We start from the raw sequence: 57,671 nt of genomic DNA, 5'->3' as shown, positions 1-57,671 counted from the left end.
ACGGTTTTCGCATCTGTAAAACCGACAGCAGAAACTAAAACAACAGTAGCTGCTACAGCAGCTCCAAAACCTGAAGTAAAAGCTGAACCTTACGAAAAAACAATTGAATTGACAGACAGCTACGGAAATAAACGTGAAGTAAAAGTAATGGTTACGCCAAAAGCAAAGACAGAAACTGTAGCTTCAGCACCTGCAACTTCTTCCAATACTGTTGCTGCATCATCATCAAAAACTCCTGCTGAAAAAAATAATCCACCTGCGGAAGCTGACCAGATGCAGTATCATAAAGGCTTAGATATAGCTGTTCCTTTTGGTTCTGATGTAATTGCCACCGCTGCCGGAACCGTAATTTTCTCAGGACAGAAAGGCGGTTACGGAAACTGTGTAATAGTTTCTCACGGAAATGGCTTGGCAACGCTTTACGGACATTTGTCTCAATTGGTTGCAAAAACGAATGATAAAGTAAAAGTGGGACAGGTGATTGCAAAATCAGGAAATTCCGGTCGTTCCACAGGACCTCATTTGCATTATGAAGTGCACAAAAACAATACTCCGGTGAATCCGAAGTTGTTTATGAATCTGTAAAAATTTAATCGATAAAAATAGTTTCGGCGGCACCTTTGGTGCCGCCGAAACTTTATATAAATCAAGAAAAAAAATTAGTAAGCTGCTGTAAAACGCTCACGAATATGGTTGTTCTGTTCCAATTCATCCACCAAAGCAACGGCAACATCTTCTACGGAAAGAATACTTCTTCCGTTTTCATCAAAAACGGGAGACTCCAGAGATGTTCTGTATTTTCCGGTTCTTATACCCGCCGTTCCCTGATGCATTTCGATTGCGGGGCTGAAAAACGTCCAGTCTAAAGTGTTGTTCTGTTTGATTTCATTCAAATAATCTCTTGCAGCGGTTGCTCCCGGTTTGATATCTGCAGGGAAATCAGGACCGTCAACCAATTGGTTTCCATCGATGAATAAACTTCCTGCTCCACCAACGGTAATAAATCTTTTAACACCGGATTGTTCTACTGCTTTTTCGATGTTTTTACTTCCGTTTAAAAAATCATTATAAAGATTTGGATTCGTCCATCCCGGATTGAAGGTATTGATTACGGCATCATTTCCTTCCAGAACTTTTGCAAATTCTTCCACATTGTTTACATCTGCGCTGATTGCATTTACATTGTCTTTCGCATCAACTTTTGAGCTGTCTCTAGCGATGGCATTCACTTGATAACCTCTGTTTGATAATTCGTTAACAACTTGTTTTCCTACGAAACCTGTGGCTCCGATTACTGCTACTTTTTTGTTCATATTTTTTTATTTAAATTAATTGTAATAAATATTGTTACATTTTTGGTCAAAAATTTTTAATCGAACTGATCTGTAAATTCCTGAAGAGATTTGTCTCCCAAAAAACTTTTTACCAATAGATCTGTCTGCTCAAAAAGCAAAGAAAGATGATTGTTGATCTCCTTCCCTACCGGACAGGCAGGATTTGGTTTCTGGTTTTTTTTTCCTAAAATTTCATTGTTTTTTACAGCTTCATAGATTTCAGAAATTTTAATTTCATCAGCACTTTTTAAGAGTCTCGTTCCGCCATCTTTTCCCAATCTGCTTGTAATTAAACCCGCTTCACGTAATTCACGCAATTCTTTACGTACAATAACAGGATTTACATTGATGCTTCCGGCAATCCAATCAGAAGTGAGCCATTCCTGAGGAACTTTTGCCAGTAATGTCATGATATGTATCGCTGTTGCGAATCTTGTATTGCTCATAATTATGATACAAAGATATACAAATTTTAATTGTAACAAAATTAATTACAGTTAAAAATAATTTAACTGTAATTAATTATATCAGAATTATTTTGTTTCAATCTCAACAACCTTCCTACCAATATCTCCAAAGTATTGATTGATGAGAGTTTCATAAATTTTGTAGCCGTCATCGACATTTGTGAAGATAACAATACCTTTTTTTGTTTTTGGTAAAATGATCGCAAACGTGTTAACACCTTTATCTGAACCGCTGTGTGAAAGGGAAATTTCATTATTTCCTAAGTCATAGATTTCAAATCCGAGTCCGTAATATTTGTTTTTTTTAGTTTCGACCTGTTTGGCTTTCATTTCTTCAAAAACTTGTGGTGAAAGCAGTTTATTATCCATTACGGCAATCAAGAAGTTACTATAATCTTCTACAGAAGTTATCAAATCATCTGCTGCGTTTGCTTTTGTATTTTTTACAATATCATATTGTTTTCCGTTTTTGTTATATCCCATTACAATTCTTTGTGAGTCTTTCTTCTCATCCCAAATATAACTTGTGTCTTTCATGTTTAATGGTTGGAAAATCATTTCTTTGGCTAAATCTTCCAGACTTTTGTGAAATTTATTTTCGATAGCTTTTCGTAGATATTCAAAACCCTCACCTGAATATTGATATTTTGTTCCGGGATCAAAATTAAGACTGAGTTTTTGGTCTTTATTCATCCATCTCCAATTTGAGAAACCGGTTTGATGGCTCAAAACCAATCTGGTCGTCAATTTTTTGTGTCGAGGATCATTAGCAACATCAGGATCGGTAAAATATTTGTAAAGTGGTTCATCAAGATTCCATTTCCCGAGGCTTACTAAACGCAGAACCGTCATTGCTGTAACCGGTTTGGTTAATGATGCTACATTAAAAAGGCTGTTGTAAGGCGCAGTTGTTTTGCCGTTTAATGTTCCGTAAACTTTTATTTGTGTTAATTTCCCATTTTCGATTACACCTAATCCTAAAGTTGGGATGCTATTATCTTTTAATAATTTTTCCAAATCGTCTGAAATTTTTGTTTTAGCCGGATCTCCGTGGTCATAGCTGAGAACATCGCTCATCAACCAATTTCCGTTTTTTTTGGTCCAGACTGATGTGAATTTTGCTTGTCCGCCCAAAACATCTTCTTTATTTTTCTCGCGCGTAAAAAACTGATGTTCTCCGGTTTGGATAGCGCCATACAATTCGCCGTTATTATACAAAGGAAAAACTTCCAGACTGCTTTCAATCACTTTGCGAATCGGCTTTTGATTAGGATTGCCACAGATATTTTTCTTCGTTCTTTCCATAAACAGTTTTTTATCCTGGAAACCGCCGAAGTCATGATAAAATTTCAGATTATCATCTACCGATTTTTCGAGATATGCAATATCACAATTATTGAAACCACGCTCGAAGAAAAGGCTGTCCTGTTTTTTTAATTCTAAAAATAATGATGAATTTTTATCGATTTGAGCTTTCAGATTTCCAAAGAAAAGGAAAAGAATAAGAATGCCGTAGTAAAGTCTTTTTGTCATTGAATTATTTTTGACAAAGATTCAGAATTAATCAGTTTTAATTCAAAAATTCACCCCGACAAAAACCCGACAACTGGATGACAAATTTATATAATACTGAAATTCAAGCTATAGCGAAGATTTCGTTTCTTGTCAATTTCGTAAGCATTTCTCAGAATAATGAAAACATTTCCAAGTGTTAAGCAAATCATCGTTATCATTACAGATGCCGAACCGAGTTTTAAGAAGGCAACAATCAGAAAAATAATGGGCGAAATAATGGCTAAAAATATCTGAAGAGAAATGATTTGTTTTACAATTGAGGATTTCTCTTTTGTGAAGAGCATCATCAATAAAGGCGGCAGAAAATTGGCAACCGGAAACCACGCAAAAGGAATTGAAGACAGATTAATCATTTTGATGAGAGTATAATTAAGAACCTCATCTTTTTCTGACGATGGAAGAGAATTTTCAACAAAAATTTCCTGCGGGATTTCCTGATGTAATAATTGCTTTTCAGAAATATCAAGAGTGGCAGCCAAGGTTTTCAGCGTATAACCTTTCGGGTATGTTCCTGCCTCAATCCGTTGAATGGTTCTTACGGAAATACCTGATTTTTCAGCCAGTTCTTCCTGAGTGAGATTTTTCTGTTCTCTGATTTTTTTTAATTCCGACATTTGAAAAAATTACAGATTCAAATTTACAGATTCAAACTGTTTATTTAAATAAAAAATTACCCGAAAAACAGGTAATTCTTCATATTTTAACTGATCAAATTTATTTGATTTCCAACAACTCAACCTGAAAGACAAGTGTACTGTTGGGTCCGATTTCTTTACTGATCTGCTGATCTCCATATGCCAAATGCGGTGGAATAATCAATCTCCATTTACTTCCGACAGACATCAATTGCAAACCTTCTGTCCATCCCTTGATCACTTTATTCAATGGAAATGAAGCCGGAGTTCCTCTTTTCACAGAACTATCGAAAACTTTACCACCAATCGTTGTTCCGTGATAATGACATTTTACCATTGATTTCGGACCTGGCTTCGGACCGTCACCTTCAGTGATAATTTCATACTGCAAGCCGCTCGGTAATTGCACTACGCTTTCTCTTTTACCGTATTCCGTCATATATTCCTGTCCGTCTTTCAGGTTTTTCTCAGCCTGTTCTTTTTTGCGCTTAAATAACATATCTGCTACTCCCATAATTTTTTTTACAAAGATAAGATTTTTTGGAGCGTGAAGAAGATTGAAGTTTAGTCGTTATTAATCATCATGCACAATTTTTAACACAAAGTGCACAAAGATTTATGAACTGCTAACTGTTTTTAAGTTACACAAAGCCGTTCCACTTATAGAAGATCACAAAGCTTTTTCAAATAAATCTTTAAAATTTGAAAATTTTATTACCAAAAACACAAATTTCAAACAAGTTTAATATTCTCTTAACCTAGAATTAAAAACTTGGCGTTATACTTGAGTTTTTAAAATATATGCCAAATCCTTTAAAATATAATAAGAACTTTGAAAAGCTTTCCTACGAAGAAAAACAACTCCTTGAAGAGGCAAAAAAAAGCATCGCAGATTTTGTAGAACAATCATCATCCATCAGCGACGTCAATTACGCGACAAGAAATGCACACGCAAAAACCTATGCTGTTTTGAAAGGAGAATTTATCATTAATCCTGAAATGCGGTCAGATCTTTTATATCTTTTTGATAAAGAAAAATACAATATCGTCGTAAGGCTTTCAAATGCTCACTTAAAAATTAATAGAAATAAAAAAGACATTCCTGCCTATGGGTTTTCAATCAAAATAAAAGATGATGCAGACCGTACAATTGCCAATTATCCGTTGGTGAATTTTCCATTGTTCCCGATTAATTCAGTTTCTAAATTTTTGAAGCTATTTACTGCAATCAATCGTTTTTTTACCAAAAAATGGGGTAATTCCTTTCAATTGATTTCGCAATTTTATAAGGTGTTGCCAGGCATTTTGACAGCATCGTTTTTTAAAAAAAGCTGGGAACTTTTCATGAAAAGAAATGATTTTTTTCTGTCTTTTAATTATCATTCGGTAGGTGCTTATCGTTTGGGGGATCATATGATTAAGATTAAACTGAGACCACAAAACATTAAAAAAAATTTCGGCAGAAAACTCAGCACCCGAAAAGCCATTGAAGATTTTTGTCTTTACGAAAACTACTATTCTGATGTACTGATTCAGCTGTGTTATGATTTAAAAGACCAGCCCATCAATATTCTGAACCGGGAATGGGAACACTCACCATTTATCAAAATAGGTGAAGTAAAAATTGAGAAAAATTCTTTGATCAATCCTAAAGCCTGCGACAATGAATTGCTGTCATTCAATCCTTTTGAAAGTGCAGAAATCTTCCAGCCGGTCGGGAAAATTCAGAAATTGAGAGATGAGGCGTATAAAGCTTCGCTTCAGACGAGAAAGAAGATTAATAAGCTTTTGAAGTATAAGTAAACTATATAAGCTTAAATTTTTTATATTGCCACAGATGCACAAATAAAAAGGTATTGTTTTTTCTAAACTATATAAGATAAATATGAATGTCCGTTTTTAATCATAACGCTAAAATCAGCAGTCATTTTGTCATTCCGGAGGAATCTAAACTGCTTTATTTTCAGTGTGTTGAGATTCCTACAGAATGACAAACAAACCGTTAAAAACTAAGTTATTAATAGTTACGAACATTCATTAAGATAAATCATATAAAGCTTAAAGTCTGTTATATTGCCACAGATGCACAAATACAAATAGCTTAAAAAAAGCAATACATTTTATTTGTGCATCTGCGGCAACTAATTATTGGTTAAAAAAATTACCGCTTCTTTCGAAGCGGTAATTACATTAAGGAATTGATAAAAACACAAGTAAACAAATTCACTTTTATGCTCTTTTTATTTTATAGTATTCAATAAACTGCTTAGATTTAGGAGCGTAAACCATTATTAATATCTTACCATTAAAACACCTGAAGCGGTACGATACAAAGCACCAACCGGTAAACCTGCAGTAGATGCTTCTGTATTGTCTGCATATACCCCACATCCTTCTATAATTGCGGGAGTAAGATCAGCTGCCTGTTTTACAATATGCAATTGCGCAGCTGGAGCATTTAATCCTATCCCTACTTTCCCTTCAAAGTAGTTTTTGGTAAGGGATCCTTCCGAATATATATTATAGGAGTTGGCAGCATTGGCTCCTGTAAAAGTGAAAGGTTCGATATATAAGCCTATGGCTCTGTTGATAGTTGCGTTTGTGCCTGAGGCAGGACCTTTGTCTACGAAAATACCATACAGATTATTGATGTTATAGATAGCCGCTCCGTCTAAGTTTATATATGAGCGGAGAGCCGCAATCTGTGAAGTAGCATTAAAAGTACCTGAAGCTGAAACAGCAGTTGGATCAAACTGTCCGCTGACACCGTATACTTCGGAAGATGTGATTGTCCCTCCATTAGGGTTAGGTCTCACGGTATAATGACCACCAAAAAGACCGGTTATAGAAGCCGTATGCCCAGCAGAAGCTGTGGGAAGTGTATAGCCACTGTATGCACGCAAATCTGTCAACGTGAGGTTGCCTCCCGCAGCATATCCCTTGGCATCTGCAAAATTGGCATAAGCGTAACCGCTCGTCAAGTCTCCCCCGACGGATTCTAATGCGATAGTGTTTCTCATACCATGAGTGTGTGTAGTAATTCCATTGTTTTTAGCCCCGCTCAAGTCATAAGTGAAATATCCTCCATAGCCTGGTTTTGATACTGTTGAACCGTCAATTGTTGAAGAATATGTGCCGTACAAGCCTCCTGATCCAGCAGTAGAATTGTCGTATAGAAAATTATTGATGCCGTATTTAATACCTTGCTTATTAGAAGACATCGTATTTTTTATCCCAAACGAAGTCCCCGTATTTCCGTCAGCATTACTTTCAAAAACATTCAGATTCGCTTCAGGAGTAGCACCAGGGTTACTTCCTATTCCCACTCTACCTGTCTGGTAAATGTTCTGTGTATTGCTTGTCGCAGGAGTAGTTGAACCCGATACCTTCCAGGGTTCTGTGGCAGAACCATTCAAAGATTGCCAGAAAGCCCCATCAAAATAGTAATAGCCAATAGCTGTAATATTTTTTGTTTTGTCGGTTACTGTTGGTGTGGTGGTAACCGCAGCAGTTGCATAAACAATTGTTCCCGTTTGTGAAGTATCATACTGAGCATCTCCAAGTTTTATCTGATCACCCGTCAATCTTGGCGCTATGATGCCTTCCGGTTTTGTACCGTCTGTGGTTTTTGCTGTAATGTCTAATGTTGCTTTCGGGGTTTCATTATTGATACCCACCTGAGAATAAGCCAGTGAAGAAATTGCTAAAGCTAAAAGAATGATATTTTTTTTCATTTTAAAATTGTTTTTCGAAAGTTGTGTTTGTATTCTTTATTGCCAAATAATTTGCATCATTTGATCATTTATTTTACTTAATATTTTTTTCATTTAAAATTTGGGTTGTTCCTAATCATAATGACGACTGCAAAGGAAGCGGGAATATGCTTACATGAAAAAGAATAGGCTTTCAGAATTATTAATTTTAAAAATATATAAAAACAAAATACTGATAATCATATAATTGTAAAACCCAAATACGAGATCGTTTTCTCGATACTAAAATTTATTTTATCTAAATTTGTACAACTTTACAAATGATGAAACCATATTTTATACTTTTCTTACTGTTTATTTTCTTAGGAAATGCTCAGACAATTAACAAGAAAGAAGACAGTCTTATTTCTCTCCTTAAATCAACAACGAACCCTGATAAAAAAATTTCTTTGGGTGAATCATTTTTACTTAAAGATGGACATTCGGATCGTTTTAAAGCACATACTAACCGTATTATAGGTATGGCTTTTATGATCAAAGGAAATTCTAAATCAGCAGTAAAATATATTCAAAAAGCTTTGGTTTTTTCAGAAAAAACAGAAGATAATGGATGTAAAGCACTTGTGAATTGCAACATGGGAGAAGTTTATGGTTTTTTAGGGCTAGCTTCAGAAGCTGAGGAATATCTTTTGAAGGCGAAACGATATAGCTCATACATAAAAAACAGTGAAGAGAATGCAGTGGTAACACTTAGCATTAATTCAGTTCTTAGTAATCTTTATAAATTTGAAAAGGAAACGGACAAAGCCCTGAAGGTTAATAAAGAAAATATTTTTCTTTTGAGAAAAATTAAGCATAATGAAGAATATTATAAAATCTTAAGTCATACATTTCTTGGGTTAGGGAATGCCTATAAAGAAAGTAAGGTGTATGATAGTGCCAGATTTTATTATAACAAGGGTATTAAAGCCAGTTTACAAAACCCTCATAAAAATTATCTTTATGGTATTTATAGAGATCTTGGAGACATGGAATTTGATGATAAAAATTATAATGAAGCCTTAAAATATTATAAAAATGCACTTTCTTCTCCAAACATTTATATTACTCCTGAAGTAAAATCTTATATATATGGTAAAATTATTGAAGCAAGTATTAAATTAAAAGACATAAAAAATATTTCAAAATATGCAGATAGTGCAGAACATTATAAGCAATTAATAAATACACAAAATAAAAATGGAGTAGAAGCAGCAGTAAGTAAGATCAAAAATGATAAAATCAAAATCATTGATGAAAAAGAAAAAAGGGTCTCAAATCTGCTATACCTATTATTAATCTTTGCAATACTACTGCTCATCATTACTTTTTGGTATTTCTTTATTCTAAAAAAACAGAAAAAACTTTATCAGGAATATGTAAAACAATTTCAGTCACAGCATCCTACACAAACAGAAACAATCATTGAAAGCTTATCTGCCTCAGTACAAACTTCAATTAATACTGATCTGGAATTAGATATTTTAGAAAAACTCAATATTTTTGAAAATGAAGAAATGTTCAGGGACCAGGATATGTCACTTTCAAAATTGGCATCGCATCTTAATACCAATACCAATTATCTTTCCAGAATTATCAACCAGCATTATAATAAAAACTTCAACAATTACATCAATGAATTAAGAATAAACTATATCACAAAAAAAATAACTGAAAACCCCAGCTACCGAAATTACAAGATCAGTTTTCTTGCAGAAGACTCGGGATTTGTTTCCCACAGTACTTTTTCTACAAAATTTAAGGAGGTTACCGGAATCTCACCTTCTCAGTTTTTATCATTGTCTTCATCTGAAAAACAAACACCTTAGCTCAAACCTGACATCTTATTATAATCCATCAACAGTAAAGAATTTTGCATTACATACTTTTTGAAATTAGTCATTTCAATACTTAATGGATAATGTACTGAAAAATAGTTGGTACGTTTAAATACACTGTCTCATCAATACATTTGAAGTTGGGATATAAAAAAAGGCTCTACAAATTGTAAAGCCTTTCGATATTTATTATTAATCTAATTGTTCTTTCTCATCTTCCTTTTTATCGGGAAATAGGACAGAAAGCAAAACCGAGATAACCAATACTCCACCTACAATTCCTAATGAAATTGGTGATGAGATATGATACCATGGTGCGATCAGCATTTTAACACCGATAAAGGCTAAGATAATTGCTAAACCATAAGGTAATTTGCTGAACATATGAATGAAGTTTGCCAGCAAGAAATACAATGATCTTAATCCTAAAATCGCAAAAATATTTGAAGTATAAAGGATAAACGGATCATTTGAAATCGCAAAAATCGCCGGAATAGAATCTACCGCAAACAATACGTCTGTAAACTCAATTACTGCAACTACTACCAAAAGCGGTGTTGCCATTCTGATTCCGTTTTGTACGGTGAAGAACTTGTCGCCATCGTAGTTATCAGAAACTTTCCAGAAACTTTTTATCAGTTTTGCACCTGCCGTATCGCTATAATCTTCATCATCATCACCGTCACCATCGCCCCAAGATTTGATTCCTGCATAGATCAAAAACAATCCGAAAAGAGTCATTACCACATTGATTTTAACAGCATGACCGAAAATATTCATTTCAGGCAAATAAGTTAATTCAATCAATTCAACTCCGGCAAAAATAAAGATCGCCCTGAAGATCAAAGCTCCGATAATTCCCCAAAATAAAACCTTATGATGAAGGAATTTAGGGACTTTAAAGAAACCAAAAACTAAGATAAATACGAAAAGATTATCGACTGATAGAGCTTTTTCAATCCAGTAAGCAGCCTGATACTGAGTGAACTTTTCTACCGCAACCGCATGACTTCCGGCCGTTCCGTCTGTATTGAAAACCCAATAGACAACTCCCGAAAAGATCATTGAAAGGGAAATCCAGACTACTGACCAGATTGTCGCTTCTTTTGAAGAAACCTCATGACTTTTTTTGTTGAAAACTCCTAAATCCAGAAGCAGCATGACAACGACTGTTACCGCAAACCCCCACACCAACCCCGGGTGTAAATCTAAAATGTTATGTTGTTCCACTATGTTTATTATATGTTATTATATGATAAAAGCAACAACTGTAAAAATACAGCTATTGCTTAATTTTTGAGTCTAAAATTAGATCATTTCAGACATTTTTTATTTAAAATCTTACAAATATTTTTGCTGAACGGTCTGAATCGTCTGCTCCAGTTTTCTGTCAGCTGTAGGATCTCCGATCGCATTGAATTTCCATTCGTTGTTTCTCTTATAGAAAACTCCCATTACCATGGCAACATGACCGTTGAACGATTTGTCGTTTGCGATATCATATTTAGCAAAAACCTCTCTTACATTCGTAGGTGTTCCTTCATAAATACGGATTGACGCAAAAGGAATTGTTCCGAAATCCTGACCTCTATAACTATTTAAAACCAAAGCAACGTGCTCAACAGCCGGATCTAAATTGGCAAAATCAACCGTGATCACTTCGTTATCTAAGCCGTCATCACCATTCACGTCACCTGTTAAATCGTCTCCGCTGTGTTTTACAGAGCCGTTTTTAGATTTAAGGTTTCCAAAATAGATTACCTCAGTTGCATTTTTATTTGCATCGTATAAAATACAGCTGCCATCTAAGTCAACTGCTTCTTTTGAAGTTCCGCCGAAAAAACTCTTTTTCTCGATTGCCCCCCAATTGATCCCGACACAAGCTTGAGAAAGCGTCGTTCCGTTTTCCTTGGTAAGGTTTATTCTCTGACCTTTTTGTAAGTTAATCGCCATTTTATCTTGTTTATTTATTATTAAAATTTAGTTTAATTGTTTAAATTTAAATTGAGCATTGCACGAAGAATATTGGTTTCTTCGTTGACATCAAATATTTTGCTCATAATATCTACGCTTTCGATATTTTTGAGATAATCTTTTAAAACATTGTCTACTCCTTCCGGAAGAATTCTTTTTCTTTCATGAATGGTTTCCTCAAGCTCTTCATTTCTTCTTTTAAGCTGATTCATAACCGAAGCCTGATTCGATTCGTTTTCTGAAGTATCTAAATAGGACAATTCATCATCAATCAAATACAACCTTCTTTCTTCAACGTTAAAAATGAAATGCTCATCAGACTGAAAAATCTTAAACAGCTCATATTCATCACGTCCAATTCTGTAACCACAAACGAAACGAACTTTAAAATTTTGAATATTCAGTTTCCCCAACAATTTTCTCTCGATCGAATAATCCTGATACTGATATGACGGAACATTCCCCATTTTCAGTTTAGTTTCATCAGCTTCCGTTCTGTAGAATTCTATTGCATATTTTTTGTGAAAATATAGAACGTCATTCCAGTTCAGAGAAAATTTATCTTCAGTAAGATCTTTATAGAGCTTTCTTAAATGTTCAGAAAAAACTCCGCTGTAGAACTTTCTGTCTGTTTCAAAATTATCTACTTTTTTTTCTTCAAAAGCATCAATATATTGATTGTTGATATTAATTTCATTAATTACTGCCAACAGATCATTTTCTTTTTTCTTTTTGATCTTCGTCAACAGTTCTATCAGGCTGTCAGTATACTGCAAATGGAAAAGTTCAAGTTTACTGTAATCTAAAGTCTTGTTTTCTTCGAATAATTTATGAATAATATCTGTTTTTATGTACACCGATATGACATCAATATTTTCAAAGAAATTAGAGAGAAGTTTAAGCTTTGTTAATCTTCTTCTGCTTTGGGACATTATGTTTACAACCTCATCATTCACGCTTTTGCCCTATTTTACCCTCTTATATTAGCTTTTAATTCTGATTCTAAAGTCTGAAGATCCTGATCAAGTTTTCTTCTGCTTTCTGTACCTTGTTTCTGAATCTGCTTCACTTCGTTCAACGTATTAATCAGCATTGCAGTAGTTTCTTTTAGTGTTTCAGCCGAAACAATAGTCTGCTCGTTAGCTTTCGCTACGTTGATTGAATTCTGACCCAGACGTTCTGCATTTTTTCTCAAAATTTCTTCTGTAGTAGAAGAAACTTTCTGCTGAACTTCAATATTTTGCTGCTGTCTGTGCATTGCAACTGCTAATGAAAGCTGATTTTTCCAAACAGGTAAAGTGGTCGTTAAAATCGTTTGTGCTTTTTCAGCAATCGAAACGTTATTATTCTGTACCAGTCTGATTTGCGGAAGTGACTGCATCATAATCAGACGTACCACTTTTAAATCAGCTAATCTTCTGTCTAATCTGTTGATGAAATCCCTTTTGTCAGCAATTTGGTAATCAGCAAAATTCTGAACATTGGTTTCCATTTCAGCCAATTCTACAGCTGCTTTTTCCATTCTCAGATTTCCGGCAATCACCAGATCTTCAATAGCTTTGATTGAGTTTACATTACTGTCAAAAATCGTCTGCAAAACCGCATTATCTTTAGTCGAAGTAATGATTCCTGCGTTTACTTTGTGAGAAATCTGATCGATATTGCTTGTGATTTTATCATACTTAGCAAAAAGATTATCCACTTGGGTCATCATCTTTTTCATGAAAGGAAGTCTGCTAAGAAAACCTTTTACTTTGCTTCCGTTTATCTCATCAACGTCAACATAATTTAATTCAATCAATAAATTATTGATCAATTCTCCTACTTCACCTGAGTTTGATCTTCGTACGTTTCCTAAGAAACTGTCACTCTGATTCGCTAAAGTTTTCTGCAGATCTGAACCGAAATTTACGATAGAGCCGGGATTAGATTCATCAATTGCATTTGCCAACAACTCATACTTATGACGTTCTGCATCCTGAATCTGGCTTAAATTCACATTCCCGTCTCTGTCAACCAAAACTGCCGGAGCAGAATTTTGAGTTGGCTGTGCCGGTTGAAGTGGAGTTGGCTCAAATGTCTTCAAGGGTTCGATCGACTGAAGCGGATCTATATTTTCATTGGGTTGATTATCCATAGTAAATTATTGATAAATTGATACAAATTTTTCAAGACCTTCTCTTTGTCCGCTTCCTACAGCTTCGAATTTCCATTCTCCGTTTCTGTTGTAGATTCTTCCGAATTCTACTGCAGTTTCGATAGAGAAATCTTCATCTAATTCATACTTTAAGATTTCTTCATTCGTATCTGTATTAAAAATCCTGATGAAAGAATTTCTTACCTGTCCGAAGTTTTGTCTTCTTGCATCAGCATCATGAATCGTTACTACAACGGTAATTTCTTTCACAGCATCATCGATTTTGGTCAAATCGATCTTAATCTGCTCGTCATCTCCCGTTCCATCTCCCGTCAAATTATCACCGGAGTGAATCACCGCTTTGTCAGGAGACTCAAGGTTGTTGTAAAAAATAAAGTGGTTGTCTGAAACCAGTTTTTTATTGTCATCTAGCAAGAATAAAGATGCATCCAGATCAAATGCACCACCGGTAGATGTATTATTGGTGTCCCAGCCTAAACCTACGGTAAATTTAGGTGCGTTTATATTTTCTCTTTGTCCTTTCTGTAAGTTAATAGCCATAATATAATTCGGTTTGCGTTAAAGTGTTTATATTGTTTTCGTATTCTTTTATTAAATGATAATTATTGCTGATTGCCAGTTCCAGCAGATTATCCATATGTTCCTTTGTTACTTTAGACGTAAGATAATCAAAATTACCTGAATCTAAGCCTAAAATATATTTCACAATCCTTGTATTAAACTGGAAACTTGACTTTATCATTACTTCTGCAATGTGTTCAACATTTTTTACTGCATAATAATTAAAATAGTTCTCAATTTTAGGATCAAGATCAAAATTCATCAGTTCAGCATAATACATGAATAAAAAATCTGCCTTCACGTCAAATTCATCCAATATTTTATTCACTGTAAACTCATGACTTCCGGTGATTTTAATATCATCTATAAAAATACAAAGTTTTCCTCTAAGAAAATCTTTATCCAGGTAATAAGTATCGTTAGCAATTAAATTTTTACGATCTTCAAAACTTAGATTCCCATAATCAGTTGTATAAGTGTGATTTCTGTTGATTTTTGATAAAATACTCGACTTTTTTCCTTTCTGAAACAAATAAAAATCAAGTTGTTTTTTAAAGTAAAAACATAAGAAGTTAGAAGCCGTCGGAATCGCCATATACGGGCTTGGTAAAACCACAATTTCTTTGTCTTCATCTAAAATATCTTCATGCTCGGCAATAAATCCTTCGAATAATTCTTTTGCAAATTTTTCTGCATACGACTTATCGCCATATTTGAAATAGCTGTATTCTGCGGGGGAGAAAGTAAATTCATCCGCCGAATGAATGTGGTGTAAGCTGTACCTTTTGTTCATAATTATATTTTGTGTTGAAGTAAGTGTGCGTTGAAACCAAAATCCTTTGCTCCTTTGTAGTCGGCAACCGGATTATCACCAATATGTAAGATTTGATTCATTTGCAAATCCTGATTTTTAATCAGATTTTTAACCTCCTGAAATATTTGCGGATTTGGTTTTGAACAATTAATCTCATCAGAATAAATATGAAAATCGATGTACTGATCAAGATTTTCATTAATCAGGAATTTTCTCATCGTTTTTCCTTTGATAAAACCTGTATTGCTCAAAATATTGATCGACTTTCCCTGATTTTTAATTTCATCAAAAAAGTTGTGCAAATTTTCGAAAATCACAACAGGTTTATATTCTAAGAATAAGTTTTCACTTTTTTGGTAAAACTCATTTAATTTTTCTCTATTTAATTGTTTCAGATCAACATCCAAAGAATTTAAGATCAGCAGATAAATCTCAAATGTGTCTACATTTCCGCCAATCACTTCATTAATGGAATTACAAAGATCATCGTAATATTTCACGACTTTTGAAACTTCATCGATCGGTTTATTTACTTCAAAAAAAGAGGCGAAGAGCTCAACTCTTTTTGCTTTAAATTGAGGATGAGATTTGATTAAAGTGAGCCATAGATCAAAAGAAAAATGAGCATGGTTTTGAATATCGATATCTGTTTTCAAAATGGTTTTAACTTAATTGTTCTTAGCTTTTATTGAAAAAGATTTAAAATGTGTCATGTATTATTTTTTAAATCAATTGTGTTTGAATTCATTTCAAAGATAAAATTTTTCTTTGAATCTTAATTTTTTTTAAGATTATTTAAGAGTTTCGGCAGAAGTTGAAACTCAGATCAATTTTCGTTTTTCAAAAAAATATAAAAAAATTTTTTGTCATTTAAATATTTTTTATAATTTCGCACCCGATTAACAATCAATAATGTCAACAAAAATGATAAATATTATAACTTTAAACAATCCTATCAGAGCTGTGTACTTTGGTAGCACTGAATATTTATCTGAATAACGATCGACCTTTATAAAAACAAAAATATAACGAAGGCCTATCGATTCAGATAGGTCTTTTTTGCTACCCTATTTCCAGCTTTCAAAAATTCAAGTTGGTTGCCTAAAATTTTAACGTTAAGAAAACTTCTTACTGAAATAAATGTAAGAATCATTACAATCTTGTGCTTAAAATTTATTTACAACCTTAAAAATCAACAATTTAAATTTAACAAATGAAATACAACACACGAAATATAGGGATAATAGCGCACGTCGATGCCGGAAAAACAACGCTCACGGAAAGATTGCTTTATTACACCGGAATGATCCATAAAATAGGAAATGTGGATGAAGGAAATACCACGATGGATAAAGACATTCAGGAGAAAAACAGAGGAATTACTATTTCATCTGCGGCAATTTCGACACAATGGAAAAAAGATCAGACTATTTTTAATATCAACATTATTGATACTCCCGGTCACATTGATTTTGCGGTAGAAGTTGAACGTTCTTTACGAGTTTTAGACAGCGTTGTTGCAGTTTTCTGCGCTTCTTCGGGAGTTCAGCCACAAACGGAAAACGTCTGGTTTCAAGCTGAGAAACATGGAATTTCAAAGATCTGTTTCATTAATAAAATGGACAGAATCGGAGCTGATTTTTTTGCGGTTTTAAATGAAATTAAAATCAAACTTAATGCAGTTCCTCTAGCTTTACAAATTCCGATTGGTGCTGAAGATCATTTTGAAGGAGTTATTGATTTAATCAAACAAAAAGCTTTGTATTGGATCGATGAACACGGAGAAACCATTATTGAAAAAGAAATTCCGGAAAATTATAAAGCGGAAGCTGATGAATGGAGAATGAAATTAATGGAAACATTAGCAGAATTTGACGAAACTTTCTTTGAGAAATTCATGGATTCTGAGACGGAAATTTCTAAGGAAATGATTGTTGAAGCGATAAAAAGAGCTTGTCGATCCAGAAGTTTAGTTCCTGTTTTATGTGGTTCTGCTTTTAAAAATAAAGGAGTTCAGCCATTGCTTGATTCGATTGTAAATTATCTTCCTGCTCCGAATCAATTGCCTTCTATTGAAGGAAAAGATGCGAAAACAGAAAAAACAATCGAACTTGAAAGAAATGAAGAAGAAACTTTTTCAGGACTGGTTTTCAAAGTCGTTATTGATAAACATATGGGTAAACTGGCGATGCTTAGAATTTATTCAGGAAAGATAAAATCCGGAGACACGGTTTTAAATGTAAGAACGGGTGAAAATTTCAGAATTTCTAAGATTTTACAAATGCAGTCAGACAAAACCTTAACGATTGAAGAAGGAAAAGCAGGTGACATCGTTGCTTTAACAGGAATAAAAGATGCCAAAACAGGCGATTCTTTATCATCCATTGAAAAACCTGTTTTGCTAGAATCCATCTCGATTCCTGCTCCAGTTATCCGGGTTTCGATTGAACCTAAAACGAATGCTGATGAGAAATCTTTTGGTTTGGTTTTAGCTAAAATCCAGGAAGAAGATCCGTCGTTAGTTGTTGAAAGGGACAAACAAACAGGTGAAACTTTGTTGAGCGGTCTAGGTGAATTGCACCTTGAAGTTACTTTAGAAAAAATCCGATTAAATCACGGAATTGAAATCAATCAAGGAAAACCGAAAGTTTCTTACCGGGAAATTTTAACCGAAACCCGAAAACACAGAGAGAAACTTTCAAAGCAAAACGGTGGAAGCGGACAATTCGCGGACATCACTTTTGAAATCGGACCTCGTGAGAATAATGAAATTGGTTTGGAATTCATTAATCAAATTAAAGGCGGTGTGATTCCGGGTGAGTTTATTCCTTCGATTGAAAAAGGCTTCAGAGAGGCAATGGAAAACGGTCCGTTGAGCGGAAATCCTTTGGAAAGTATGAAAATTACGCTTTTAGATGGCTCGACTCACAGTAATGATTCTCATGCTTTAGATTTTGAAATTGCTGCAAGAGACGGTTTCAGAGAGGCTGCAAAACAATGCAAACCGAAATTATTGGAACCGATCATGCAGATTGAGATTCAAAGTATTGAAGAATATACCGGAGTTATTACGGCAGACATCAACAAACGAAGAGGCATGATTACTTCGATTGATGAAAAATCAGGCAGAAAAATTTTCGCAGCGGAAGTTCCTTTGGCTTCTACTTTCGGATATATTTCTGACCTGAGAACGTTGACAAGCGGAAGAGCTTCGATCAGCATGAAATTGTCGCACTATGCTTTAGTGCCCGATTTCATTGCAAATACATTAATAACCTAAAAAAACGAGGGCTGTAAATTTATTTTGCAGTCCTTGTTTGGGTTAATAAGGTGAATTGTTAGTTTTTTCTTTTCTCTCGCAAATTTTGCTGATTATGCAGATTTTTTTTCTTACTAAAAATTTATTTCCCCACGGATTTCACGGATTTACACAGATGTTTGGGATTGCTTCGTCGCTTCGCTCCTCGCAATGACATTCTAACATTATTTTTCAGGCATCACTTTGTATGTTGGGTCTTCCTGAATATTGACTTCAATGACTGCTTGTGCTTTTTTCAATAATTTTACAGAATCTTCACTTAAATGTTTTAAATGAAGTTTTTTATTCAACTCATTATATTTTTTCGACAATTTATCCAACGCATCAATCGCGCTCATATCGACAATTCGGCTCTCTTTAAAATCAATTACAACTTGTTCGGGATCATCTGCAGGATCAAATTTTTCTGTAAAATTCATTACAGAACCGAAAAATAATGGTCCGAAAATTTCGTAATACTTCACCCCATTTTCATCAATATACTTTCTTGCCCGAATTCTTTTCGCATTATCCCAGGCAAAAACCAAAGCCGCAATAATAACTCCTACTAAAACTGCCAACGCCAAATTATGAAGAAGAATGGTGATTAAAGCTACCGTCATTCCGACAAAAATATCAGACTTCGGCATTTTATTGACAATTTTAATCGAAACCCACTGAAAAGTGCTGACTGCCACCATCATCATTACCCCAACCAACGCTGCCATCGGGATTTTTTCAATGAAAGGAGCACCAATAAGAATAATTATTAAAATCGTAATTGATGCAATAATTCCGGATAATCTTGATCTTGAACCCGCATTTAGATTCACTAAAGTTTGTGCAACCATCGCACAACCTCCCATTCCTCCGAAAAAACCGTTGGTAATATTGGCAATTCCCTGGGCGACAGATTCTTTATTGGTATTTCCCTTTGAGTTTGTGATTTCATCAACCATGGATAATGTTAAAAGAGATTCGATCAAGCCAACTCCTGCCATAATCATAGCGTAAGGGAAAATAATTTGTAAAGTCTCCGAAGAAAAAGGCAATTTAGGAATGTGAAAACTAGGTAAATTTCCACTGATATGGGCAATATCTGCAACAGTTTTAGTATTAATTCCAAATCCTAAAACAATTCCAAAAACGATTAAAATTGCAAACAAAGAAGCTGGAATAACTTTCGTTATTTTTGGAAAAAAGTAAACAATTGAAATCGTCAAAGCTGTTAAACCCAACATTATATATAAGGATGTTCCTTGTAACCAGCCGACAACTCCATTGGCATCGGTAATTTTGAACTGTTCAACTTGTGCCATGAAAATAATGACCGCCAAACCATTCAAAAAGCCATACATTACAGGTTGTGGAATTAATCTCACGAATTTTCCGAGCTTAAAAAATCCTACTAATAATTGAAAAATCCCTGCGAGAGCTACCGTTGCGAAGAGATATTCTACACCGTGAGATTTTATTAAAGCAATCAAAACAACGATAGTCGCTCCTGCTCCACCGGAAACCATTCCGGGACGACCGCCTAAAATCGCCGTAACCAATCCCATCATAAAGGCTGCGTACAAACCTGTTAAGGGTGAAAGTCCTGCTAAAATTGCAAATGAAAGCGATTCCGGAATCATGGTCATTGCAACGGTAAACCCGGCTAAAAGTTCATTTTTATAGTTGATCTTTTTTGAAAAATCAAAGAGCGCAACAGTATACTTCATTCTTTTAAATAATTACATATTTCATAAAAAAACAATATGAAATTGATTAAAATTCAACGATCATCTTTTAGCATTTCTAATGCGTTTACGCCACAATATTTACAATTCGAACGACTATTTATATTTTGACAAAGGTAAAAAGTAGCATTTACTTATACAATCTTTTAAAATGAAAGAATTTCGCAACAAAACCAAGCTTCCTTTGTTGAAATATTTTAAACAAAAAGCCAAATAATAAAAACATTTCAAATCATAAAATAGTTTAAACCAATCAATCATCAACATAATTTAATTATTATTAATTATAATTAAATTCAAACTTAGTATTTATTAGCAATTTTTATGTATTTTTGAAATGTTAAACAGATATTCTCTGTGAGAATTTTAGACACTTTTGCAATCAAAGAACTTCCCTCGACTTTGACAAGCAAAAAACCAGATTACAAAATGTAAAATATTTAAAATAAATTATAAAACGTTGATTTTAAACATAATACAATGAAATAATCCTTCGTTTTTCAAAAAACCAGCTCTGGAATTTTCAATGAGTTTTGGTTTAACTCAATAAATGAACAGATTTATGAAAAATGTTTTAAAATAAAAATTTTATTTACAAATGTTATACAAAGTAATACATATTGGCAAAGTAATAAAGGAACTTGTAGATCAGAAAGAGATTGCAATGACTAGAATATGCAACTTTCTGAGTAAAGATGAGGATTTTGTAAATAATGTTTATGAGAGCAAATCGATCGATACCGATATTCTTTTACGATGGTCAAAATTGCTGGAGTATGATTTTTTTAGACTTTACAGCTCTCATCTTATTTTGTATGCTCCACCATCGGCCGTGAATAAAACAAAACAAAAATCTGGCAACACACCGCAATTCAGAAAAAATATTTACACTCAGGAAATCAAGAATTTTATTATTAAAAAAATTGATACCGGGGAAATGACGCAGGCAGATGTTATCAAAGAGTATTCTATACCAAAGAGCACACTTCACAGATGGCTTCAGAAAAAATAAGAACATTATGAAACCAAATTACAGTAAAATTTATCATGATCTTCTGCTTGCAGAACATCCTGAAAAATTGAAAGACGCAAAAGTCAAAGAACTTTTAGAAAACCTCAATACCAGTGAAGAAGTGATCAGGTTTAACGAAAAGGTTTTCAAACAGTCAAAAGAAAGCCAGGAAAACAACCAAAAGCTGAGAACATATGATAAAGAAACGATGCTTAAAATTCTGATGTATCAAAAACAGCACGGTTTTTCGAGCAACTATATCTCTAAGCAATATAAAATCAGCAGAACAACCATTGCTAAATGGAAGAAAATCTGCGAAGAAGACATTCAACAAAATCAAACAAAAAATACTACGCCCAAAACGTAGTATTTTTTTGTAATAAAGGCAACAATCGAGAAAAGAACGGGGCAAGTCTGTGCCGGAGTCGAACCGGATAACCTTGTAGGAATTATCTGCCTCGTTATTCCTCCCCAAAATGTGACGATGGAACTTTTCTCTACGACACTTTAATATTAAAAAACAAGGCAACAATCAAAAAGCGCAGTCGCGCTCTAACCAGCTGAGCTACTCTCCCTTCTAAATTTGTGTTTCGTTGTGGAAGAGGCGGGACTCGAACCCGCGACCCCGTCGTTGATAGCGAAGTAACACTATTCTACGGCACTTGTTATTATTTTTATAAAAGAGGTAAAAGGCGAGAAAACCAATATATAAGCCATCTTTCATGGCTTATTTTGGAGTTGAACCAATATCATAAGATTTACCGAAGTAAGTTTTCTCTACGACACTCTTATTAATCAAGGTAAAAAATTAAGAATCTTTCAGTGCATTTGCTCTACCAACTGAGCTACTTTCCTTAAGAAAGGCAGGATTCGAACCTGCGACCCAATGTTTGGATATCGAAGTATGATTCTAAGACGACACTTGATTTTTATTTTATAGTTTTAATGTTTATAGTTTTTATAATCGAGCAAAAATTTGAAAGAGACTTTTTTCAATTTGGATTCGAAGGAACTCTTTCTTACGACATCGATTGTTTTTAAGTAAGGTAAAAAATCAAACAGAACTCGTGTACAGCACACTACCAATTACGCCATCCCGAATTTCGGGAACAGGACTCGAACCTGTATAACTGCCCATTAACGAAGTAACTCTATTTTACGACACTTACTTTTTTTAATTTTATGGTTATTACTTTTTGTTGTTACAAAATTATTGCGTTAGTGCGCATTCTTTTTACGCAGTTAAAATTATTTTAAATGAAAACCAAGTAACAGGTTATAAGAGTTTTGAATGTTGTTCAAGTTATAAGTTTGATCGATGGAACTCTTATGGTAACGACATTGGTTATTTAAAACCGAGCAATTTGCGAAAAGACTCATTTTTCAATTGGAAGTCGAAGGATTTCTTTTCTTACGGCATCGGTTATTTTTTAGGTCATTGCGAGGAATGAAATGATGAAACAATCTCTTGAAATATTTGTTGAGATTCTTCACTTCACTACGTTTAGTTCAGAATGACAAACTGTTAGTTAAACATTGTCTCCTTATAGCCCTGATTGAAACGGCATCCTTTTTCTGAATTGGCGTTGGAAAAAAAGCGTTGGAGAAAAAGATATAGTGCTGTGCTTCGACTTCGCTCAGCATAAATTCCAAGCGGGAAATAGCTTCTAAAAAAATTGGTTATTAGTTTTTATTTTTAAAAGCAGTGCCTTTTACAGCACTACTTTTTTTATTATTGCTACCGATGATTTTCGGTCTTCCAAAGCATTCAGTACATCGAAAATTTTGTCGGACCAACCCGCGATAAGATATACATCATTTTTTCTGACATCCAACGGTTGTTTTCCGTAACCTGCCAAATCAAAAATATACAATTTTGCATTTGGATTGAAACTTTTGTATTGATTCCAAGAATTTTCAAAAGAATTTCTACCACCATTGCTATCCCAAAGCTGAGTATCGGTGAACAACATTACTTTATCCACTTTTTCTCTTTTTCTGATCAAATCTTCGATCACCAAATAACCATTTGTGGAGTAACCAACTTCACCTTCTCTTTTGTAGAACGCATCAACGTTTCTCAATATCCCGTTTTTAGGCATCGGAACTCTCTTCCAACGGTCACCAAACATACCTGAAATCATATTTTGCACTGTGACTGCAACATCATCGACATCAACAAACCAATATCGTACAGCAAAACTTTAGATTTCGGAGAAACCGGCTGTTGCATCGAACCGGAAACGTCTGCTGCGATCACAACTGAAGTATCGAAACCAAAACCTTTGATATTTTTCGCACTCACCATCACCGCATCTTCCAATGCTTCTAAGATTGATGACAAGTAAGGTGAATCGATCGTTTTCAATTCTCTGTACGCCGCCAAAAATCTGAATGGCAATTGTTTTGAATTTCTCACTGCTTTTTCATCCGACAAATAGTTGCATACTTTGTACATCGCGTCTGAAGAAACGTTCGCTTCTATGATGTTTCGCAAGTTTCTCAACGTTGCCATATAACCCAATTTGTTACTGAAAATCAATTCTTCCCATTTGTTTTTGAAAGCTGATTTTCTTTCCGCATCATTAGCAAATTTTGTTTGACCTAAAACCGAAAGTTCAACTTCCCAAGTATATGAAGTTTCCAACGAATCATTGACGATTTTGTTGAAAATTGCTTGTTGATTTTCGTCTTTTGCTTTTGGGTGAACCAAGAACAAGGCATCTTTCAACGTAACATCAGCTTTTCTGTTGTATTTTGCGAATTGGTATTCATCAAATTTATTGAAGGATTTTACCAAACCTTTTTGAATTTGTTTTGAAAGTTTGTTCAGCTTTTTTGTTTCTGTTCTTTCGTTGGCTAATTGATAATATGCCAACAATTCCGTGATTTCGTCTGCTCTTTGAATCACTCCGTCAACGGTTCTGCTTACCAAGTCAGTACCTGAAGTTTGTTTCGCTAATTCGGTCGTCAAAACCAACGGAATTGAACGCAAATACATATCTTTTCTTGCATAAACCGCCAATTTTGCAACGAATTCAGGATCGTTTTTCTGAATCAGAGACTGGATTCTCGCCAATCTGTCATTTCCCTTTTCATAGGTTGCGTTTGATAATCCTGTTGTAACAACAGCACTGTATAGTTCTTCTGCAGGTTTCATTGTATAAGCTTTTGCACCTTCGTAGTTCATGACTACTTTATTCTCTTTTCTTAAAAAATTAAATTTCATGGTTACTGTTTTTTTTGTTAAACATTTTTGGAGGATTATCACTTCCTCTCTGATTTCTTATGCAAAGTAAGAATAGTATTGCGCAGTGTTTTTGCGTAATTAAAATATTTGTGAAAAAGTTTTATTTTTTTTGATTAATTAATCGCTGAATAGTTTTCAAACATCACAATACCATAAAGTTTGTCATTCCGTAGGAATCTCGGTTTCATTATTAAAAGTATTATTGAGATTCCTACGGAATGACAAAGATGCTGTAGAGTCTATAATGAATAAAATCTATCTATCATTCATTTTACATAAAGGAATTGCTAATTTGGAGTTTTTGGAAATCCGTTGTCTAGCTTTGTGTACATTAAAATGTAAGCTATGATAAAAGGATTATATGAAACTCACATACTGGTAAGTAATTTGGAAAATGCAATAGAATTTTATACTAAAGTTTTAGGATTAGAATTTGCTCATCATGATGGAAACCGTCCAATTGCATTTTTATGGATCGGAAAAAATAAAGAAGCAATGCTTGGTTTGTGGGAGCAAAAAGAAGATTTACAGACGAGACATTTTGCTTTTTCCGCTGATAAAGAAGATATTTTAAATTATTCCGTTGAGTTTTTGAAAAATAAAAATTTAAAACCTTACAACTTTTTAAAAGACGGAATTGATGAGCCAATGGTTTTTGCGTGGATGCCGGCTTTAGCAATTTATTTTAATGACCCGGATGGAAATCAACTGGAATTTATTTCTATTTTGGAAGGAGAAGGAAAACCTGAGTTGGGAGTCATTTCCTATGAAAAATGGTTGGAAAACAAATAAAAAAAGACAAATCTAAAATTTAGATCTGTCATTTTTTGTAACCTTGATGAGATTCGAACTCACATTCCCTATTGGCATTGCGGCTGTAAATACGCTTCCCTACTTCTCCTAAGATTTTCGGTGCTTCTGTAAACTCTACCCATTAGTCCGCGCACGTCTAACCGGAATATCCGCAAACTCTACGGTAAGCAATATTTTGCCGTAGGCTTTTCCTTTTAAGCTACAAGGCTGTTTGTAAAGCAGGCTTCTTTTTACAGAAGCCCACCTTTATAGTAATGATTATTAGTTTTATTTTGCAAAGATCTCTTTCAGCTGAGAAAGGATATTACTGTTTCCAGAAACGGTGATATCTCCAATTTTGTCGGCGATTTTCTCCATATATTCCATTTCTTTCAGTTTCCACAAGACTTCGTTTTCTTCCATCAGTTTTGCGGTGTTCAACAAACTTCTTGTGGAAGCCGTTTCCTCACGACGCATGATGCTGTTGGCCTGAGCTTTTTTCTCGGCGATCAAAACCTGATTCATGATTTCTTTCATTTCTCCGGTCAGGATCACGTCACGGATTCCCGCGTCAGAAGCTTTCAGACCAAGATCTTCGGCTTTATTGCCAAGATTTTCAAGGATTTCTTTTCCTACAGAATCTTTTTTCACCAGCAATTCATCCAATGTCAAAGCTCCAACGAACTCACGTAAAGCCAATTGCATCAAAATATATAATTGCTTATCATATTCTTTATTTTCCATCAAGGCTTTTTCAATGTTTTCCACCTGAAAACGCACATAGAAATTGATACGAAGCATCGCTTTATCTTTCGTTAAAAGTTCCTGACCTGCAATTTCCATTTGTTGCGTACGCGTATCAATGGCTTTTACCTCAAGAGAAATTTCGTTGTTCCAGAAATAGTAAGTTCCGGCTTCCAGAACTTTGGTTAATTTTCCGTCAATTAACAATAATCCTTTATATTGATTCGTCACCACAAACTTTCTTGTGAAATTTTTCAACTTCATATTTTCTAAGATCGTTTTGGAGATTTTCTCTGTAATCTCGACTTTCGTTAAGTCAACTTTTTGAAATTCTCTATTCAAAACACCTTTCCAGAAAGCATACTGGCCAACATTCAAAACTTCTTTGAAGATTCCGTTTTCCTGTACCAAAACGATTTCACCATCTTTTACGTCAACAACTTCCAACATTGAATTCAAACCTTCATTTTTCAATAAAAGATTCAGGTCTTCAGTCGTTGTAAACTGGTTTTTCATTTCATGAATTTCCACAGATTTATTCCCAAAAATCCAATGATTACCCTCTTTTAAGATCTCAATTAAGTTTCGGTTTTTGAAAACTAAACCAATCTGATACGCTTTAATTTGTACATTTTTAAACATCATATTTTATTTTAAGTGTTATTAATTTTAATTAAAAAAGAAAAATTCGAGATTCTCTCTTCCAAAAATGGCGGAAGGAAAGTTTTTCACAAAATTCCATTCATTTCAGAATAGTATTCTTAAACTTATTTTCTAATGAATCAGATCCTGGGCGTGTCCCTTGCCATCGCTGAAAGCAACAACTCGGGTCGCTACGTTCACTTCTATCTTTTTTGCAAACAAAAAAGGATATTCGTTACCATCGCTCACGCGGAAAATCGTCCTTCTTAGAAAATTCAGTCCAATTATTGACTACTCATAAAGTAAATTTTATTTCCAGAAAAAATCTTTTCTTACAAGCTTTTTCAAAATGTTGATTCAACAACTGAAAAAAACTCAAATTTTCCATGGTGAATATTTTTAACGAGATATTCAAGCTCTAACTAAAAATAGATTTTGAGTCTATTTCAACCTACATTAAAAGTGTAGTGCTCTAACCAACTGAGCTACCTCATCCGAAGTGAGGGAGGGAGTCGAACCCTCGCATCCAAAAAAGCTATTACTCTAACCGAACTGAGTTATATTCCCTAACGGAAATAGAAGGATTCGAACCTTCGACCCATAGCGCATGGTAGAAGTTTTTTGGCAAACTCCTGAAACCTTCAAATCAAGTTGAACAGAAAAAATTAATGTTTCTCAACAAAATCTCCTGCAATGGTGCTATACAGAAACACTCAACAAGACTTGCCTGATATTTTGACTAAAATCTGTTTTCAAAATTTTAGTATTGTTTTATTTTGATGATGCAAAGTAAGGACGTTATTGCGCAATGTTTTTGCGTAGAATATTTTAATGTGTTTTTTTTTATAATTTTCTTTTGTCTTAAAACAAATGAAACAATCCCGAAGCTTCGGGACAAGACTTGGAAACTTACGCTAAAAATTAATTCTGTTCTCTAAAAATTCTAAAACTCGCGCGAATTCGGCATTGGTTCTTCGATTCAATATTGGTCTCGCGCTCAAACAGTAGAATTTTCTTAACGTTCACAGAATTAATTTTCTTAACGCTCCATTTTCCTATGTCAATAAAAAAGCTCCCCATAAAAGGAAGCCATTTCTACATTGCTATATTTTTACATTACTATTGTTGCAAACACCAATACAAAATTTTCGCAATATTCTTTGCATCATCCACACCTCTGTGATGAGTGCCTTCAAGCTTAAAATTCAACTCGCCTAAAGCTCTTGCCATTCCGACACTTTTTCTGACGGTCGGATGCGTTTGTCCGAATAATGTTTTCACATTAATATGATCATCACTCAAAGGATAATCGACATTGAATCTTCTTGCCTGATTTTGAAGCATATTCAAATCATAATTTCCATAACTCGCCCAAGTCAGGTCTTCAGAATCGTATTCTGCTCTCAGAATATCTAATGCATCTTCTAGCAAAATGCCATCTTCATCAAGCATTTTCTGAGTAATGGAAGTCAGTTCCGTACAAAACGGACTTACTTTTGAATATTGAGGTTTCACTAAGATTCCTTCATTTTGTGAAATCTTACCGGTTTTTGCATCCATAATACAAACGCCGATTTCTATGATTTCGCTTTCCTGACCTCTCGGCGGGCGGTCATCCCAACACGTTGCTTCGAGGTCTATAATTAATATATTGTCTGTTGTTTTCACTTTTTTAAATTGTTTATTGTTAAAAAATTACTCCAAAATCTCTCTCAAAATTTTGGCAGCATTGTAAGCATCGTCTGCCCCGCTGTGATGATTTCCTTCAAAATCCATGTTCAGGAACTTTAGAGCTCTTTTTAAACCCATCATTTTATGAAGTCCATTATAATTTTTGAATTGATGCATCACATTCAGATAATTTTCGGAAAAAGGATTTTCTATACCGAGATAGTCACATTGTTCCATGATTTGCTCTTTATCAAAATTTCCAAAACCAGCCCAGGTAAGCGAAGTTGAATCATATTCATTCCTAATTTTCTCACAGGCTTCTTCGAAATGAATTCCTTTTTCTTCTATCAATTTTGGAGTAATTCCTGTCAAATCTGTACAAAATTTATTGATTTTAGACCTTTCCGGAATGACATAAATGCTTTGTTTCTTGGAAATTGCTTTTGTTGTTCTGTTTAATTCGCAAATTCCTATCTCTATAATATCGACTTTTTGACCAGCGGGAATTCTGTCGTTTTCCCAACAAGTGGCTTCTAAGTCGATAATTAATATTTGATTTGTTGTTTTCATTTTAATTTTTTTTATTCTACATATTTTTTATTCATCTGCATTCGGTTTTACTAAATTGGAAAAAAAGCGGGAAGAAATACCCTAAAGAAGAATTGCTGCTAAAGCACTGCAAAGATAAAACCACGAGTACGCATTCTATTTACGCAGTAAAAAAATAATTTCAAAAAAAGCTCCCCGAAAGGAGCATTTTTAATTTCTTGGAGCAAAAGGTGGTGTCCACTTTTTAGCCTTCATTAATTCCTTGACTTCCTCGTAAGAAATCGGATAAAAATTGTGACAATCGACTCCAACGTCAATGCTTAAAGCCTTTTCATCATCGGATAAAGTTCCGTGAGAATGACCGTAGAGCTGCCAAACTCCGTGATGTGACGCATTCCAGGTATGCATTGCGTAATGAAAAAGAATCATTTTCTGTTTACCCTGAGTTACTTCCTCATCTTCAATGGAAAGTTCGTGATAATCTTTAATCCATTCGAATCTATCCGAAACCCGCAGTGCAGAATATTCATGATTGCCTTTTATTAAATGGATTTTACCATTCAATCTCTCCAAAATATCCTTTGTAACATCAGGTTTTCCTAAACTCACATCGCCTAAATGGTAGACAATATCATTCTCTCCGATTTTCTCATTCCATCTTTTGATAAGCTCTTCATTCATTTGTTCCAAAGACTCAAAAGGTCTTTCGGAAAATTTTATAATATTTTCGTGACTAAAATGATGGTCGGCTGTAAAAAATATATTGGGTTTCATTTTTGATTTTGTTTTTTAATTAAAAAAGTTTTACATAATGTTTGTCATTGACTCCGTCGAATCTTCTATTTCTGAAAGAATCTAAACGTGAATTGTTAAATCTTTATTCTAAAAACTTTGCTTAGATTCCTACGGAATGACAAACGAGATAGAAAATTTATGGTTTAAATTAATTACATTAAAAAGTTTCGATAATAAATTACCGAAACTATACTTTTAAAGTCATCAACTCTTCTTTCACAACGTCAATGACCAAAGAATTCAACTTTTTATTGATTCTTTTCTCTTCGTCTTTTTCGATGGTTGTGAAAACTTTCGGGAAATCTTTTTCAAAATCCTCCAAAATATCCTGTGCAAAAAGACCAATCACTTTCCCAATCATTTTGAGTTCAAATTCACCAATTTTGCTGACAACGTTGTTCAACCTGTTTACAGTTGCATATTTTTGGATTTCTTCCCAAATATTCTGAGCATTTTCACTGAAACGAACTTCTTTTTGAATTGGTCTGTCTTTCCTAACCATTTTAGATTTCTCAGTCCACTTTTCATTTTTATTTTTCAAAATGACTCTTGAGCCGTTTCCAAAATATTTGGTTTTCAAAGTTTTAACGATCGTTCCTTCACACATATTATTTTCGATTTCGGGTAATCCCAACCAAGCCGGAATTTTAGAATCGAAAACATTAGGGAACTTCAAAGCCTCTTCCAAAGTCCCTTGAAATAAGATTTTAGCGTAGAAAAATCCGGTTTCCTCGAAAATTTGATTAACCAAATCTGTATCCAAATAAGTAGTGCCGTTTAACTTAATATCGAATGCATAAAATTCGTTGTGAGGTGCATATTCAACACCTTTTTGAACTTTTATAGCTTCTTTTACGGGCTCAACTTCTTTATGTTTGTAACCGCCACCGAATAATTCACCGTAGATCACTACAGTTTCCAAATCCGAATGAATAGTTTTCACTCTTTCGAACAAATCAATTACGTTTTTTCTGTAACGTTCCAACATTTGATGGGCATTATAGAATTTTTCATCCTTTTCGATGAAAGCGGTTCTTTTTGCGATTTTAATCTCCTTTCCGTCGGTAAAGAAAGAGAAATTAGCACCGTGAACCTTTTCCTGTACAATGAAAACCTCATCACCAAAACCCTGCAACCTTATCTGATCGATCACGCGGGCTTGGTAAGCATTTTCTATAGAGTTATATGTTTTGAAAATCATTTTTTTAGTTTTTAATAGTTTTTGAAATTTTTTAAAAGGCTTTCAATATTTTCCTTTCCCACAGGATTCATGGAGTGGCAGTAGAATTTTGGTAAGTCTAAGTAATTATCTATACAATATTCTATCAACCATTTTGCACAATCGTAGCCTGTTTTTTCTACAAATTCCTGAGAATTTGGTTTTAAATAATGTTCATCTGCAAGGTCGTGGTCAAAAGAAATCATTTCCGGAAGTCCTTTTTCCAAAATCCTGTTGACAAACTGCTCGTAATTTCGAACGATATGCCAGTCTTTTCTGAGGAAAATATCCTGTTTTGTATAATGATAAGCCTCAATGGGATATCTTATATCATCCAGAAATAATAATCTTTTTGTAAGTTCCATCGCTTTATTTTTTAGTTGGAAAAGTAAATATTCAATGCTTTGATAATACTTTTCACGTTGGTATTTGGATAAAATCCGGAGCTATTGATGCAATTTATTTCAACAACTTTCCAGCCTTCATCCGTTAAACAAATATCCATAACAAAAGCTTCTTCAAGATTGAAAAGTTGGATCATATCATTGGCGAAAATCAACCCGTCATCTGAAACTTTTTCTTCGAAAGGCGCATTATCATTAAATTTATAATATCCTGCATCGATAATCTGTCCGCCAACAATCCAAAGTCTTGCTTCTTTTATAGTTCGTTTTGCTTCAGAAATCTGAATCAAAGAATCTTCTGTAATTCTGTTTAATTTATTTTCCAGTGATTCAAAAACAAAATCTTTCCATTCTGTTTCACTGAAAACTTTTCCAGTAAAAATTTTCGCTTCATTATAAGGTTTGATGAATTTGAACTCATCTTTTTTCCAAATCAATTGTTCTGAAATTTTATGAACGGAAACGTTATGATTCAAAAGGTTTTCACCATAATATTTGGAATACACTTTATACAGGTGATTTCCTCCGTAAAAAGAACCTGGAAACCAGTCGGTATTTTGTTTTGCCAATCTTGCAATCGTCACCGAACCATACACGAAAACATCTTTTCTGTCTGTTTCGAAGTCTATTTTTTCTGCATTAGGTGGAATATTTATGACATCATAGTCAATATTTAATTCTTCCAACGTATCAAAAATTTTGTAATGATCGGGATCTAAATATACATTAGCCTGAACTAAAAAATACATGGTTATTAGTTTTTTAAGGTTCTTTTATTTACTTTTTACAATACCTGATAATTCCAGTTTGGCATCTTCAGGAAATCCTGAAAGTCCGGGAATATCGTTGTATTCTAACATCACTTTTTCTCCGTTTTCTGTTTCCAGAAAATCAATCGCAACGATATCTGCTTTGATCTTTTCCTGTAACAGTTGTACTTTTTCTATCCATTCTTTTTCCGGTTGGATAATTTGATATTATTGGGTTAAAGAATTGGCTTTCCAATATTTGCCTTTTCTTTTCATTGCCCAAACTTTATCATTTATAGCCATATAACGAATGTCATATTTATAGTTAATAAATTTCTCTGTCGTCATATAATCCTGATGAATAAAGAGTAAATCTTTCAGTTCTTCCCATTGTTCTTCGGTTGAAACCAGACTTTTTCCGTATCCGCCATGATGATTTCCAACTTTAACCACAAAAGGAAACTGCATTTCCAGATTTTTCAGTTGGGTTGTATTGGTTGCTACATTAAAATCAATTACAGGTAATCCAAGTCTTTTCAATCTATTTAACATTGATAATCTTTCATAACCCATTAATAATGTTGAAGCTGAATTCACACAAGGAACTCCGGAATATTCAATCAATTCCAAAATATTTCTATGTTTTGCTTCAGGATTTACAGCTCCCAATCTCCAGAAAATAATATCCGGTTTGCAAACTCCATCTGCATCAATGACATACAAAGAATCTTTTACGATAAATTCTGAGGTCTGAACTTTCTTCTGAACCACATTAAATCCTGCAAAATAATCTTTCCAGTATTTTTCTCCGTTAATGATTAAAATTGTTTTCATAATTTATTTTTTTGGATGGAAGTTGGAAGCTGGATGAAGGAAGTTAAATTCATACTTTAAAAAAACTTCAAGCTTCCATCCTCCCGATTCCAGCTAAATTTATTACACCATCATATCAGCACAATTAGAACTTGCGAATGCGTAAGGTTTTGCTTTAAATATATAACCCATTCCCAGAATATATCCCATTGCGTCTTTCAAAGCAACGTTGGATTTGAAATCCGGATCGGTGTTAATGTCTGCGTGTACCTCCATTTCCACATCATAAGTTTCCAGAATAGAGCAAATTGCATAGGCGATTTCTACGGATTTGTTGACCTCGTTCAACATTCGCTCTTTGATACTGATATTCTGTATTTCTCTTTCTTTTCTGATAAAGGTAAACGCTCCTTTTCCTTCACGAATAAAGACAACTGCCGTAGCATAATTAATGGCATCACCATAAACGTGAGAGTCTGAACCCACACACACTTTCAGTCGGTGTCCATTTGCCTGTTCGCGGATGATGGCTTCTTCTACCAACTGTGTGATAGAGTGTTGGAAAATTTTTCCGGTCATGTTTTGCCATGTTTGTTGTTGCGTTTCCATTTTTTCTACATGTTTTAAATTTGTTTTATTTAAATATTTGTTTTAACGCAAAGTGCGCAAAGTTTTTTACCTACTAACTGTTTTTAAGGTTCGCAAAGGCGTTTCACTCAGCTAAGAAAACAGAGCTTTTTAATGCAACTTTTTTTGTTGATTCATCAGGACTCGAACCTGAACAACAAGAGTCAAAGTCTTATGTGCTGACCAATTACACTATGAATCAGTTTTGCGGAACAGACAGGAATCGAACCTGTACCTTTAGTTTTTCAGACTAACGTGCAGACCTGCTACACCACTCTTCCAAGTTTTTTAAATACTTTTTTGTACGGAAAGAGGGAGTCGAACCCCCAAAACCTTGAGCCTAAATCAAGTGTGTCTACCATTTCCGCCATTCTCGCAAGTTTTTCATTGGTAATAAATAATGTTTAATTGGTAATATTATAATTCATATTTAAAAATTTACGCTTGCAATTATTACTCATTGCACATTATTAATTACTTATATTCTGTACTCTATAAGGGAATCGAACCCTTGTTTTCTGCTCGAAAGGCAGGTGTCCTGAACCGTTAGACGAATAGAGCAATTAACCAACTGACCAGGAATCGAACCTAAACAACAAGAGTACATTTCCTGCATGCTGCCATTACATTATCAGCGGTTTTGTGGAAGTAGTAGGATTGTTCATGAATTTTTTAATTCTTTTTTTAATGAATTCACGAATGCTAAGCATTTCGAACCTACTCAGCAATGAAGCAACAGATTTACAATCTGCCCCGACTCTCCAACTTCGGCGTACTTCCGGATTTTATAAATGATAGTTGATAAATAATTCAAATCTTCATTCTAACTTCTAGCTTCTAACATCTAATTTCTCATTTGAAGAAAAACAAAGCTTGTCATTATTTTTTTTAGTTTGATATAAGAACTTCTACGCTCGACAAACTTTTATTTTTTCTTCGGAACTAATCTCATTTTAGTTATTTGAGATGGTTATGGGATTCAAACCCACTCAGTTTTCACAACGGTTTTGCAGACCGCCCCGACTCTTCCACTTCGGCGAACCATCGTTTTTATGTGTAATCAGCAATTAGTAATCAGTAATTTTTAAACTAACTTCTAATTTCTAACCTCTAACTTCTATTAAAATAAAGCCTGTCTTAATTTTTGTTTGATATAAGAACTTCTGCGCTTTGACAAACTTTATTTTACTTAAAAATTTATATTATGTTTAAAACTTCTATCTTCCAACCTTTACTTATTAATTTTCATTTTTTGAGTTAAGAAAAAGCCTGTCTATATTGTGTTTTTGGCGTAAAGATCTTCTGCGCTTGACAAACCTTTTCTCTTCTCTTTTGAAACAATTAACATTTAGTTATTCGCGATTCCGGAAAGGCTCGAACTTTCAACTTCTGGTTTAACAGACCAGCGCTCTATCATTGAGCTACAGAATCATTTTGTAATTTCGGAAGGACTCGAACCTTCAACCTTCGGCTTATGAAACCGATACTCTAACCTATTGAGCTACGAAATCATTTGTACTCCATAAGGGAATCGAACCCTTATTTACTGCTCGAAAGGCAGCCGTCCTAAACCATTAGACGAATGGAGCAAATTGTCTGGAAAATAGGATTTGAACCTATGACCTCCCGCCTCCAAGGCGGGTAAACAACCACCGTTATCTTTCCAGTTTTGCAGATTCACTTCAAAATTCTTTTCCGAGAGACAGTCGGATCGGAAATTATCCATGAATCGTTGCGGTCTATGCGAGAATCGAACTCGCGGTGTCCAAGAGACAGTCGGACAGGTTACCATTACCTCAATAGACCTTTTTTTGCGGAGAGTAAAGGAATTGAACCTTCACTACTGTCGTAGAACTCATTAGCAGTAAGCCGCAACAAACCAATATTTGCCTACTCTCCTTTTGTGACCTCGACAGGGTTCGAACCTGTAACCCTCGGTTTAGAAAACCGATGCTCTATCCAATTGAGCTACGAAATCTTTTTGTAACCCCAGAAAGATTTGAACTTTCAACCCCCGGTTTAAAAGACCGGTGCTTTAACCATTTGAGCTATGAGATTCTATTTGTAATCTTAGAAGGGCTCGAACCTTCAACCTTTGGTGTCGTAAACCAACGCTCTATCCAATTGAGCTACAAGATTATATTTTGTAATCCCAGAAGGATTGTTCATGAATTTTATATTTCTTTTTTGAATTCACTAATCAGACCGATGCTCCAACCCATTGAGCTATGAGATTTTCACTTTGGGTATCTCCGGGGATCGAACCCTGTTCTCCGGTTCCACAGACCGACGCTTTACCAAATAAGCTAAAGAAACCATAAAAAAAGCGCCTCTTTTCGAGAGGCGCTTTATATATTTTGACGTGTCGCTACATTAGCTGACCCATTTATATAAGCACCTTTTATCCACAAATTCACTATCAAGAATACACGCAAGTCCCATCGGCTCTTGTCCGTGTCGTTTTGAATACTGATTAGATATGTTATGTAATTGTTTCATTATATTCTTGTTGTTTAAAATTGTTTTTTTGAAAGATTAAAAACGTGTTGCTTTTAATTTTCGGTTGCAAAGTAAGTATGATTTTTTTTAACTCACAAATTTATTTTTCAATCAACTATTTGAAAATCAATTGATTATACTCTATTTTCAGCGTAGAGAATTTTTGTCCGTAATATTTTACAGATATCTTAATTACCTAAATGACTGTCTCTCACCGGGTTATTGATCACGCTTTATTTTCTTATTAATTGTTCATTGTTGATTAAATAATTTTCACTTTTATGGTTATTTTTTTTCATTCTAAATAATTTCTGCCTTAAAAACACAAAAAACGCCCCGATCATCGAGGCGTTTCTGCAGTATTTTGATTAAATTTTTACGAGTTTACAGTAAATAATTTTCAAAGCAAGCACATTTCGCCTCATCCAATATCATCCATTCATATCCAAACGATCCCTTTAGTACAGGGCGATCGCAAAGATTTAAACTGATATGTGCTCTTTGTATTGTCATAATTTTATTGGTGCAAAGATAAATGTTTTTCTTAATTAATTGTTAATTTTGTCATTGCGAGAAGCAAACCATCGAAGCAATCTCGAGCAGAAAATAGGTTTATTTAATTTAGATTGCTTCACCTTCGGTTCGCAATGACAAATAAAATCAATTCCTAAACATCCTATTCCTCCCTGTCTTATACCTCGAAATATCTTTCAAGATCACCTCATCATCAGGATTGAAATATTTTAATTCATTGACGATTTCAGAACGGGTGGCTACTTTTTCGGCGATGATTTCGTAGGCGATATTTCTTGTTATATTTTGAAGTTTCGGATCTTTTTTAAATTCATATTTTATGGCTTCAAGATAGGTGATCTTTTTATCCGAAGGGGTTTTCTCATACAATTCCTGAATCTGCTGATCGAGTTTTTTAACATCAAAAATATTCGCAAAATAATTATTCAGACAATTGAATGCGTCACGATCTTCTTCCCATCCTTTTAATAAAATTTTCTGTGCTTCATCCGGCATTTCCATTTTTTTACGATAAATTAATGAACCTTTTACCAACTGATTATTGCTCACATAATCGTCTACAACCATTTGATAATAAGTATTTGCATTTTTTGTATCATTAATTTGCCTGTACAGATCTCCTACTTTTTCTTTTTGTTCGAGCTCTTTATACAAATCAATTGCCTTTCTGTATTGTTTTGCTTTTTCATAACAGTTTGCTGCTTCAGATTTGTTTTTTAATTTTTTAAGATAAATCACCGCTGCTTCATTATAAAAACCTCCATCTTCCAGGGTTTTTGCTCCACGATAATTGTCCCGAAGAAGATTCATATATACTTTTGCTGCCTTTTTATAATCCTTTTCATCGAGATACTTTTGGGCGAGATCTTCATATTTATTTCTGATTCTGTCGAAAAGTGAGGTTTCAATATAAGAACTTCCGCCACCGCCTTTTCTTCCAGATGAATTTCCTGTTTTTTCTTTGTCTTCCAAACGAAGAAGCACCAAGAAAATGATAAAAGCGACGATCGCAAAAATCGCTAAAGTACCAAGAACACTCCAAAAACTTTTATGAAAAAGCTGCGCCAAAATCCCGATAACCTTTATGATTATCAGAATAAAAAATGCCGCCATAAATTTGTCTGTAAACTTCTGCCTATTCATCTTTATCTGTTTTTAAAATGGTTTTGTCTTCGCTAAAAAGACGGTAAAGAAGCAACACAACACCGATAATAAGAATCCATACAAACCAGTTGTAGCCGAACATTTCGATCAAAGGATAGAAAATATACGCTAACATGGCAACAAGTATAATGACAAGAAAAATTTTAATCCCACTTGGAACATTATCGCCTCCGATATTTAAAGATCTTCTTTTTACAATGAAAGAATACAGCCCGACAACGCCCGTCATGAAAATGATTAACCAAATAATTTCCGAAAAAGAGATGTTATGTTTTGAGTAAGGTTTTTCCTTTTCCAATGTTTCTACTTTTTTTGCTTTATTCGGATCAATCGACGGTTCAATATATTCTTTTGTTCCGTATATACGTCCCAATGAATCTTCTATTAATATCTGTTTCTTTTTCAGGATCGTTTTTACAATTCCCTGATCGGCAGGTTTTCCGGAATTTATTTTGTTTAGAGAATCTGTAATTTTTTTCTTATATTTTTCTTCGTTTTGAGCTAAGTATTTTACGATTTTTTTGCTGTAAACTATTTTTAAAGAATCTGTTGCAATATCTTTTTTATCATTAAATTTAAAAATATCTTCCTGAATTTTATTAATCGGTCTTCCGCCTTTCTTTATATATTCTTCATAGCTTTTTCCGTTATCCCGATCGCTAAGATATAATGATGCTTTCATGTGCTCGTCCGTCAGTTCACGCCTCTTTTTTCCATACATCGAATCAATTTTCATATCAATATCCGTAACGCCGGATTGATAAGCAACGATAGGTTTCATCATATTTTTATCCACATCCGAAACCTTTCCGGATGAAGCCATCGGAGCGTTTTGTACAGGTTCTTTTTTATTCAAAAACATGAATAATCTTACCAATCCGATAGCAATTAAAAACACCCAGAATATCCAACGATATTTCTGAGAATACGTTGAATTTATACCACCTGAAGAGTTTCCGCTGAAAAATTTTCCGAGCCAGGTATTTTCAAACTTAAATTTTGCAAAACCATCACCTCTGGAAGTTCCCATTACATCAAGCGGAATCCCAAGATCTACCGCTCTGTCAGGATATTTTTCGATATAATCTAGATATTTTTCGATCTCTTTTTTATTTCCTGCCATCAGCTTTTTCATATCAAAAGGAAGGTTTTTCATCCATTCTTCCTCGGTTTGTGGCTTTTGAAGTGATTCCAAAACTTTTTCATCGTCCATTTCCACCGTGTAGCTCTCAATTTTCTGAGGGATTTTCACGCCGTTTGATGGCTTTCGGATTTTATCTTCGAATTGTTTTGGATTTTGAATTAATGAGATCCAGTCAATTTCTTCAATCAATTTTACGAATCCAAATTCCGGATGTATGATCAGAAACTCCGAATCAATATTTTGCCATTCTTCGGGATTAATTTTTGGATAAAAAGTGGTGTTTTCAGGAATAAAAAACTTGTCGTCAATACACTGAAAATAAGAATTTCTTCCGATTTCACTCGGAGCATTATTTTGAAAAATCAAAAAGCAACCAAATAAAACATTCGGCTCATTGGAAGGAATCGGAAAAGATCGAACCTGATGTAGATCTATCTCTAAAACTTCCATCTCGTGAAGCCATGTCAAAGATGAAGAACCTTTTATTAAAAGTCCTTTTTTAGGATAATTATTTTTCGGAAAAGGTTTTATTCTAAGCTCCATATTCCCAGATTTGATCGATAAATTCTTCAAAATATTCGGTATACATTTCCTCTGAAGTTCTTACTTTCAGCAAGGTAGTCTCTGGTAAATAATATTCAGAACCACTGAATTCCGTATTGGTTGCCAAAGCAAGAAAACCACCGATCGATGTTGGCACATAAAAAACAGGAATGTTTTTGTTGCTGCTTTTAAAAGTGAGCATCCCGCGAGAATCTGTAATAATTTCGCTGCCATCGGAAAATGTAAATTTATTCTTATTTTTTTCTGCTATAATATTGGCAACTGTTCTGTTTTTATAAATTTGTAACGCACCTTGATAGCTTTTGTGCAATTCATAATTTGATATGACAATGTTTTTATTTTCATTGATCCCAATATTCATAAAATTACTCAATATCTTATTTTCATAATCATTAAGTCTTTCAATCTCACCTGTAACTTTTGAAACGCTTTTCTGAATTTCATGATCATTCTTTACATTTTCAAGCGCAATATTTCCTTCGACGTTTATTTCTTCAATCCAGATCGCATCTTCATGCCACAGATAAAAGTTCCTTTTAAAATAAATAAGTTCTAAACTGAAATGTATTTTTCTTCCTGTCAAATTCAATTCAGAATATTCTTTTGTATTCAGATTCAATTTTGAAATCAGCTTTTTATCCGGTTGATACTGGCAGAGAATAAATTCCTGTTTTTTATTTTTTGCTAATGCAAACTGACCTTTGGGTTTTATAGAAATATTTTCGATTACAACTTCACATCCCCGATAGATTTTCGATACATGATAATTTTTCTTATCGTAATAATTATCAGATAAATAAGTTCTAAGAAGTTGCTTTTTATTACTTAAAATAAAAAATTCACCTTCGTATAAAAATGTTGCCATCTTATTGACAGGATTGGGAAACAGGATCGGATAATTCAGTGGAAGATCGGTTTTTCTTCCATTGTTATTTTCAACGATCTTTTTTCGTCGTGGCGGATTTGCCCACAATTCCTTTAAAGGAAGAACAATTCTCTGAATGTGTTTTCGTGTTCCTTTATGATGTTTATAAAAATTCAGCTCGCCGTCCGAAGAAGTTGTTACTAAAAATTTCAGTCGGTCTCTATTTTCATGAATCACTTTTTGAAGATTTTGATTGACTAAATTTTCCTGATGCGTGATGAAAAAAACTTCCAGATCTTTTTCTCTATGTTCTTCATTAAAAAACTTTTCGAGTGCATGAGAAACTTCCAAAACCGAGCTCACTTGATTCAGGTTCTCAACTACTTCTTCCACTTTATCCAACGAAATCGGAATATTCGTTTGTCCCAATGCAAAAACCTTACATTCGGAATGCGCTTTCGGATGTTTTATAACTGCAATTGCCGATGCAAAAGCCAAAACTTTCGGAGTTCCCCAATTTTTCAGGGAAGTATCAATGAGAATAATTCTTTCAAAAATATTTTCCTCAGGCGGAATTTCACGTTGAATATACAATGCTTCATTATTCGCGACACGGTTCATGAAAACCTCATCTTCATTGGCAAATTCTGACAAAAGCATTCTATTAAAATCACCTTTGTTGGTCATATCAGAAATTCCTCCGATCGGCTGTTCTCCGGGAGAAAGGTGACGCATCGGGATTTTCAGACCGCTCCAGATTCTTTTAATCAAACTTCCAATCTGAAAAGTTTTTGGTTCTTCAATTAATTCCTGAATAAAATCTTTATCGGTTTCGACGGTGGTTTCTTCCTGTACAACTTCATCTTCCAGTTCGGGAGTTTCAACATCATTTTTCATTGCTTTGATGATGGATTCTGTTGTAGGAAATTTCGAGCCCAATATAGCCAATGTTCGAATATCTTTTATTATAACCGAATCTTGCAATTCCTTTTTATTTGCTGACTCTGCAATGATATAAGATCTTTTAGCGTATACTCTTAACATCAAATCCGCATTAACAGGTGAAGCTACGACAGGTGAATGAGCAAAAACTGTTTGTAAAAGAACAATCTTATTTTGCCCTTTTTTATATTTGTTTCCTAAAGCTCTTAGATTTTCTAAAAATTTAATTCCCTCATTAATGTTCAATTTTTCAACATCAATATAATCTAATTGAATTCTTTTTATGTGATAAAGAATTCCATCTAAATTTAAATAACCATCTTGTATAGCATACAATACAAGAAGTAACGCACCAAATGGAGGCAAGCCTTGAGGTTGTAATTCTTTTAAAACTTCAATCACATAAGGTCTGTAAACAATCGCCCCTACATTCGGAATTGAAATAAGATTGTTTTCATGATATACGGTATCATCGGGAACATCTTCATCAGTTGTCCATTCCCAGAAATAATCTTTGTATGATTGGAAATACTGTGTTAATTCCATTCCTTAGATTTTTCAGTTAAACGGAATGAGCTTACAGACAATTTTCGGAAATCATCTTTATTAAGATGTAAAACACTTCCGTTTTCATTCCATAAAAGCCATTGATCCTGACTTGTATTGTATTTTCTTTGAAGTAAAGAGCTCAAATTTTTAAACTCAAAATCAAAACCTGTCGGCAAAAGATGATCATCTTTCATCCAATATGTTTTTCCAGGGAAACTCAATAAAGGATTTCCTATAAATAATGCTTTATCATTAATCACAATCCAATCCAATTTTTTCAATTTGAATTTTGGTAAAGCAATAATCATGTCTTTAATTTCAACAATTGAACTTAATAACGCCGTTGCAGACTGTTCTTCTTCGCTTGGTTTTAATTGAACTTCAATCTTTTCATCAATTCCGAAAAAATTCTGGTTTGATGGTGGAAAAGTTAATCGCAAAGCTTTATCAATCGGCGTCCAAAGCAAAGCCGTCCTCACTTTTTTACTTGGGACCAAAGCATCTTTTCGAAATAAAAGACCTTCTCTTAATTCATACAGCAAAAAATTGGGCAACTGCTGAATTTCCGACGAAACAGCCTGTTCATCGGTAAAACCTTTCAGCCAGATTACATCTTCTTCCAAAGCGATCTGAACATTTTTCCAGTCACGAATCGAGCCTAGAAAATCTTCATCAGCTCGGGGAATTTCTGCCCAAAATTCTTTTACACTGTTTGAAGAATCTTTTGCCATAGACTTTCGATTTCTTGTTGAATGTACTGTTTTTGCTCGGGATTTCTGATCCAGTCGCAACGGGTTTGAAGGTATCTTAACTTATCTTTGATCACATTTTGCTCCTCAAAGCTCAAGGTTCCGTTGTCCCATTTTTCAACCAGAATTTTTACATCTTTCATGACTTCTTCCGGATTCGGAGTTTTGTTTTGTAAAGCTTGCGGATGAGATTTCGGATTGTCGTCTTTTTCAATCGTTCTGTTGATAATTCCTTCCAGAATTTCGATCTGTTCTTCGGTGTCCCAAATATGTTTTAACACCCATAAATCCGAAAGAATAGCTTCATTTCTGCCACAAATCAAAGCACTTGCGGCGATCAGATTCTGAAGTTTCACGGCTCTACGATCAGAAATAGCGATTCCTGTATTTCGAAGATTGATAATCGTATTTAAATACACTTCGTAAATCGGTTTTAAGTCGATCGTTTTACACAAATTCTGTAGTTCCCTGATTTCATTTGAAAGGATTTCGGGAGTTTCTGTTTCAATATTATTTTCGAGTTTTCTTCCGGCTAAAAGTACCTGTTGAAGAAGATCGGGATGTACATAATCGACATTAATTCTGATCAGAAAACGGTCGAACAAAGCATTCAAAGCCTCGTCTTCAGGAAGAACGTTACTCGCTCCCACAAACATCAATGCAGGAAGATTTTTCGTTTCTTTTCCCCTTTTGAAAATCTTTTCGTTCAAAGCCATTAAAAGCGAATTCAGAATTGCTGAATTGGCATTGAAAATCTCATCCAGAAAAACCATTGACGCTTCCGGCATCATTCCTTCGGTATTGGTCAATAATTCCCCTTCTTTTAATTTTCTGATATCAAAAGGTCCGAAAATCTCATTTGGTTCTGTAAAACGTGTCAACAAGTATTCGAAATTTTTGCCGTCTTTTACAGTTTTTGCCAACGTTCTTACAATGGCAGATTTTGCAGTTCCCGGAGGACCGTAGAGAAATGCATTTTCTCTTGCCAGTAAGCAGATTCCGAGTAGATCTACAACGTCGTTTTTTCCGACGAATGTGTCTTTAACGTAATTGAGGACGGTATTTAGTTTATTGATATTTTGATTCATTGATTTTAATTAATTTTTTAAACGCAAAGGGCGCAAAGATTTTTTTTAATATTATTCTGCATATTTTTTCGTCCGCAAAGGCGTTTCACTCAGCTAAGAAATACAGAGGTTAGTTTTCTATTATTTTTAATTCTCTCCAAAAAATATCTTTATACATTCCAAATTCTGCCATCAAGAGTTGATTGATGTATGGAATTTCAGCTAAGTTGTAAGCTTTCTTTTCTACAATTCTTTCGAGATATAATTTTCGGTATGTTTTGTCTTTTAACTCTTCTTCCCAATTGATTTTTTCGAGATCCAGATCAAAACCAATTCCTGAATAATGAAACTGCTGCAAAATATTTTCAAGTATTTTTATTAACGGATCTTCCGGATCAGCGATTTGTAAAGAAGAAATAATCTGTGGTAAAAATCTTAACGATAAATCTGCAGATAATAAGGAAGAAACATCTCTTTTACCGATAAATTGCGGAATTAATTTTTCCAGATCTTTTGCTGTATCTTTTCGGATCAAATATAATTGTGCGCTGTGATACAAAACTTTTGCCGCCCAAACTGCAGTTTTTTGATCACAACTGATCTGATCAGACAAAAATTCTAATCTCTCTTTTTCAAATTCGGACTCAAAATAATCTGCAGCATCCTGTTCTTCATTTTTTGAGATTTCATGAAGATCTGTGAAAATGGTAATGCATTCCTCTTTCCGAAGCAAAAATAAAGTATCTAAAAATGGGGATTGGTTTTTCATCATCTAACAAAAATAAAAATATTATTTGTGAATTGTCAATTTTGCCTCGTAAGTTAATTGTTAATTTAAATTACGTTGTATTCCCAGCCGTGATCCTCAAAGAATCTATACTAAGTTTTTGAATTATGTTGTTGAGATCCTTTCAGGATGACAAAGAGAGCGTTGAATTCATTGAGATTCATTGAATAAGAACGACAAAAATCCTAGCCCCGATTGAAGTGAAAATCCTTTTTTGAAAAAAAAGATTGCAACGGAAAGCGGGAAATAGCTCCTAAAAAAATTCAAAAGCACAACGAATTCACTTTTCACATATTTGTTATCTTTGCTCATTCAAATAAAAAATTATGAGTATCCACATCAGTGCAAAAAAAGGAGAAATTGCTAAAGTTGTATTGCAACCGGGAGATCCGCTACGTGCCAAATATATTGCTGAGAATTTTCTTGAAAATGCCAAATTAGTAAGCCAGACCAGAGGAATTTTTTACTACACAGGTCTTTATAAAGGCAAAGAAATCTCTGTGGGAGCAAGCGGAATGGGCTTTCCGAGCATCGGGATTTATTCTTTTGAGCTGTACACAGAATATGAAGTTGAAACGATCATCAGAATCGGAACTTGCGGCGGATATTCGAGTGACGTAAAATTATTTGATCTTTTAAATGTAGAAAATGCAGCCAGCGAAAGTACTTATGCAAAATACGCATGGGGGTTTGAAGAAGAATTGCTTTCTCACCAGGGAAATATCTTTGATATTATCAACCAAACTGCTGAAGAATTATCTTTAAAGACAAAAGCAACCAACATTCACAGCAGTGATATTTTTTACAGAAAAGATCCTGCAGTTCCTGCCATCGCAACAAAATATAATTGTCCTGCAGTAGAAATGGAAGCATTCGGATTGTTTGCCAATGCTAAACATTTAGGTAAAAATGCAGCTACTATTCTGACTGTCTCTGATATTATTCCTACAAAAGAATTTATTTCGGCTGACGAAAGAGAAAAAGCACTGAAACCAATGATCGAACTGGCTTTGGAATCGGCTTTGAAAGTAATTTAATTGTCAATATAATTTATAAAAAAGAGCTTTACATTAATCTGTAGAGCTCTTTTTTATTTTATTGTTTATTAAAAAATATCTTGTTATATGTGCTCTTCTTATTGAGCTTTCAAAAGATTTTTGAGAATAAAAACTTCTATAATCAGAATCTGCTCTTCCGTTAATTTCTCTTGTGATTTTAACCCAGATTAATTTTCTTCTTTTTTTTCTTTGTTTAAAAAATTTAATTGTTTCACTGAGATGATCTTTGATTTCTGACTTTTCAGTTCTTCTCCATTTCTTATTTCCATATTTTTGTAAATATTGAGAAATTTTACCATATTCTCCCGCTCTGAATAAACTTTTATTGTAAATATTTTTCATAAAAAACTTATTTTAAGAATTTAAATCTCCAACCGATTCAAAAACCAAAAGAAATTGTGTTGGTAAGTCAAAAACAAGCACTGATTCTGAAATACCATAAACCGCAATTATTTTTTACCAGCAAATTATCTCCATAATACGTATGTCCCTAGGAAGGAATATTTTTATTCATTAATAAAAGTTTCCAGAAAACCGATAAGCTGAGCTCCGCCATGGCTCCATCGGATTCCGTGCCCTCCTTTTTCTCTTACTTCGTAGACAAGTTCGTGCTTGTAATGAAAAAATACGTTCCACCATGTTTTATTGTCGAGAATGTAATTGATTTTTTCCATTACTTTTTGCTGTTTCTGTTGGTTATTTCCCTTAAGCTCACCCCAAAATTGATCATCCATTCTTCCGAGATGTTTTTCCCAGGCTCTTTGAGCAACCGTAATTTCATCATTAAAAGGCTTCCGACATACATCAATCAACGTATTTTTAAGTGGCGGAATTGCCTTTTCATCACGAATACTTGCAGAAGTTAATCTTTGTCCTAAAATATTTAACCAATTTTCGAAAGGAATTTCCTGCAATTGTTCTGCTTTAAATTGATCTGAACTTTGAGAGTCGAAAATACTGATGAATGTATTAAAACTTTCATCGCGGTTGATTTTGAGTTCTTCATTAAAAAAAGGTAAATCCCAATCTAAATTTTGATCTTTAAATTTCTGAATATTTTCACTTAAACTTTTTAAATGCTCATCAATCAAAATTTCCCGGTATTTTTCCTTCCATTCATTCAAAAACAATGGAATATAATTTTCAAATAAATTCATGTTACAACATTTTACCAGATCCACAGGAGGATTTTTATCGGTAATCAACTCATCATAATTTCTGTTCAAGAGATAGTTCATGTCCTGAACTGCCAGTTTTGGTTTATCCATCTGTTTGTTTGAGCCAAAAAGATGTCATGGCCTGTATTTTTTCCTCGGTTCCTGTAATTCATATTCAAAATATACTATTTACGAGAACAGATTTATAATTACTTGTGGAAGGGACCAGAAAAAACCAGTGCTCTTTCATACACGATTAATAAACCTGAAACTCCGTTTCTCCTTGAGGAATGTAAAAATATCGATTCAGAAATATTCCGCGGGTGCCACCATCGTAGTTTACAGTAGCCCATAAAGATGTATTGCCTCGTAATCTGTTATCTTCTGTATCAAGCATCAACGCTGCTAATTTCCCATCGGCAAAAAATTCTAATTTATATTTTTCTATCGGCTGCATTTTGAAGGTAGAGCTTTTATACATTTCTGTAAAAAGGATGTTAATATTCTTATTAATCACTTCTTTACTTTCATAAGTAGAAACATATAAATCTTTTAAGGAATTATATTCCAGCCTTGCAATATTGTCATATTCTTTATTTTGATAAATACTCCAAACTTCTTTATATTTCTTTAATAATTTAGCTTCAAGTTCATTTTTATTCATTTTTCGCAGATCCACAGCATTTTCAAATGGTGATTCCGAGTGATAGGGAACATCTATATTAACCTCAAAACTACCTTCATAAAATGTTTTTCCTGCTCCAACAAATTTTTCTTTACTATATCCTTTTGCAATTTCCTCTTTCTTTTTAGGAAGAGAATAGGTCATATAATCTGTATCCGGGGCCTTTTCATTTTTAAGATCGTAAGATTTTAAATCAAAATCAAGATCTGTATCTTCTACAAGTGTATTGAAAACAGCCTCATATTCTTTAGATTTCCCAAGAGGATACATTTTATAGGAAATAGTATGTTTTCCACTTTTGAAAAGAACATGATTAATTTCTACAGCTGTATTACCCAAAACTTTGTTAAATGCTTTTGTAAGTTTAATTCCGTCTACGAACATCTCAAAATAACACTTATCATTGGAATAGCCAAGAGTATATATTTTCTCAGAAGGATAATGCTTTACCTGTTTGGAAATTTCATCTGCTATATTGTCTGCAGTTATCGTTGAATTTTGATTGACCATGTTTTCTGTTTTTTGCGAACAACTTTGGATCCCGATTAATAATGATGATAGTATGATTAAAGATTTCATATTACACCTTTTATTTTTTAGTAATAAAATCCCTGAAATCTACTGTTTTGCTTACATTATCTTTGGTTACTTCAAGTTTTTTTTCCTCATTATCACTTTCGTCTATAGAGGTATAAGTCACAGGAACAGCAATTTTAAATTGATCATCCATAATACCAAATAAAGGTTTATCATCAGCATCTCTTTTAGATACTATAAAATAATGATTATCATAGGTATAAGGCACAATGCTTGAATACTCAAAAGGAGCCAATAATTTCAGATCTGAATTGATGATACCCACCTTATCTTTATCATTGGTAGCTGTAATTAAATTTTCTTTATCTGATAACAAAACAGCATCTTTCAAATTGAAAGGGAGGATATTTTTTTTCAAATTTTGATCAAAAACATCTATACTACTTTTACCATTTTGTTTTGCAAAATATTTATTGCCCATTTTTTCAATACTCTCATATTGAAAAGGCATCAGAACTTTTTTCCCGTCAGCAATTACTCCCATTTTTTGGTTTTTATCAACAACTACATCAATGTTTTCCTTTATATTTAAATGATGATCTATATAATCAGGAAGAACTATAAGCTTTTTGTTTTGAACATCCAACCAGACAAGAGCATCCGGTTTATTTGCATTGTGAGACATATAATAAAAGTCGCTTCGTTTTTCAAGCCCGTCATAAGTAGCTTCTACAATAACATTTCCTTTGGCGTCCGATATTCCATATTTATTGTCAGCATTTTTAAATGTTTTATACAGTCCCTTTTCTTTGTAATTATTAATGACTAACCCGTTTATAATAGTGTCCTTATTCTGAACAGTCGCATCTTCTGCAAATGTATTTTCTTTTTTCTGAGAACAACTGTAAAGACTACCTATTGTAAGTGAAAATATTATTATCTTTTTCATTTTATTTTTCTTTAAATAATTGTATTTCAAATAATGGAACCTCAAAAGGCTCAATTAAAACAAACGGCATAGGATTTCCTTCATTAGTAGAAAAATCAGCCATATCAAGTATTTCTGTAAGAACATTTGACACTTTCAGGCTTCCTAAATAAGTACCTTCTACTCCTGAACAAAATATAGACGGAATAACATATAATCCTTTTGCTTTTGCATTTTTATTATTTTTTCCTGCCATATCTACGCCATACTGCAATTTAAGACCAGCCCCACCCTTTAAGTTTATTTCTACTTTTCCTTCTACTTTTGTCTGTAACCTGAAGAAATCAAATTCTTTTTTAAACTGTCCGTTAACAGTAGCATTAAATTTAACCTGATCTTTAATCGTTATTTCATTTTTCGCAGTCTGCGCTAAATTTCCGATTTTGTCTATAAAAGTATGACTATTTGTTAAAAAATTAAACTGAATATTTTGTTCAAATATTAATTCCCCAACAGCATCAAACGCTCCCTTAATTTGAATATTTTTTTTGAGACTTTCAAAGTATTCTGTGATTTTAGTATTATTCTTTTTAGCCTCAGTAAGTTTGGCTTTAGTCTCTTTATCTTTTGGATGTTTCGCACCCTGAATACTTTCTATTCCTTTTTTCAACAAGTCCAAAAGGTCAAATTCTCTTTTAAAATTAACTGCTACAACCGGTTTTGCACTAATATTAGCTTCATACACCAAAGCGAGCTTACCATTTTTTTGTTTTTGGTAATACATCCCTGCATTGATGGCTATTGATGGCGGAATGAGTTCTGCTCCGGCATCTTCCATTGTTTTTAAAATTCTTTTGGCTCCTTTTACTGCTCTGGCCAATTTCAGCATTCTACCCTGAAGGTTTTTTCCTCTTGTAAGGTAGATCATTAGTAAATCTATAATAATTCCGACCACTACAAAACCATAAATAACGGCAGCTGCAACATATTTTGTATAAAGAGTCTGCTTAATAAGATTAGTCTGCGTGCCCACTAGAGAAAGAGATTCGCCTGCTTTCTCCAATGTTCGGTTATGAATCGTATGAATACCATAAGAATAGTCCATCGCCTGTTTTTTGATATAGGGCAATACTACATATTCCTGGATCCATTGAGAAGGTAAGATCTTACTTATTTTAAATAAAGTACTATTTGTAATTTCGTCAATCACATCACTGATTCCTATTTCCAAGTCAAAGTTTTTCTCATGAAAGAAATACGTTCCGCTTTCTTTGTAATTATACTGAAAATGCCCAATCCACACCACATCCGGATAAACTCTTACTTCCAATGTTGCCTTATCTTTGTCGGCATAATAAGCACAACTGTTGATATGAAATGCAAACTGATAATAAATTGTTGAAAAGGGATTCAAAAATTTCGCCAATAGCAATGCATAATTTTTAGGAAAACCAGACTGTTGGGAAAAAACAATTTGTTTTACACTATTTCCATTTTTTGGAATAACGCCTTTACCTCCTGTTTCATTGATATAGATTATATTTTTATTATGTTTTTCTTTTCTAAAGCAACCTTTATCTGATCGGTTTAAAACATTTACAGTAATCTCCTTTATTTTATTTGCATCCGGTGCAATCATTTCATAAAAAAGTGCATTCTGATTGTATTCTATATAGCTGAATTCGATCTCTACCCTTCGGTTTTTCTTGTAGGCTTCTTCTGTTTTTCCGGAAGCTATAGGACTTACCTCTCCATAACCTCTTGTTTTGATTCTGTTTTTATCTAAACCTCCTTTTGCAAAAAAATCTTTTACTGACTGCGCTCTTCTTTCAGAAAGTGCCTGATTGTAATCTAACGTTCCTCTGTCATCGGCATGTCCGGAAAGGGTCATATCCAAATGCTGGTTGTAAAGCAAAAAGTCGAGCAGGTATTCTAAAGTATCACGAGCTTCGGGACGGATATCGGATTTATCATAATTAAAATGAACTTTAGCTGTCGTATACTGTACTACGGGAGACGTTTTTTTGAAAGTAGTCTGCCCTTCTTTAAAAACCTCGAAAGTCTCACCATTATCATCTATATTGATCTGCCTGAAGGTGCAAAGGTGATTTACTTTAACATCTTTATCAGCCGCACCCACTTTTACCGGAGCGTTGTTGGTCAGCTTTACCATATTTTGTTTTATGGGAACAACATTGTTCTTGACTTTCAGATATCTTCCGTGGATGATCTGTTTTTTGCTGTCTTGTATATAATTGTTCCCGTCTTTTACTTTAATATAAAAGAAGTTGTCCTCAGTTCCTTTTTTCCAGGATGGCTGAATGGTAAACTCTGTGTTGACTTCTCCATCAATAACTTGGGCCTGCTTCTGAAATACTTTGGTTTGGGCATCATCTTTTGTAGGGTCATAATTTCCGTCAAACACACGATCTGCAACTTTACCAAAAGTAACTTCACTATTGAGGCGATATACTTCTATGGTAAGCGTCTGCTGATTCAAACCTTCTGTTTCTAACCCCAGAAAAACATTCTCACCAAATGAAAATTTATGGTCACGTTGATCTGCTCCGTCATTTTGTAAACACCATTTGCTGCTGACCAGTAAAGCCGGGGAAAATCCTTTTACATACAGCCCTGTATTATTTTTAGTATCTCTGTTACCGAAAAGAGTGGCTTCAATATAATAATATGCTGAGGCTCCACATTCCTTTTTTTTAAAAGCATAACCGTATACCTGACTAGGCCCGATCTGTTTTTTATTGATAATCATTTTTCTCGTATAGTCCTGCCGTATCCAGATGGTCCCTTTCTTTTTATCAGGATCTGTAGTTCCTGACATCCACTCAGAAACTTTAAACCATATGAGTTTGCCGGCTTCTACACAAATGCGGTTTCCTGATCGGCTTAATACCTTTGCGTTGACCTCACTTGTGGCTATATCGATCTTGTTTACTCCTTTTCCCATTTCAATAGTTTAGAGTTTGTTTGGTTGCATCTCCCGAAGTATCATATACCATTTCTTTCTTGTGCATACTTTCAGAATTTACCAACGGATTGATCTGTTGTTGTACATCCGGATCTGCATTTTTAAAGTTCTGCTGACTTGCTTCAGCTCTTTGACCATGATCTATAATTTCAATACACGGAGTTCCTGCAATTGCACAAACGGCTTTGCTGTCTTCTAAAATGATATACCCACTGTTGCTCAGCTGTACTTTTTCATAGAAATTCTGCCACTCGGTAATCATAACCTTACATGGCGGCGGCGGAACTCCCATCTTTGTACAGTTTCCGAAAGTGTTTTTTTCAAATGTTGCAGCCCCGATCTCTTTGGTGGTTACAATCAGTTTTTTTGATGCACTTTTATCATTTGCATACTCTTTTTGATGCGAAAGCACTTTGAGCTTGTCCGGAAGCTGTCCGAACTGACATTTGCACATAGCACCCTGCACTACAATATGTTTTTCTGCCATGGCCTAAAATTCTTTATTTGAAATTACAAGTCTGGTTAAATATTGATTCCCAAATTCTAACCGAACAAAGGAAGCATTTATCTTGAAGGTCACCACCGTTAAAGCTTTTGATGAGTTTTCATCTACACTCACAGTTGTTTGATAAAGCTGTGCATTGTACCTCGCAAATTTAGCTTTACATTCTGACGGAGAACTATCATTAAACACCAATCCATAAGGCAGTCCTGCAACGCCATTTTCACCGTAATACTGAATCGCATAATATTCTTCACCACTCGTCATGTTTGCATAAATCATGTTGAAATCTTCAAAATCCCAATTATAATATTTTCCGTTTTTGCAGCTTTCACAATTTAACTGACTGGGATCTGTCTTTAACAGTTTGGTAATATAATCAGCAGATGTCGGGAGACTGATAAACTGTTTTTTGCTAAAAAGATTCTGTAAGTATTTTGATGTTACTTTTTTCTGAGCGTTTTTTGCCTCAAATTCTGCAACCTGAGCTTCTGCCAGAACTGTTGTCTGGGCTTCTGCATCAGGATCAATTTCGGCATTTGCTGTTTCTTTTGAAGGTTCTTTGGTTTTGCTTTTCAGAAGAAATTCTTTAATTTCATTTTCAACCTTCCCCGTTGATTTTGTGAGTTTCAAATCAACATCTTTTTTAGACCAGCTATCTGGAGTCACTTCTTCCAGAAAAACGCTTACTTTCGTGCTTTTAGCAGAAACTTTTTTCATCGTTACATTCCAAATTGCTTTCTGAATAAACTGTTTGGGTTTAGCACCTTTTTTTAGTCCTAAGCTCAGATATGGATTTTTATTATCAGTATCATACTTTAAATCATACAGATCTACTGTAGTAGAAAATTCGTTATCTCCTGCCGCCGCAGCTTTGGGCTCATCTTTCGTAAAATCATTTTTAAAATCAAAAATGGTATTTTGTAGTATCTCAATGCTTTTTGGTACTGTAAATTCTACCTTTTGCCCAAAATAAAGGCCGAAGCATGATACGAAAACCAGTATTAGAAATTTATGATTCAGTTTAATTTTCATTTTTATAATTTTAATTTTCTTCTAGAGATGAGATTGCTACAGATATTTTTTTTCTTTGTTCAAGCTGTATATCACATTCCAAGTACAGCGATTCTGCAAGAAAAGTTTCGCCATTTAAATAATACATCAATCTAAAATCACCTTCCTGATTCATCATAGGATGATCTTCAATAGTCGTTGAGAATGGTGCTTTATTGATAAAATCAAAGACATTTCTCTCATCATTCAATTTTCCTTCTCCCTGAATATTGATAAGGCTGTCGTCATCTTTCAGAGGGTCTACTTCAAGGCTGATTTTATACTGAGGTTCAACTGTATTATCAACAACCGGAAAGGTTTCTGTAATTTCCGAATGATAATCCAGATCAAATTTTCTATAAATTCCAAAAAATAAAGTCCGTACGAAATAATCATTTTTTAAGTAAAGATTAATAACGTTGGGTTCATTTATTATTTCTTCAATTTTTTGACAGTATTGATCTACCGTTTCTCCTTCAAACTCTTTATATATTTCATCTTTTACATTTACCCATCTTTCTTTAAAAACCGAAAGATTCTCAACATCGTAAAATTTACCGTGCTCATCTACACTTATCTGTAAAGGGTATAAAACTTTTGATGTTTTATATGCGAGCATATCTGCAATTTCATTCACTTCTTCTTCATTCAAATATAAATTTGAGATTCTGTCAACTTCAAAAAAATGCAGTTTATGTTCTGTTTTCAGCCATCGTACCGAGGTATTGTATTTCAGTTCATTTTTGTGATTTTCATTCTCGATCGTAATGATTACACCGTAATTACAGAACCAATTTTCAGGTTGAAAAACCAGTCTGTTCCCGTGGTCGAATTTCACCACTTTGTTTTTGTCTGCTGCGGCTGTTCTTGGAATAAAAAGTTCTTTATGCCCATTGATACCTATCAGAATCATATCTTTAACTTCACAATGATTATTATGAAATATCTTTAAAGCATCATCTGATAAATTGTACAGAGAAGCTATACTTTTTAAGCTCTCATCTTTCCGGACGATATGTTTGTTAAATTTCTGCATAAAAACTCTTCAGCATTCCATTAATGATGGGTATGATTTTAAATTATTCGTAAGAATTCTGAGGGTAACGGTTTTATTATTTATGTAAAACTCTTACTCTATCAGATGTTGGATCCATTCCTATTCCCTCTCTTCTTGCAGACCAGTGCAGATATTTGTTTCTGAGGATTCTCAGGTCATCCTGCTCTTTCATCTCTCTTTGGTAATCTGCATATTTCTGTTCTGGTATAGATGCTCCACCGTAAGTGGTCTCTATTTCTTTATATCTCTTAAATACATATTGTTTGCCATTCCCCATTGCATAAGATCTCAGTCGATCTTTTACTCTCACAAGCAAAGGATCAGATGAGACAGAATATTTTTCATCGGTCATTTTTTTTATGGTAAGAGGAACCGTTTTCTGAACACCATATTCTGCCATAAAATGCAAAGGAATGTAGCTGTATCTTTTTACCAGATCACGGGTTCCCTTTAATGCCAAATAAAAGCCGGGAGAAATCGTAAGCTGTTCTTCTTTATACCATCCATCTGCTATCAGTTGGCTTCTTAATGTTTTTAATTTTTCACTGGTCGTCCAAGAAGTTTCAATTTCCTCCCAAGTCTCCTGTCCGTCTTCATAAGCTCCACCCACGTCGCAGTGTACGCCGGGAAATATTTTTTCTGTACCTACATTCACATTTGTAAGGTCAAAATTTTCCCTGTGTTCGTTTTCTGCAACAAAATGAATAATGGTTTTCGATTTACCTATATCATTCAGGCTCAACTCCTCAACATCATTATGAAAATTGGGCTTAGCAGAAAAGTTTTTTGAGTAAGATGAAACTGTATCATAGATTCCTAAAAATCTTACTTTCAGCACATCCACTTTCAGTCCTGCTTCCTGTAATTTCAATCCAAGATGTCCCCATTTCGGAAGTTCTTCGGCCTCTACACCGGTACCATCACTGTCAGAAAGTGATGTAACGGTCATTCCTTCATGTGAAACTGTAGAGACTTGTGCTTTATATTTTGATTTTCCTATTTCATGTACAAAGTTTCGTGCAGCAGCAGCTCCACGGCTAAAACCAAAAACATCAAAAGTAAGAACTGCTATCTTATCTGCTTTTTTTGCATTTTTGATGTTTTTTACTTTTTTCACGATTTCTTCACACCCTTTTCTCACCTTTCCACGAATTCCGGTATCACCTGTTCCGAAAGCATATCCCAACATAGAATCTTCTTCTTTATCTTCGGTACCAATTCCTTCTATGTAGATGCCATAATTTTTGTCATAATTATCCCACAAACGGGCTACATTACTCCAGTCATTATTATAACTGTTATTATCCGTAGGAGATCCTCCATTTTTTTTATAGTCTGCCGTTTGGTTTCTTCTTTCTATGGTATTGGTTTTATTATTTAACGTTCCGTCAAAAAACATCCCGAGAGTGATGTCTAAGACTTCCTCTTTGGTTATTTCCGGCGTATAATCTCCAAATTTATTATTGTGCATATTTCTTATTTTAAATTATTGAATAAGAATAAGTTTATTCTATTTTCCGAGATAGTCTGATTTTAGCTTTTGTGACAGGTAGCTCCTCATTTCCATTCTTTAATGATACAGTTGCAGCGGAATTGTCATTATTAATTTTAATCGTAAGATCTATATTCTTTTCTTTTCCTGATTTTTGAAAAAGTTCAAAAATTTCTTTTTCGTCAAAAGAGTCGATCCACACGGCATATCTGTTTTTGTTTTTGTCTAGCCAGTAAAAACCACAAAATTTCGGAACGGCTCTTTTTTTATAGGTATTATCTTTTAGGCTTTCACCAAAAAGATTTTCCTGCTCACCATTGTAATTATTAAATCCGAAATCAATCAATTCTCCGCCTTCAGGAAGTAAAACGACGGGCTTCCAGTTGTATTTTTCTCTGAAAGCATCGTAGATTTCCGGCGAAGGATAACCTTCTTTTTCTATTCTTGCTTTTATTTCAGGCTTGAATGTTTCATAAGACGGGTCATTCAGCATACGGTCTGCAAAACCTTCTTTCAACATATATTTTGCATTTTCGTATGCATTTTCCTGAGTTATAATAGTATCATGAGCCTGAAAAACACCTACTTCTCTTTGGTTTCCCGGTCCGTTGATCCACAATACCACTCTTCCTTTGGGAGCTAACCCTACAATAAAATTAGTGTAGGTCGTTTTTTTCTGAGTGTCCTGATCTACGAAACCTTCTTTAAAAAGCTTACTTATATTTTCCTGATCTAAATTCCATTTCCCGGTGAAAAATTTTCTTTCGACCAGAGAATACCAAGTAAACTCTAACCTGTGAGGAATTTCCATCTGTTGAGTTTCTACACTCATAGTACCGCCTTCATTTCCCCAGCCCGTATTCTGTGTTCCCCAGATGGCATCAAATCCGTAAGTAAAATCGTTGGCGATAATGCTTCCGTTATAAATTTCCATAGGATATTCCTGTGGTGCAGAGATGGTTCCCAGCCAACTGTATTTTTCTTCCATTTTTTTATTTTGACAACTTAATAGCGAAAAACCATATAAAATAAAGAAAATAATAGCTTTCGGTCTACTTATTCCCATGAGACAATATTTTCTTATTGCTTGCTATTACGAGATTTCCTTTGGTAGCCTCTGTATTAATTTTTTGTGCAATCTTTTCAGCCTTCCTCCCAACGCTTAAATTGTAAGTATCGTTCACTTTTACAATAATGTTTTTTGCTATTTTTCTGATCGCCATGATTAAAACAATTTTGATTTTTCTGCACTGTTGAATTCAACGATTTTTCCGCTCTGCATCGTCATATTTTCCAGTTCGCTAAACATTGATATTTCTCCCGCTATTTCATTTGAAGTTTCAGACTGACGGAAAAACTCTTTCTCTACCATTTCAGATCTTGTATCAGAAGTTTCTCTGATGTCACCCGATGCGGTTTGCACTATATCGGTTCCTGCTGTAGATATGATATTGTCGTTTGCCGAACTTGTAATACTCGCTCCGGCATCAATCGATATTTCTTTTCCTGCAGTAATATTAATATTATCACCGGCATTGAGTGTAAAATTCTTGGGAGCATTCATTGAAATGTTACCTTTTCCATCCATGAAAATGCTATTTCCGCTCGGATCTAAAATCTTGACACTACCTTCTTCATCATTCATCAAAATCCTGATTCCACTTCTCGTCTGAATCGATTTCACACGGTTGTTCATTCCTCCGCCTAAACCGATTCCGCCATGGAACATCCCTCCCATCACAAACGGTCGATCCGGATGATTGTGCACAAAATTAACCATCACCTGATCTCCAACTTCTGGGATTGCTACATAACCTCGGTTTTGAGTGATCTGATCCGTTCCGCCCGCATCGGGGCTCATCATTCTGATGAAATGTGTTGTATCATTCGTCTGCCAGTCAAATCTCACCTGTACCCTGCCCTGTCCTTCAGGATCC

At 34.2% G+C, this 57,671-nt stretch carries 51 protein-coding genes and 15 tRNA genes (1 of these 66 running past the window's edge); 8 read left to right on the top strand and 58 right to left on the bottom strand.

Features of this window, described 5'->3' with window-relative positions:
* Window positions 1–585 carry the 3' portion of a M23 family metallopeptidase gene (locus tag K0R77_RS12000; protein WP_300352502.1) on the top strand. Its footprint begins 441 nt before the window's first position, so 585 of the gene's 1,026 nt are visible here — the last part of the coding sequence; its start codon lies beyond the left edge, outside the window; it ends in the stop codon at window positions 583–585.
* Between the two features lie 74 nt (window positions 586–659).
* Here the strand turns inward: K0R77_RS12000 and K0R77_RS11995 are convergent, their stop codons facing one another.
* The 5 genes from K0R77_RS11995 to K0R77_RS11975 all read right to left on the bottom strand — a co-directional run bounded on the left by K0R77_RS11995 (window position 660) and on the right by K0R77_RS11975 (window position 4,525).
* Window positions 660–1,313, bottom strand: a complete 654-nt coding sequence (locus K0R77_RS11995) for an NAD(P)-dependent oxidoreductase (protein WP_300352501.1) — start codon at window positions 1,311–1,313, stop codon at window positions 660–662.
* 56 nt (window positions 1,314–1,369) lie between these two features.
* Window positions 1,370–1,780 carry an Rrf2 family transcriptional regulator gene (locus K0R77_RS11990; RefSeq protein WP_300352500.1) on the bottom strand — a complete coding sequence of 137 codons (411 nt, stop codon included), beginning with the start codon at window positions 1,778–1,780 and terminating at the stop codon, window positions 1,370–1,372.
* Between the two features lie 87 nt (window positions 1,781–1,867).
* A complete protein-coding gene (locus K0R77_RS11985) occupies window positions 1,868–3,334 on the bottom strand; it encodes a class A beta-lactamase-related serine hydrolase (protein WP_300352499.1) in 1,467 nt (488 codons plus the stop codon).
* Between the two features lie 86 nt (window positions 3,335–3,420).
* Window positions 3,421–3,990, bottom strand: coding sequence for a helix-turn-helix domain-containing protein (locus K0R77_RS11980; protein ID WP_300352497.1), 570 nt, complete (start codon window positions 3,988–3,990; stop codon window positions 3,421–3,423).
* A gap of 100 nt (window positions 3,991–4,090) precedes the next feature.
* A complete protein-coding gene (locus K0R77_RS11975; RefSeq protein WP_300352495.1) occupies window positions 4,091–4,525 on the bottom strand; it encodes an FKBP-type peptidyl-prolyl cis-trans isomerase in 435 nt (144 codons plus the stop codon).
* A 287-nt stretch (window positions 4,526–4,812) separates the two neighbouring features.
* On the opposite strand from K0R77_RS11975, the gene K0R77_RS11970 reads away from it, so the two are divergent.
* On the top strand, window positions 4,813–5,814 hold the full coding sequence (locus K0R77_RS11970; RefSeq protein WP_300352493.1) for a catalase: 1,002 nt from the start codon (window positions 4,813–4,815) through the stop codon (window positions 5,812–5,814).
* A 488-nt stretch (window positions 5,815–6,302) separates the two neighbouring features.
* On the opposite strand, the gene K0R77_RS11965 is transcribed toward K0R77_RS11970, so the two are convergent.
* Complete coding sequence (locus K0R77_RS11965) at window positions 6,303–7,745, bottom strand: hypothetical protein (RefSeq protein ID WP_300352491.1); 1,443 nt, start codon at window positions 7,743–7,745, stop codon at window positions 6,303–6,305.
* Between the two features lie 302 nt (window positions 7,746–8,047).
* Here K0R77_RS11965 and K0R77_RS11960 point away from each other — a divergent pair, with 302 nt between their 5' ends.
* Window positions 8,048–9,592 carry a helix-turn-helix domain-containing protein gene (locus K0R77_RS11960; RefSeq protein ID WP_300352490.1) on the top strand — a complete coding sequence of 515 codons (1,545 nt, stop codon included), beginning with the start codon at window positions 8,048–8,050 and terminating at the stop codon, window positions 9,590–9,592.
* Window positions 9,593–9,793: 201 nt separating this feature from the next.
* On the opposite strand, the gene K0R77_RS11955 is transcribed toward K0R77_RS11960, so the two are convergent.
* The 7 genes from K0R77_RS11955 to K0R77_RS11925 form a co-directional block, all read right to left on the bottom strand.
* Window positions 9,794–10,831 carry a TerC/Alx family metal homeostasis membrane protein gene (locus K0R77_RS11955; protein WP_300352488.1) on the bottom strand — a complete coding sequence of 346 codons (1,038 nt, stop codon included), beginning with the start codon at window positions 10,829–10,831 and terminating at the stop codon, window positions 9,794–9,796.
* Between the two features lie 111 nt (window positions 10,832–10,942).
* The gene (locus K0R77_RS11950; protein WP_300352486.1) at window positions 10,943–11,554 is read right to left on the bottom strand and encodes a TerD family protein; all 612 of its coding nucleotides are present in this window, start codon (window positions 11,552–11,554) and stop codon (window positions 10,943–10,945) included.
* A gap of 32 nt (window positions 11,555–11,586) precedes the next feature.
* A complete protein-coding gene (locus tag K0R77_RS11945) occupies window positions 11,587–12,507 on the bottom strand; it encodes a hypothetical protein (protein WP_300352484.1) in 921 nt (306 codons plus the stop codon).
* 38 nt (window positions 12,508–12,545) lie between these two features.
* On the bottom strand, window positions 12,546–13,712 hold the full coding sequence (locus tag K0R77_RS11940) for a toxic anion resistance protein (protein ID WP_300352482.1): 1,167 nt from the start codon (window positions 13,710–13,712) through the stop codon (window positions 12,546–12,548).
* A gap of 6 nt (window positions 13,713–13,718) precedes the next feature.
* Window positions 13,719–14,273 (bottom strand): TerD family protein, encoded by a 555-nt coding sequence (locus K0R77_RS11935; RefSeq protein WP_300352481.1) that lies wholly within the window; start codon window positions 14,271–14,273, stop codon window positions 13,719–13,721.
* On the bottom strand, window positions 14,263–15,087 hold the full coding sequence (locus tag K0R77_RS11930; RefSeq protein WP_300352480.1) for a phosphoribosyltransferase family protein: 825 nt from the start codon (window positions 15,085–15,087) through the stop codon (window positions 14,263–14,265). Before K0R77_RS11930 ends, K0R77_RS11935 begins: the two co-directional genes overlap by 11 nt.
* Before the next feature lie 2 nt (window positions 15,088–15,089).
* Complete coding sequence (locus K0R77_RS11925; RefSeq protein ID WP_300352479.1) at window positions 15,090–15,764, bottom strand: HAD family hydrolase; 675 nt, start codon at window positions 15,762–15,764, stop codon at window positions 15,090–15,092.
* A 557-nt stretch (window positions 15,765–16,321) separates the two neighbouring features.
* Between K0R77_RS11925 and fusA the strand changes: the two genes are divergently transcribed.
* On the top strand, window positions 16,322–18,388 hold the full coding sequence (gene fusA / locus K0R77_RS11920; RefSeq protein WP_300352477.1) for an elongation factor G: 2,067 nt from the start codon (window positions 16,322–16,324) through the stop codon (window positions 18,386–18,388).
* Window positions 18,389–18,591: 203 nt separating this feature from the next.
* Here fusA and K0R77_RS11915 read toward each other — a convergent pair whose 3' ends face one another.
* The gene (locus K0R77_RS11915) at window positions 18,592–20,130 is read right to left on the bottom strand and encodes a SulP family inorganic anion transporter (protein ID WP_300352475.1); all 1,539 of its coding nucleotides are present in this window, start codon (window positions 20,128–20,130) and stop codon (window positions 18,592–18,594) included.
* Between the two features lie 616 nt (window positions 20,131–20,746).
* Here K0R77_RS11915 and K0R77_RS11910 point away from each other — a divergent pair.
* Both K0R77_RS11910 and K0R77_RS11905 read left to right on the top strand, forming a co-directional pair.
* Window positions 20,747–21,160: a transposase gene (locus K0R77_RS11910; protein ID WP_300352473.1), complete on the top strand. Its 414-nt coding sequence runs from the start codon at window positions 20,747–20,749 to the stop codon at window positions 21,158–21,160.
* 7 nt (window positions 21,161–21,167) lie between these two features.
* Window positions 21,168–21,527 carry a helix-turn-helix domain-containing protein gene (locus K0R77_RS11905; RefSeq protein WP_300352471.1) on the top strand — a complete coding sequence of 120 codons (360 nt, stop codon included), beginning with the start codon at window positions 21,168–21,170 and terminating at the stop codon, window positions 21,525–21,527.
* Between the two features lie 1,345 nt (window positions 21,528–22,872).
* Here K0R77_RS11905 and K0R77_RS11900 read toward each other — a convergent pair.
* Both K0R77_RS11900 and K0R77_RS11895 read right to left on the bottom strand, forming a co-directional pair.
* Window positions 22,873–23,304: a hypothetical protein gene (locus tag K0R77_RS11900; protein ID WP_300352469.1), complete on the bottom strand. Its 432-nt coding sequence runs from the start codon at window positions 23,302–23,304 to the stop codon at window positions 22,873–22,875.
* The gene (locus K0R77_RS11895) at window positions 23,301–24,389 is read right to left on the bottom strand and encodes a TROVE domain-containing protein (RefSeq protein ID WP_300352467.1); all 1,089 of its coding nucleotides are present in this window, start codon (window positions 24,387–24,389) and stop codon (window positions 23,301–23,303) included. The genes K0R77_RS11900 and K0R77_RS11895 overlap by 4 nt, the downstream gene beginning before the upstream one ends.
* 366 nt (window positions 24,390–24,755) lie before the next feature.
* On the opposite strand from K0R77_RS11895, the gene K0R77_RS11890 reads away from it, so the two are divergent.
* A complete protein-coding gene (locus K0R77_RS11890; RefSeq protein ID WP_300352465.1) occupies window positions 24,756–25,202 on the top strand; it encodes a VOC family protein in 447 nt (148 codons plus the stop codon).
* Between the two features lie 288 nt (window positions 25,203–25,490).
* Here the strand turns inward: K0R77_RS11890 and K0R77_RS11885 are convergent, their stop codons facing one another.
* The 30 genes from K0R77_RS11885 to K0R77_RS11740 all read right to left on the bottom strand — a co-directional run bounded on the left by K0R77_RS11885 (window position 25,491) and on the right by K0R77_RS11740 (window position 44,264).
* Complete coding sequence (locus tag K0R77_RS11885; RefSeq protein WP_300352464.1) at window positions 25,491–26,588, bottom strand: slipin family protein; 1,098 nt, start codon at window positions 26,586–26,588, stop codon at window positions 25,491–25,493.
* Between the two features lie 419 nt (window positions 26,589–27,007).
* Window positions 27,008–27,084, bottom strand: a tRNA-Lys gene (locus K0R77_RS11880).
* A gap of 623 nt (window positions 27,085–27,707) precedes the next feature.
* Window positions 27,708–28,256, bottom strand: a complete 549-nt coding sequence (locus tag K0R77_RS11875) for a 3'-5' exonuclease (RefSeq protein ID WP_300352462.1) — start codon at window positions 28,254–28,256, stop codon at window positions 27,708–27,710.
* 27 nt (window positions 28,257–28,283) lie between these two features.
* The gene (locus K0R77_RS11870; protein ID WP_300352460.1) at window positions 28,284–28,829 is read right to left on the bottom strand and encodes a 3'-5' exonuclease; all 546 of its coding nucleotides are present in this window, start codon (window positions 28,827–28,829) and stop codon (window positions 28,284–28,286) included.
* Window positions 28,830–29,018: 189 nt separating this feature from the next.
* The gene (locus K0R77_RS11865; protein WP_300352458.1) at window positions 29,019–29,582 is read right to left on the bottom strand and encodes a metallophosphoesterase; all 564 of its coding nucleotides are present in this window, start codon (window positions 29,580–29,582) and stop codon (window positions 29,019–29,021) included.
* 208 nt (window positions 29,583–29,790) lie between these two features.
* A complete protein-coding gene (locus K0R77_RS11860) occupies window positions 29,791–30,804 on the bottom strand; it encodes an RNA ligase, Rnl2 family (RefSeq protein WP_300352456.1) in 1,014 nt (337 codons plus the stop codon).
* Between the two features lie 11 nt (window positions 30,805–30,815).
* A complete protein-coding gene (locus tag K0R77_RS11855; RefSeq protein ID WP_300352454.1) occupies window positions 30,816–31,187 on the bottom strand; it encodes a cyclic-phosphate processing receiver domain-containing protein in 372 nt (123 codons plus the stop codon).
* An 11-nt stretch (window positions 31,188–31,198) separates the two neighbouring features.
* Window positions 31,199–31,975 (bottom strand): ATP-grasp domain-containing protein, encoded by a 777-nt coding sequence (locus K0R77_RS11850; RefSeq protein WP_300352453.1) that lies wholly within the window; start codon window positions 31,973–31,975, stop codon window positions 31,199–31,201.
* Between the two features lie 228 nt (window positions 31,976–32,203).
* The gene (locus K0R77_RS11845) at window positions 32,204–32,809 is read right to left on the bottom strand and encodes an ATP-grasp domain-containing protein (RefSeq protein ID WP_300352451.1); all 606 of its coding nucleotides are present in this window, start codon (window positions 32,807–32,809) and stop codon (window positions 32,204–32,206) included.
* Window positions 32,810–32,911: 102 nt separating this feature from the next.
* Window positions 32,912–33,397: a ribonuclease H-like YkuK family protein gene (locus K0R77_RS11840; RefSeq protein WP_116096719.1), complete on the bottom strand. Its 486-nt coding sequence runs from the start codon at window positions 33,395–33,397 to the stop codon at window positions 32,912–32,914.
* A 147-nt stretch (window positions 33,398–33,544) separates the two neighbouring features.
* Window positions 33,545–33,617, bottom strand: a tRNA-Gln gene (locus K0R77_RS11835).
* 6 nt (window positions 33,618–33,623) lie between these two features.
* Window positions 33,624–33,696 (bottom strand) — tRNA-Phe (locus tag K0R77_RS11830).
* 207 nt (window positions 33,697–33,903) lie between these two features.
* Window positions 33,904–33,976 (bottom strand) — tRNA-Glu (locus K0R77_RS11825).
* Between the two features lie 403 nt (window positions 33,977–34,379).
* Window positions 34,380–34,461, bottom strand: a tRNA-Cys gene (locus tag K0R77_RS11820).
* Window positions 34,462–34,774: 313 nt separating this feature from the next.
* Window positions 34,775–34,846, bottom strand: a tRNA-Asn gene (locus K0R77_RS11815).
* 6 nt (window positions 34,847–34,852) lie between these two features.
* Window positions 34,853–34,926, bottom strand: a tRNA-Met gene (locus K0R77_RS11810).
* Between the two features lie 5 nt (window positions 34,927–34,931).
* Window positions 34,932–35,004: transfer RNA gene (locus K0R77_RS11805), tRNA-Glu, on the bottom strand.
* Between the two features lie 6 nt (window positions 35,005–35,010).
* A tRNA-Pro gene (locus K0R77_RS11800) sits at window positions 35,011–35,082 on the bottom strand.
* Between the two features lie 68 nt (window positions 35,083–35,150).
* Window positions 35,151–35,221: transfer RNA gene (locus K0R77_RS11795), tRNA-Asp, on the bottom strand.
* Window positions 35,222–35,229: 8 nt separating this feature from the next.
* Window positions 35,230–35,314, bottom strand: a tRNA-Ser gene (locus tag K0R77_RS11790).
* 5 nt (window positions 35,315–35,319) lie between these two features.
* Window positions 35,320–35,393: transfer RNA gene (locus tag K0R77_RS11785), tRNA-Arg, on the bottom strand.
* Between the two features lie 6 nt (window positions 35,394–35,399).
* A tRNA-Lys gene (locus K0R77_RS11780) sits at window positions 35,400–35,473 on the bottom strand.
* Between the two features lie 7 nt (window positions 35,474–35,480).
* Window positions 35,481–35,554 (bottom strand) — tRNA-Arg (locus K0R77_RS11775).
* A 104-nt stretch (window positions 35,555–35,658) separates the two neighbouring features.
* A tRNA-His gene (locus K0R77_RS11770) sits at window positions 35,659–35,726 on the bottom strand.
* A gap of 848 nt (window positions 35,727–36,574) precedes the next feature.
* On the bottom strand, window positions 36,575–37,591 hold the full coding sequence (locus tag K0R77_RS11765) for a hypothetical protein (RefSeq protein ID WP_300352450.1): 1,017 nt from the start codon (window positions 37,589–37,591) through the stop codon (window positions 36,575–36,577).
* Entirely contained in the window at window positions 37,584–39,299 is a 1,716-nt protein-coding gene (locus K0R77_RS11760) for an APC family permease (protein WP_300352448.1), read from the bottom strand. The genes K0R77_RS11765 and K0R77_RS11760 overlap by 8 nt, the downstream gene beginning before the upstream one ends.
* Window positions 39,289–41,673, bottom strand: a complete 2,385-nt coding sequence (locus tag K0R77_RS11755; RefSeq protein WP_300352447.1) for a hypothetical protein — start codon at window positions 41,671–41,673, stop codon at window positions 39,289–39,291. The genes K0R77_RS11760 and K0R77_RS11755 overlap by 11 nt, the downstream gene beginning before the upstream one ends.
* On the bottom strand, window positions 41,664–42,407 hold the full coding sequence (locus K0R77_RS11750) for a hypothetical protein (RefSeq protein WP_300352445.1): 744 nt from the start codon (window positions 42,405–42,407) through the stop codon (window positions 41,664–41,666). Before K0R77_RS11750 ends, K0R77_RS11755 begins: the two co-directional genes overlap by 10 nt.
* A complete protein-coding gene (locus K0R77_RS11745) occupies window positions 42,380–43,513 on the bottom strand; it encodes an AAA family ATPase (protein WP_300352443.1) in 1,134 nt (377 codons plus the stop codon). Before K0R77_RS11745 ends, K0R77_RS11750 begins: the two co-directional genes overlap by 28 nt.
* 109 nt (window positions 43,514–43,622) lie before the next feature.
* Entirely contained in the window at window positions 43,623–44,264 is a 642-nt protein-coding gene (locus tag K0R77_RS11740; RefSeq protein WP_300352441.1) for a hypothetical protein, read from the bottom strand.
* Window positions 44,265–44,605: 341 nt separating this feature from the next.
* Here K0R77_RS11740 and deoD point away from each other — a divergent pair, with 341 nt between their 5' ends.
* Entirely contained in the window at window positions 44,606–45,316 is a 711-nt protein-coding gene (deoD, locus tag K0R77_RS11735; protein WP_300352439.1) for a purine-nucleoside phosphorylase, read from the top strand.
* Between the two features lie 33 nt (window positions 45,317–45,349).
* Here deoD and K0R77_RS11730 read toward each other — a convergent pair whose 3' ends face one another.
* The 12 genes from K0R77_RS11730 to K0R77_RS11675 form a co-directional block, all read right to left on the bottom strand.
* Window positions 45,350–45,679 (bottom strand): hypothetical protein, encoded by a 330-nt coding sequence (locus K0R77_RS11730; RefSeq protein WP_300352438.1) that lies wholly within the window; start codon window positions 45,677–45,679, stop codon window positions 45,350–45,352.
* Between the two features lie 164 nt (window positions 45,680–45,843).
* Window positions 45,844–46,605 carry a hypothetical protein gene (locus tag K0R77_RS11725; protein ID WP_300352436.1) on the bottom strand — a complete coding sequence of 254 codons (762 nt, stop codon included), beginning with the start codon at window positions 46,603–46,605 and terminating at the stop codon, window positions 45,844–45,846.
* Window positions 46,606–46,750: 145 nt separating this feature from the next.
* Window positions 46,751–47,758: a hypothetical protein gene (locus K0R77_RS11720; RefSeq protein WP_300352435.1), complete on the bottom strand. Its 1,008-nt coding sequence runs from the start codon at window positions 47,756–47,758 to the stop codon at window positions 46,751–46,753.
* A 10-nt stretch (window positions 47,759–47,768) separates the two neighbouring features.
* Window positions 47,769–48,665 carry a WG repeat-containing protein gene (locus tag K0R77_RS11715; RefSeq protein WP_300352433.1) on the bottom strand — a complete coding sequence of 299 codons (897 nt, stop codon included), beginning with the start codon at window positions 48,663–48,665 and terminating at the stop codon, window positions 47,769–47,771.
* A 1-nt stretch (window position 48,666) separates the two neighbouring features.
* Complete coding sequence (locus K0R77_RS11710) at window positions 48,667–51,609, bottom strand: OmpA family protein (protein ID WP_300352431.1); 2,943 nt, start codon at window positions 51,607–51,609, stop codon at window positions 48,667–48,669.
* A 1-nt stretch (window position 51,610) separates the two neighbouring features.
* A complete protein-coding gene (locus tag K0R77_RS11705; RefSeq protein WP_300352429.1) occupies window positions 51,611–52,117 on the bottom strand; it encodes a DUF4280 domain-containing protein in 507 nt (168 codons plus the stop codon).
* 3 nt (window positions 52,118–52,120) lie between these two features.
* The gene (locus tag K0R77_RS11700; protein ID WP_300352427.1) at window positions 52,121–53,167 is read right to left on the bottom strand and encodes a hypothetical protein; all 1,047 of its coding nucleotides are present in this window, start codon (window positions 53,165–53,167) and stop codon (window positions 52,121–52,123) included.
* Window positions 53,168–53,177: 10 nt separating this feature from the next.
* Complete coding sequence (locus K0R77_RS11695) at window positions 53,178–54,221, bottom strand: hypothetical protein (protein ID WP_300352425.1); 1,044 nt, start codon at window positions 54,219–54,221, stop codon at window positions 53,178–53,180.
* 76 nt (window positions 54,222–54,297) lie between these two features.
* Complete coding sequence (locus K0R77_RS11690) at window positions 54,298–55,713, bottom strand: DUF2235 domain-containing protein (protein ID WP_300352423.1); 1,416 nt, start codon at window positions 55,711–55,713, stop codon at window positions 54,298–54,300.
* A gap of 34 nt (window positions 55,714–55,747) precedes the next feature.
* Complete coding sequence (locus tag K0R77_RS11685) at window positions 55,748–56,800, bottom strand: DUF2931 family protein (RefSeq protein WP_300352422.1); 1,053 nt, start codon at window positions 56,798–56,800, stop codon at window positions 55,748–55,750.
* Window positions 56,787–56,957, bottom strand: coding sequence for a hypothetical protein (locus tag K0R77_RS11680; RefSeq protein WP_300352420.1), 171 nt, complete (start codon window positions 56,955–56,957; stop codon window positions 56,787–56,789). The genes K0R77_RS11685 and K0R77_RS11680 overlap by 14 nt, the downstream gene beginning before the upstream one ends.
* Before the next feature lie 2 nt (window positions 56,958–56,959).
* Window positions 56,960–57,671 (bottom strand): phage baseplate assembly protein V (locus tag K0R77_RS11675; RefSeq protein WP_300352419.1); only part of this gene is annotated, 712 nt, incomplete at its 5' end.

It is taken from the genome of Chryseobacterium sp. (assembly GCF_029240215.1).
Taxonomy (GTDB): domain Bacteria; phylum Bacteroidota; class Bacteroidia; order Flavobacteriales; family Weeksellaceae; genus Chryseobacterium.
This window is presented reverse-complemented; position numbering and strand designations above follow the sequence as displayed.

Excerpts from the sequence above, each read along its gene's own strand:
- K0R77_RS11995 (WP_300352501.1), bottom strand. The coding sequence starts at position 1,313 with ATGAACAAAAAAGTAGCAGTAATCGGAGCCACAGGTTTCGTAGGAAAA.
- K0R77_RS11990 (WP_300352500.1), bottom strand. The coding sequence starts at position 1,780 with ATGAGCAATACAAGATTCGCAACAGCGATACATATCATGACATTACTG.
- K0R77_RS11985 (WP_300352499.1), bottom strand. The coding sequence starts at position 3,334 with ATGACAAAAAGACTTTACTACGGCATTCTTATTCTTTTCCTTTTCTTT.
- K0R77_RS11980 (WP_300352497.1), bottom strand. The coding sequence starts at position 3,990 with ATGTCGGAATTAAAAAAAATCAGAGAACAGAAAAATCTCACTCAGGAA.
- K0R77_RS11975 (WP_300352495.1), bottom strand. The coding sequence starts at position 4,525 with ATGGGAGTAGCAGATATGTTATTTAAGCGCAAAAAAGAACAGGCTGAG.
- K0R77_RS11970 (WP_300352493.1), top strand. The coding sequence starts at position 4,813 with ATGCCAAATCCTTTAAAATATAATAAGAACTTTGAAAAGCTTTCCTAC.
- K0R77_RS11965 (WP_300352491.1), bottom strand. The coding sequence starts at position 7,745 with ATGAAAAAAAATATCATTCTTTTAGCTTTAGCAATTTCTTCACTGGCT.
- K0R77_RS11960 (WP_300352490.1), top strand. The coding sequence starts at position 8,048 with ATGAAACCATATTTTATACTTTTCTTACTGTTTATTTTCTTAGGAAAT.
- K0R77_RS11950 (WP_300352486.1), bottom strand. The coding sequence starts at position 11,554 with ATGGCGATTAACTTACAAAAAGGTCAGAGAATAAACCTTACCAAGGAA.
- K0R77_RS11945 (WP_300352484.1), bottom strand. The coding sequence starts at position 12,507 with ATGTCCCAAAGCAGAAGAAGATTAACAAAGCTTAAACTTCTCTCTAAT.
- K0R77_RS11940 (WP_300352482.1), bottom strand. The coding sequence starts at position 13,712 with ATGGATAATCAACCCAATGAAAATATAGATCCGCTTCAGTCGATCGAA.
- K0R77_RS11935 (WP_300352481.1), bottom strand. The coding sequence starts at position 14,273 with ATGGCTATTAACTTACAGAAAGGACAAAGAGAAAATATAAACGCACCT.
- K0R77_RS11930 (WP_300352480.1), bottom strand. The coding sequence starts at position 15,087 with ATGAACAAAAGGTACAGCTTACACCACATTCATTCGGCGGATGAATTT.
- fusA (WP_300352477.1), top strand. The coding sequence starts at position 16,322 with ATGAAATACAACACACGAAATATAGGGATAATAGCGCACGTCGATGCC.
- K0R77_RS11915 (WP_300352475.1), bottom strand. The coding sequence starts at position 20,130 with ATGAAGTATACTGTTGCGCTCTTTGATTTTTCAAAAAAGATCAACTAT.
- K0R77_RS11910 (WP_300352473.1), top strand. The coding sequence starts at position 20,747 with ATGTTATACAAAGTAATACATATTGGCAAAGTAATAAAGGAACTTGTA.
- K0R77_RS11905 (WP_300352471.1), top strand. The coding sequence starts at position 21,168 with ATGAAACCAAATTACAGTAAAATTTATCATGATCTTCTGCTTGCAGAA.
- K0R77_RS11900 (WP_300352469.1), bottom strand. The coding sequence starts at position 23,304 with ATGATTTCAGGTATGTTTGGTGACCGTTGGAAGAGAGTTCCGATGCCT.
- K0R77_RS11895 (WP_300352467.1), bottom strand. The coding sequence starts at position 24,389 with ATGAAATTTAATTTTTTAAGAAAAGAGAATAAAGTAGTCATGAACTAC.
- K0R77_RS11890 (WP_300352465.1), top strand. The coding sequence starts at position 24,756 with ATGATAAAAGGATTATATGAAACTCACATACTGGTAAGTAATTTGGAA.
- K0R77_RS11885 (WP_300352464.1), bottom strand. The coding sequence starts at position 26,588 with ATGTTTAAAAATGTACAAATTAAAGCGTATCAGATTGGTTTAGTTTTC.
- K0R77_RS11870 (WP_300352460.1), bottom strand. The coding sequence starts at position 28,829 with ATGAAAACAACAAATCAAATATTAATTATCGACTTAGAAGCCACTTGT.
- K0R77_RS11865 (WP_300352458.1), bottom strand. The coding sequence starts at position 29,582 with ATGAAACCCAATATATTTTTTACAGCCGACCATCATTTTAGTCACGAA.
- K0R77_RS11860 (WP_300352456.1), bottom strand. The coding sequence starts at position 30,804 with ATGATTTTCAAAACATATAACTCTATAGAAAATGCTTACCAAGCCCGC.
- K0R77_RS11855 (WP_300352454.1), bottom strand. The coding sequence starts at position 31,187 with ATGGAACTTACAAAAAGATTATTATTTCTGGATGATATAAGATATCCC.
- K0R77_RS11850 (WP_300352453.1), bottom strand. The coding sequence starts at position 31,975 with ATGTATTTTTTAGTTCAGGCTAATGTATATTTAGATCCCGATCATTAC.
- K0R77_RS11845 (WP_300352451.1), bottom strand. The coding sequence starts at position 32,809 with ATGAAAACAATTTTAATCATTAACGGAGAAAAATACTGGAAAGATTAT.
- K0R77_RS11840 (WP_116096719.1), bottom strand. The coding sequence starts at position 33,397 with ATGGAAACGCAACAACAAACATGGCAAAACATGACCGGAAAAATTTTC.
- K0R77_RS11765 (WP_300352450.1), bottom strand. The coding sequence starts at position 37,591 with ATGAATAGGCAGAAGTTTACAGACAAATTTATGGCGGCATTTTTTATT.
- K0R77_RS11760 (WP_300352448.1), bottom strand. The coding sequence starts at position 39,299 with ATGGAGCTTAGAATAAAACCTTTTCCGAAAAATAATTATCCTAAAAAA.
- K0R77_RS11755 (WP_300352447.1), bottom strand. The coding sequence starts at position 41,673 with ATGGAATTAACACAGTATTTCCAATCATACAAAGATTATTTCTGGGAA.
- K0R77_RS11750 (WP_300352445.1), bottom strand. The coding sequence starts at position 42,407 with ATGGCAAAAGATTCTTCAAACAGTGTAAAAGAATTTTGGGCAGAAATT.
- K0R77_RS11745 (WP_300352443.1), bottom strand. The coding sequence starts at position 43,513 with ATGAATCAAAATATCAATAAACTAAATACCGTCCTCAATTACGTTAAA.
- K0R77_RS11740 (WP_300352441.1), bottom strand. The coding sequence starts at position 44,264 with ATGATGAAAAACCAATCCCCATTTTTAGATACTTTATTTTTGCTTCGG.
- deoD (WP_300352439.1), top strand. The coding sequence starts at position 44,606 with ATGAGTATCCACATCAGTGCAAAAAAAGGAGAAATTGCTAAAGTTGTA.
- K0R77_RS11730 (WP_300352438.1), bottom strand. The coding sequence starts at position 45,679 with ATGAAAAATATTTACAATAAAAGTTTATTCAGAGCGGGAGAATATGGT.
- K0R77_RS11725 (WP_300352436.1), bottom strand. The coding sequence starts at position 46,605 with ATGGATAAACCAAAACTGGCAGTTCAGGACATGAACTATCTCTTGAAC.
- K0R77_RS11720 (WP_300352435.1), bottom strand. The coding sequence starts at position 47,758 with ATGAAATCTTTAATCATACTATCATCATTATTAATCGGGATCCAAAGT.
- K0R77_RS11715 (WP_300352433.1), bottom strand. The coding sequence starts at position 48,665 with ATGAAAAAGATAATAATATTTTCACTTACAATAGGTAGTCTTTACAGT.
- K0R77_RS11710 (WP_300352431.1), bottom strand. The coding sequence starts at position 51,609 with ATGGGAAAAGGAGTAAACAAGATCGATATAGCCACAAGTGAGGTCAAC.
- K0R77_RS11705 (WP_300352429.1), bottom strand. The coding sequence starts at position 52,117 with ATGGCAGAAAAACATATTGTAGTGCAGGGTGCTATGTGCAAATGTCAG.
- K0R77_RS11700 (WP_300352427.1), bottom strand. The coding sequence starts at position 53,167 with ATGAAAATTAAACTGAATCATAAATTTCTAATACTGGTTTTCGTATCA.
- K0R77_RS11695 (WP_300352425.1), bottom strand. The coding sequence starts at position 54,221 with ATGCAGAAATTTAACAAACATATCGTCCGGAAAGATGAGAGCTTAAAA.
- K0R77_RS11690 (WP_300352423.1), bottom strand. The coding sequence starts at position 55,713 with ATGCACAATAATAAATTTGGAGATTATACGCCGGAAATAACCAAAGAG.
- K0R77_RS11685 (WP_300352422.1), bottom strand. The coding sequence starts at position 56,800 with ATGGGAATAAGTAGACCGAAAGCTATTATTTTCTTTATTTTATATGGT.
- K0R77_RS11680 (WP_300352420.1), bottom strand. The coding sequence starts at position 56,957 with ATGGCGATCAGAAAAATAGCAAAAAACATTATTGTAAAAGTGAACGAT.